General features: G+C 60.7%; 58 protein-coding genes, 1 tRNA gene and 1 pseudogene (2 of these 60 only partly in view). 27 read left to right on the top strand and 33 right to left on the bottom strand.

What is annotated here, in order from left to right; all coding sequences use genetic code 11:
* Positions 1-213, top strand: the 3' portion of a protein-coding gene (locus tag DP106_RS01730; protein ID WP_120082893.1) for an archaellin/type IV pilin N-terminal domain-containing protein. Its footprint begins 399 nt before the window's first position; the window shows 213 of its 612 coding nt (coding positions 400-612); its start codon lies off the left edge, out of view; the stop codon is at positions 211-213.
* 124 nt (positions 214-337) lie between these two features.
* On the opposite strand, the gene serA is transcribed toward DP106_RS01730, so the two are convergent.
* Both serA and DP106_RS01740 read right to left on the bottom strand, forming a co-directional pair.
* Positions 338-1,924, bottom strand: coding sequence for a phosphoglycerate dehydrogenase (gene serA, locus DP106_RS01735; RefSeq protein ID WP_120082894.1), 1,587 nt, complete (start codon positions 1,922-1,924; stop codon positions 338-340).
* A 129-nt stretch (positions 1,925-2,053) separates the two neighbouring features.
* A complete protein-coding gene (locus tag DP106_RS01740) occupies positions 2,054-2,329 on the bottom strand; it encodes a GIY-YIG nuclease family protein (protein WP_120082897.1) in 276 nt (91 codons plus the stop codon).
* A gap of 219 nt (positions 2,330-2,548) precedes the next feature.
* Here DP106_RS01740 and DP106_RS01745 point away from each other — a divergent pair, with 219 nt between their 5' ends.
* Entirely contained in the window at positions 2,549-2,716 is a 168-nt protein-coding gene (locus tag DP106_RS01745; protein WP_021041298.1) for a DUF1931 family protein, read from the top strand.
* A gap of 59 nt (positions 2,717-2,775) precedes the next feature.
* Here DP106_RS01745 and rpiA read toward each other — a convergent pair whose 3' ends face one another.
* Positions 2,776-3,468, bottom strand: coding sequence for a ribose-5-phosphate isomerase RpiA (rpiA, locus tag DP106_RS01750; protein ID WP_120082898.1), 693 nt, complete (start codon positions 3,466-3,468; stop codon positions 2,776-2,778).
* 91 nt (positions 3,469-3,559) lie between these two features.
* Complete coding sequence (locus DP106_RS01755) at positions 3,560-4,684, bottom strand: ORC1-type DNA replication protein (protein ID WP_120082900.1); 1,125 nt, start codon at positions 4,682-4,684, stop codon at positions 3,560-3,562.
* 145 nt (positions 4,685-4,829) lie between these two features.
* Here DP106_RS01755 and DP106_RS01760 point away from each other — a divergent pair, with 145 nt between their 5' ends.
* The 5 genes from DP106_RS01760 to DP106_RS01780 all read left to right on the top strand — a co-directional run bounded on the left by DP106_RS01760 (position 4,830) and on the right by DP106_RS01780 (position 10,584).
* Complete coding sequence (locus DP106_RS01760) at positions 4,830-5,798, top strand: formyltetrahydrofolate deformylase (RefSeq protein ID WP_120082902.1); 969 nt, start codon at positions 4,830-4,832, stop codon at positions 5,796-5,798.
* A 49-nt stretch (positions 5,799-5,847) separates the two neighbouring features.
* Positions 5,848-6,279 (top strand): MPN domain-containing protein, encoded by a 432-nt coding sequence (locus tag DP106_RS01765; RefSeq protein WP_205738861.1) that lies wholly within the window; start codon positions 5,848-5,850, stop codon positions 6,277-6,279.
* Positions 6,280-6,585: 306 nt separating this feature from the next.
* Complete coding sequence (locus DP106_RS01770; RefSeq protein ID WP_120082903.1) at positions 6,586-8,154, top strand: sodium:solute symporter family protein; 1,569 nt, start codon at positions 6,586-6,588, stop codon at positions 8,152-8,154.
* Between the two features lie 122 nt (positions 8,155-8,276).
* Positions 8,277-9,326, top strand: coding sequence for an AbrB/MazE/SpoVT family DNA-binding domain-containing protein (locus DP106_RS01775; RefSeq protein ID WP_120082905.1), 1,050 nt, complete (start codon positions 8,277-8,279; stop codon positions 9,324-9,326).
* Positions 9,327-9,477: 151 nt separating this feature from the next.
* Positions 9,478-10,584, top strand: coding sequence for an agmatinase family protein (locus DP106_RS01780; protein WP_120082907.1), 1,107 nt, complete (start codon positions 9,478-9,480; stop codon positions 10,582-10,584).
* A 17-nt stretch (positions 10,585-10,601) separates the two neighbouring features.
* Here the strand turns inward: DP106_RS01780 and DP106_RS01785 are convergent, their stop codons facing one another.
* Entirely contained in the window at positions 10,602-11,660 is a 1,059-nt protein-coding gene (locus DP106_RS01785; RefSeq protein ID WP_120082909.1) for a phosphoribosylaminoimidazolesuccinocarboxamide synthase, read from the bottom strand.
* A gap of 132 nt (positions 11,661-11,792) precedes the next feature.
* Here DP106_RS01785 and cofH point away from each other — a divergent pair, with 132 nt between their 5' ends.
* The 3 genes from cofH to DP106_RS15475 all read left to right on the top strand — a co-directional run bounded on the left by cofH (position 11,793) and on the right by DP106_RS15475 (position 14,796).
* Positions 11,793-13,181, top strand: a complete 1,389-nt coding sequence (cofH, locus tag DP106_RS01790) for a 7,8-didemethyl-8-hydroxy-5-deazariboflavin synthase subunit CofH (RefSeq protein WP_120082911.1) — start codon at positions 11,793-11,795, stop codon at positions 13,179-13,181.
* A 276-nt stretch (positions 13,182-13,457) separates the two neighbouring features.
* Positions 13,458-14,390 (top strand): hypothetical protein, encoded by a 933-nt coding sequence (locus tag DP106_RS15470; protein WP_133305084.1) that lies wholly within the window; start codon positions 13,458-13,460, stop codon positions 14,388-14,390.
* A gap of 46 nt (positions 14,391-14,436) precedes the next feature.
* Positions 14,437-14,796: a hypothetical protein gene (locus tag DP106_RS15475; protein ID WP_133305085.1), complete on the top strand. Its 360-nt coding sequence runs from the start codon at positions 14,437-14,439 to the stop codon at positions 14,794-14,796.
* A gap of 34 nt (positions 14,797-14,830) precedes the next feature.
* Here the strand turns inward: DP106_RS15475 and DP106_RS01795 are convergent, their stop codons facing one another.
* The 6 genes from DP106_RS01795 to DP106_RS01820 all read right to left on the bottom strand — a co-directional run bounded on the left by DP106_RS01795 (position 14,831) and on the right by DP106_RS01820 (position 21,925).
* Complete coding sequence (locus tag DP106_RS01795; protein WP_120082913.1) at positions 14,831-15,604, bottom strand: helix-turn-helix transcriptional regulator; 774 nt, start codon at positions 15,602-15,604, stop codon at positions 14,831-14,833.
* 846 nt (positions 15,605-16,450) lie between these two features.
* On the bottom strand, positions 16,451-17,305 hold the full coding sequence (locus tag DP106_RS01800; RefSeq protein WP_120082915.1) for a hypothetical protein: 855 nt from the start codon (positions 17,303-17,305) through the stop codon (positions 16,451-16,453).
* Positions 17,306-17,658: 353 nt separating this feature from the next.
* Positions 17,659-18,801, bottom strand: a complete 1,143-nt coding sequence (gene cofG / locus DP106_RS01805; RefSeq protein ID WP_120082917.1) for a 7,8-didemethyl-8-hydroxy-5-deazariboflavin synthase subunit CofG — start codon at positions 18,799-18,801, stop codon at positions 17,659-17,661.
* 55 nt (positions 18,802-18,856) lie between these two features.
* A complete protein-coding gene (cofC, locus tag DP106_RS01810) occupies positions 18,857-19,498 on the bottom strand; it encodes a 2-phospho-L-lactate guanylyltransferase (protein WP_120082919.1) in 642 nt (213 codons plus the stop codon).
* A gap of 38 nt (positions 19,499-19,536) precedes the next feature.
* A complete protein-coding gene (locus DP106_RS01815; RefSeq protein WP_120082921.1) occupies positions 19,537-20,715 on the bottom strand; it encodes a tubulin/FtsZ family protein in 1,179 nt (392 codons plus the stop codon).
* Positions 20,716-21,025: 310 nt separating this feature from the next.
* On the bottom strand, positions 21,026-21,925 hold the full coding sequence (locus DP106_RS01820; protein ID WP_120082924.1) for a complex I NDUFA9 subunit family protein: 900 nt from the start codon (positions 21,923-21,925) through the stop codon (positions 21,026-21,028).
* Positions 21,926-22,045: 120 nt separating this feature from the next.
* Between DP106_RS01820 and tmk the strand changes: the two genes are divergently transcribed.
* On the top strand, positions 22,046-22,627 hold the full coding sequence (gene tmk / locus DP106_RS01825) for a dTMP kinase (protein ID WP_120082927.1): 582 nt from the start codon (positions 22,046-22,048) through the stop codon (positions 22,625-22,627).
* Positions 22,628-22,653: 26 nt separating this feature from the next.
* Here the strand turns inward: tmk and DP106_RS01830 are convergent, their stop codons facing one another.
* Positions 22,654-22,968, bottom strand: a complete 315-nt coding sequence (locus DP106_RS01830; RefSeq protein ID WP_120082929.1) for a hypothetical protein — start codon at positions 22,966-22,968, stop codon at positions 22,654-22,656.
* Between the two features lie 116 nt (positions 22,969-23,084).
* Between DP106_RS01830 and DP106_RS01835 the strand changes: the two genes are divergently transcribed.
* Together DP106_RS01835 and DP106_RS01840 are read left to right on the top strand one after the other, a co-directional pair.
* The gene (locus DP106_RS01835) at positions 23,085-23,774 is read left to right on the top strand and encodes a potassium channel family protein (RefSeq protein WP_120082931.1); all 690 of its coding nucleotides are present in this window, start codon (positions 23,085-23,087) and stop codon (positions 23,772-23,774) included.
* A gap of 2 nt (positions 23,775-23,776) precedes the next feature.
* On the top strand, positions 23,777-24,007 hold the full coding sequence (locus DP106_RS01840; RefSeq protein ID WP_120082934.1) for an Lrp/AsnC family transcriptional regulator: 231 nt from the start codon (positions 23,777-23,779) through the stop codon (positions 24,005-24,007).
* Between the two features lie 22 nt (positions 24,008-24,029).
* Here the strand turns inward: DP106_RS01840 and DP106_RS01845 are convergent, their stop codons facing one another.
* A complete protein-coding gene (locus DP106_RS01845; RefSeq protein ID WP_120082937.1) occupies positions 24,030-24,524 on the bottom strand; it encodes a DUF5813 family protein in 495 nt (164 codons plus the stop codon).
* 333 nt (positions 24,525-24,857) lie between these two features.
* On the opposite strand from DP106_RS01845, the gene DP106_RS16340 reads away from it, so the two are divergent.
* Entirely contained in the window at positions 24,858-24,986 is a 129-nt protein-coding gene (locus DP106_RS16340; RefSeq protein ID WP_276310047.1) for a hypothetical protein, read from the top strand.
* A gap of 306 nt (positions 24,987-25,292) precedes the next feature.
* On the opposite strand, the gene DP106_RS01850 is transcribed toward DP106_RS16340, so the two are convergent.
* A tRNA-Leu gene (locus DP106_RS01850) sits at positions 25,293-25,377 on the bottom strand.
* 48 nt (positions 25,378-25,425) lie between these two features.
* The gene (locus DP106_RS01855; RefSeq protein ID WP_120082939.1) at positions 25,426-25,764 is read right to left on the bottom strand and encodes a ferredoxin; all 339 of its coding nucleotides are present in this window, start codon (positions 25,762-25,764) and stop codon (positions 25,426-25,428) included.
* A 90-nt stretch (positions 25,765-25,854) separates the two neighbouring features.
* On the opposite strand from DP106_RS01855, the gene DP106_RS01860 reads away from it, so the two are divergent.
* Positions 25,855-26,934 (top strand): anthranilate phosphoribosyltransferase, encoded by a 1,080-nt coding sequence (locus DP106_RS01860; protein WP_120082941.1) that lies wholly within the window; start codon positions 25,855-25,857, stop codon positions 26,932-26,934.
* 16 nt (positions 26,935-26,950) lie between these two features.
* Here the strand turns inward: DP106_RS01860 and DP106_RS01865 are convergent, their stop codons facing one another.
* Positions 26,951-28,573 (bottom strand): ABC transporter permease, encoded by a 1,623-nt coding sequence (locus tag DP106_RS01865; protein WP_120082943.1) that lies wholly within the window; start codon positions 28,571-28,573, stop codon positions 26,951-26,953.
* A 116-nt stretch (positions 28,574-28,689) separates the two neighbouring features.
* Here DP106_RS01865 and DP106_RS01870 point away from each other — a divergent pair, with 116 nt between their 5' ends.
* From DP106_RS01870 to DP106_RS01880, 3 genes are all read left to right on the top strand, one after another.
* Complete coding sequence (locus DP106_RS01870; RefSeq protein ID WP_120082946.1) at positions 28,690-29,226, top strand: gluconate 2-dehydrogenase subunit 3 family protein; 537 nt, start codon at positions 28,690-28,692, stop codon at positions 29,224-29,226.
* Positions 29,223-30,848, top strand: a complete 1,626-nt coding sequence (locus DP106_RS01875; RefSeq protein ID WP_120082948.1) for a GMC family oxidoreductase — start codon at positions 29,223-29,225, stop codon at positions 30,846-30,848. The genes DP106_RS01870 and DP106_RS01875 overlap by 4 nt, the downstream gene beginning before the upstream one ends.
* Positions 30,849-31,039: 191 nt before the next feature.
* Positions 31,040-31,687, top strand: coding sequence for a dolichyl-phosphate hexose transferase (locus tag DP106_RS01880; protein WP_240625310.1), 648 nt, complete (start codon positions 31,040-31,042; stop codon positions 31,685-31,687).
* Positions 31,688-31,708: 21 nt separating this feature from the next.
* Here the strand turns inward: DP106_RS01880 and DP106_RS01885 are convergent, their stop codons facing one another.
* The 7 genes from DP106_RS01885 to DP106_RS01915 form a co-directional block, all read right to left on the bottom strand.
* A complete protein-coding gene (locus DP106_RS01885) occupies positions 31,709-33,196 on the bottom strand; it encodes an HPP family protein (RefSeq protein WP_120082952.1) in 1,488 nt (495 codons plus the stop codon).
* A gap of 57 nt (positions 33,197-33,253) precedes the next feature.
* The gene (locus DP106_RS01890; protein ID WP_240625307.1) at positions 33,254-35,506 is read right to left on the bottom strand and encodes an ArnT family glycosyltransferase; all 2,253 of its coding nucleotides are present in this window, start codon (positions 35,504-35,506) and stop codon (positions 33,254-33,256) included.
* 3 nt (positions 35,507-35,509) lie between these two features.
* Positions 35,510-36,652 carry an extracellular solute-binding protein gene (locus DP106_RS01895; protein ID WP_120082954.1) on the bottom strand — a complete coding sequence of 381 codons (1,143 nt, stop codon included), beginning with the start codon at positions 36,650-36,652 and terminating at the stop codon, positions 35,510-35,512.
* Between the two features lie 30 nt (positions 36,653-36,682).
* Positions 36,683-37,933 carry an alpha-1 4-glucan-protein synthase gene (locus tag DP106_RS01900; protein ID WP_120082956.1) on the bottom strand — a complete coding sequence of 417 codons (1,251 nt, stop codon included), beginning with the start codon at positions 37,931-37,933 and terminating at the stop codon, positions 36,683-36,685.
* A 51-nt stretch (positions 37,934-37,984) separates the two neighbouring features.
* The gene (locus DP106_RS01905; RefSeq protein ID WP_120082959.1) at positions 37,985-39,127 is read right to left on the bottom strand and encodes a lysylphosphatidylglycerol synthase transmembrane domain-containing protein; all 1,143 of its coding nucleotides are present in this window, start codon (positions 39,125-39,127) and stop codon (positions 37,985-37,987) included.
* 99 nt (positions 39,128-39,226) lie between these two features.
* Positions 39,227-40,156, bottom strand: coding sequence for an NAD-dependent epimerase/dehydratase family protein (locus DP106_RS01910; protein WP_120082961.1), 930 nt, complete (start codon positions 40,154-40,156; stop codon positions 39,227-39,229).
* 49 nt (positions 40,157-40,205) lie between these two features.
* A complete protein-coding gene (locus DP106_RS01915; protein ID WP_120082963.1) occupies positions 40,206-41,186 on the bottom strand; it encodes a succinylglutamate desuccinylase/aspartoacylase family protein in 981 nt (326 codons plus the stop codon).
* A gap of 81 nt (positions 41,187-41,267) precedes the next feature.
* Here DP106_RS01915 and DP106_RS01920 point away from each other — a divergent pair, with 81 nt between their 5' ends.
* The 3 genes from DP106_RS01920 (at position 41,268) to DP106_RS01930 (ending at position 43,271) form a co-directional block, all read left to right on the top strand.
* Complete coding sequence (locus DP106_RS01920) at positions 41,268-41,786, top strand: peptidylprolyl isomerase (protein WP_120082966.1); 519 nt, start codon at positions 41,268-41,270, stop codon at positions 41,784-41,786.
* A 180-nt stretch (positions 41,787-41,966) separates the two neighbouring features.
* Positions 41,967-42,311 (top strand): DUF5802 family protein, encoded by a 345-nt coding sequence (locus tag DP106_RS01925; protein ID WP_120082968.1) that lies wholly within the window; start codon positions 41,967-41,969, stop codon positions 42,309-42,311.
* Between the two features lie 48 nt (positions 42,312-42,359).
* Positions 42,360-43,271, top strand: a complete 912-nt coding sequence (locus DP106_RS01930; protein ID WP_120082971.1) for a Vms1/Ankzf1 family peptidyl-tRNA hydrolase — start codon at positions 42,360-42,362, stop codon at positions 43,269-43,271.
* 24 nt (positions 43,272-43,295) lie between these two features.
* Here the strand turns inward: DP106_RS01930 and DP106_RS01935 are convergent, their stop codons facing one another.
* The gene (locus DP106_RS01935; RefSeq protein ID WP_120082973.1) at positions 43,296-43,718 is read right to left on the bottom strand and encodes a universal stress protein; all 423 of its coding nucleotides are present in this window, start codon (positions 43,716-43,718) and stop codon (positions 43,296-43,298) included.
* Positions 43,719-43,860: 142 nt separating this feature from the next.
* Here DP106_RS01935 and DP106_RS01940 point away from each other — a divergent pair, with 142 nt between their 5' ends.
* Complete coding sequence (locus DP106_RS01940; protein WP_120082975.1) at positions 43,861-44,217, top strand: DsrE family protein; 357 nt, start codon at positions 43,861-43,863, stop codon at positions 44,215-44,217.
* 46 nt (positions 44,218-44,263) lie between these two features.
* Here the strand turns inward: DP106_RS01940 and DP106_RS01945 are convergent, their stop codons facing one another.
* Both DP106_RS01945 and DP106_RS01950 read right to left on the bottom strand, forming a co-directional pair.
* A complete protein-coding gene (locus DP106_RS01945; protein WP_120082978.1) occupies positions 44,264-45,394 on the bottom strand; it encodes a hypothetical protein in 1,131 nt (376 codons plus the stop codon).
* An 88-nt stretch (positions 45,395-45,482) separates the two neighbouring features.
* Positions 45,483-46,349 (bottom strand): PspA/IM30 family protein, encoded by an 867-nt coding sequence (locus DP106_RS01950; protein ID WP_120082980.1) that lies wholly within the window; start codon positions 46,347-46,349, stop codon positions 45,483-45,485.
* 330 nt (positions 46,350-46,679) lie between these two features.
* On the opposite strand from DP106_RS01950, the gene DP106_RS15700 reads away from it, so the two are divergent.
* Positions 46,680-46,817: a hypothetical protein gene (locus tag DP106_RS15700; RefSeq protein ID WP_165857797.1), complete on the top strand. Its 138-nt coding sequence runs from the start codon at positions 46,680-46,682 to the stop codon at positions 46,815-46,817.
* Positions 46,818-46,899: 82 nt separating this feature from the next.
* Positions 46,900-47,148 carry a TrkA C-terminal domain-containing protein gene (locus tag DP106_RS01955; RefSeq protein ID WP_120082982.1) on the top strand — a complete coding sequence of 83 codons (249 nt, stop codon included), beginning with the start codon at positions 46,900-46,902 and terminating at the stop codon, positions 47,146-47,148.
* 31 nt (positions 47,149-47,179) lie between these two features.
* Here the strand turns inward: DP106_RS01955 and DP106_RS16500 are convergent.
* From DP106_RS16500 to DP106_RS01995, 7 genes and pseudogenes are all read right to left on the bottom strand, one after another.
* Positions 47,180-47,476 (bottom strand): annotated as a pseudogene (locus DP106_RS16500) (ribbon-helix-helix domain-containing protein).
* Positions 47,477-47,570: 94 nt separating this feature from the next.
* On the bottom strand, positions 47,571-47,786 hold the full coding sequence (locus DP106_RS01965; RefSeq protein ID WP_120082985.1) for a DUF7557 family protein: 216 nt from the start codon (positions 47,784-47,786) through the stop codon (positions 47,571-47,573).
* Positions 47,787-47,973: 187 nt separating this feature from the next.
* Complete coding sequence (locus DP106_RS01970) at positions 47,974-49,326, bottom strand: ISH6 family transposase (protein WP_120082987.1); 1,353 nt, start codon at positions 49,324-49,326, stop codon at positions 47,974-47,976.
* A gap of 573 nt (positions 49,327-49,899) precedes the next feature.
* Positions 49,900-50,229 (bottom strand): transcription factor S, encoded by a 330-nt coding sequence (locus tag DP106_RS01980; RefSeq protein WP_120082991.1) that lies wholly within the window; start codon positions 50,227-50,229, stop codon positions 49,900-49,902.
* Between the two features lie 126 nt (positions 50,230-50,355).
* On the bottom strand, positions 50,356-51,462 hold the full coding sequence (locus DP106_RS01985; protein WP_120082993.1) for a hypothetical protein: 1,107 nt from the start codon (positions 51,460-51,462) through the stop codon (positions 50,356-50,358).
* 14 nt (positions 51,463-51,476) lie between these two features.
* A complete protein-coding gene (locus DP106_RS01990) occupies positions 51,477-52,469 on the bottom strand; it encodes a beta-ribofuranosylaminobenzene 5'-phosphate synthase family protein (RefSeq protein WP_120082995.1) in 993 nt (330 codons plus the stop codon).
* Between the two features lie 69 nt (positions 52,470-52,538).
* Positions 52,539-54,194 carry a potassium channel family protein gene (locus DP106_RS01995; RefSeq protein WP_120082998.1) on the bottom strand — a complete coding sequence of 552 codons (1,656 nt, stop codon included), beginning with the start codon at positions 54,192-54,194 and terminating at the stop codon, positions 52,539-52,541.
* Between the two features lie 91 nt (positions 54,195-54,285).
* On the opposite strand from DP106_RS01995, the gene DP106_RS02000 reads away from it, so the two are divergent.
* The 3 genes from DP106_RS02000 to DP106_RS02010 form a co-directional block, all read left to right on the top strand.
* The gene (locus tag DP106_RS02000; RefSeq protein ID WP_120083001.1) at positions 54,286-54,588 is read left to right on the top strand and encodes a DUF433 domain-containing protein; all 303 of its coding nucleotides are present in this window, start codon (positions 54,286-54,288) and stop codon (positions 54,586-54,588) included.
* Positions 54,581-54,919, top strand: a complete 339-nt coding sequence (locus DP106_RS02005) for a DUF5615 family PIN-like protein (RefSeq protein WP_120083003.1) — start codon at positions 54,581-54,583, stop codon at positions 54,917-54,919. Before DP106_RS02000 ends, DP106_RS02005 begins: the two co-directional genes overlap by 8 nt.
* Positions 54,920-55,001: 82 nt before the next feature.
* Positions 55,002-55,471, top strand: the beginning of a protein-coding gene (locus DP106_RS02010) for a CTP synthase (RefSeq protein WP_120083005.1). 1,213 nt of this gene lie beyond the right edge of the window; only the first 470 of its 1,683 coding nucleotides appear in the window; the start codon lies at positions 55,002-55,004; its stop codon lies off the right edge, out of view.

Genomic DNA, 55,471 nt, shown 5'->3' on the forward strand with positions numbered 1-55,471 from the left:
GTCCAAGGAATGGACGGTGACGACGGTACCGTTCTGAAAGATCAAGAGGATCTGCTTACGGCTGAGATAAACCTAACTAGCCAGAGTGGGATCTCTGGGCTCGAGTCATCAGAGTCAATAAAGCTCATCATCCAAGCACCTGCAGGTGGACAGACGTTCAAGGAACTGAAGACACCGCGGAACATCGAAGAGAACTCCAGCTTCATCCTCTAAGTCGAGCGTAGTTTTTCTACCGTTTTTATCGGGTGAAGTCGTCTGCCACGGCGAACGATAATATTGCGACAATAATTTTCATGATAGAAAAGTTGCAAATGGCGACTATCGCTGCTAAATGCAGCTATTCTTGATCAAGCGTAATCGACGTGATATCGGTGATCCGCTCGTCGGCAAGCAGTTGCTCGACAACCGCATCCGGCACATCGACATCCAGATTGTAGACCGTGAGTGCTTCGCCGCCGATCGTCTCGCGAGCGTTGAACATCCCGGCGATGTTGATGTCGTTATCGCCGAGGACGCCACCGATGAAGCCGATGACACCGGGCGCATCCTTGTTGCGCGCAACAACCATATGCCCCGACGGAATGGCATCGACGCGATAGCCATCGATACGGACGATCCGTGGATCATCGCCCGCAAACAGCGTCCCCGAGACGGTCAGTTCCGTCTCGCCGTCGTCGACGGTGACGCTGACGAGACTCTGGAAATCGTCTGTCTGTCGCGTTTTCGACTCGATGACATCGATCCCACGATCCTCCGCGAGCTGTGGGGCGTTGACCGAGTTGACCTGCCATTCAAGCGGCGTGAAGACGCCTTTCAGCGCGCTGGCGGTGACGAGATCAATGTCTTCCTCAGCGATATCGCCCTCGTAGCTGACCTCGACTGATTCGATGCGCTCGCCAAGCAGGGTGGCGGCGATCTTGCCGGCGGTTTCGGTGAGTCCAAGATACGGCTCAATCCGCGGGAAGGCGGTCTCATCGACCGATGGTGCGTTCAGGGCGTTGAGCACCGGCTCCTCGTTGAACGCGGCGATCACCTGGTCGGCGGTGTCGACGGCGACGTTCTCTTGGGCGGCCTCGGTCGACGCGCCGAGATGCGGCGTGACGACGATCTCGTCGACATCCAACAGCGGTGAGTCCTCACTAAGCGGTTCCTCGGCAAACACGTCGAGTGCCGCGCCGGCCATCGGGCCGTCCTCGACGGCCGCAGCGAGGGCAGCCTCGTCGACGATCCCGCCACGGGCACAGTTGATGAGGAATCCGTCGTCCAGCAGTTCGAGTTCGTCGCTGCTGATCATGTTTTCTGTCTCCGGGAGCAGCGGCGTGTGGATCGTCACGAAGTCAGCGAGCTCGAGGCACTCATCGAGGTCGTCGATAAGCTCTGCGCCAAACTGGTCGGCGCGCTCCTGAGAGATGTAGGGATCGAAGACGACAAGATCCATTCCAAGGCTGTCAAGCCGTTTGGCGACCTCCTGGCCGACACGGCCGAGCCCGACGATGCCCAGTGTCTTGTTGTTGACCTCGTAGCCGAGATACTCAGATTTCGCCCACTCGCCGTCTTTCAGGCGGGTATGGGACTGCGGGATCCAGCGGGCGGCGGCAAAGGCCATCGCTACCGTATGTTCGGCGGCGGCGCGGACGTTGCCCTGCGGCGCGTTGGCGACGATGACGCCGTGGTCGGTGGCGGCTTCGATGTCGATGTTGTCGACGCCGATGCCGGCCCGTCCGACGATGACGAGGTCGTCGGCCGCCGCAAAGACCGCCTCGCTCACGTCGGTTCCCGAGCGGACGATCAGGGCGTTGGCATCGGCGACCGCATCCAGTAGTGCGTCGCCATCGATTTCATACTCGGTCTGCACCTCGTGGCCGGCTTCACGCAACCGATCGAGTCCTGTGTCATCGATCGGATCCGTGACGAGTACCTTCATACCGAATCGATCCCGGGCAGCGGGGTAAAGCGTTTCCACTTCGGGTAGCGATTCGATCTCTTTTATTGTCACAGCAAAACACGCGGCTGCCAGCAGCAAGGTGTGTGCGATTGTGGCTGCAACTGCGCCCTACAGCGGTGGCTCGTCGGTAGCCTCGATCAACCTCTCTTTTTCGCTTCGGCGGAGCTGTTTGATCTCATACTCACGGCTCATCGCGGTGGATTTCGAGTCGAACGCGGCGAGATAGACACACGTGACCGGTGTTCGGCCACGGGTGTATTTTGCGCCGTCGCCGGCGTTGTGCTCGGTAAGTCGGCGTTCGGGATCGGTTGTGTAGCCGGCGTAGTAGCTCTCGTCGGCACAGCGGAGGATGTAGACGTAGTGATCGGCGTCGAGTGTGGTCATATCGTGACGGTAGCTGTGAGTGCCGAAAGGGAGGTAAGTCGTTGGTTTCGACCGGCGGCCGTCAGCAGCGTCGCGATCGCGCCGTATATAAACCCACCGTCTCCGGAGATCAATGAGGTGGCGATTCGGTGCACACAGCACTCAAGCCGACCGGATCGGCGGGCGAGCGTGTCGGGACATGGTAATCCTTATTATGGAGGCTGGGGTACGAGGCACTGCATGGCAGATCTTATCGTCAAAGCAGCGGTCAAAGAGGCCCTGAGCGACAAGAACGTAGCTTCTGATTTCTACGACGCACTCGATGCGGAAGTCGAGGAGCTACTCGAAGACGCAGCCCGACGTGCCGAGGATAACGATCGGAAGACGGTGCAGCCGCGCGACCTCTAAGTCGGCACTCGTTGTTCCTGCTTTTTTGACACCGCCGAGTGATATCGCTCGCCGAGGCGTTAGTACGTCGTCGTCGAGACGCCGTCAGCCGTGCCGACCGAAACGGTTGTTGCACACTCAATGAACAATCCATGTTCAACGACGCCCGTCACCGCCGAGAGTTGTGTCGCCAGCGATTCGGGATCGGCAATCGTTCCAAAGTCGACATCGCAGACGAGGTTTCCGTTGTCGGTGACGACCGGGCCGTCCTTGTTGGCCGCATCACGGAGCATCGGCTCCCCGCCGAGTGAACGGACGGCATCGGCGACAACCGTGTGGGCGTCCGGCAGCACTTCGAGTGCCACCGGGTGATCGAGAGCGTCGGTGAGCTTTGTCTCATCGACGACGAGATGGACGGCGTCGGCCGCAGTGGCGACAAGCTTCTCCCGGCTGTGGGCCGCGCCGCCGCCTTTGAGACAGCTACCAGTGTCACGGACGAACTGATCGGCTCCGTCGATAGCGATGTCGACCCCGTCGACCGAATCGAGGCTACGGAGCGGAATTCCACAGTCGAGGGCGCGTTGGCGAGCCCCGAAGGAGGTCGGGACGCCGACAATATCGAGGCCATCGTCGACAGCGTCACCTAGTGCCTCGATGGCGTAGGCTGCGGTACTCCCGGTGCCGAGGCCGACGACCATCCCCGGCTCAACGGTGTCGGCTGCGGCCTCGCCGGCGCGTCGTTTCGCGGCGTCGCTGCCACCAGTCGATTTCATACCTGAGGGTGTCTCACGGAAAGACATACAGCTATCGGAGGCGACTGCCCCGGCTGCCAGATGCATACACGCCGCCGACTTCTCACGGTCGTTACTCAAGCCGGTCGACAATGGCCGATTGCTCGTACGCAAGGCTGAGCTCCCGGGAGCGACCCCGCCCGTCGACATCGGCGTACGTGGCGGTGATCAGCCCAAGCTGGTCGAGTTTGTTGACCAGTTCGGAGTAGCGGGTGTACCCCAGCCCGGTCTCCTCGCTGAAGACCGCATAGACCTCACCGGCCTGTTTGCCGTCGTGATCAAGCAGCACCTCGATCAGGGCGCGTTCGGACTCCGAGAGCCCCTCCAGAGACCGCGAGAGGTGGACGTGTTTCGATTTCTCGTAGGCGGCTTCGATATCCTCGTCGGTGATGGTACGGGAGGCTCGCATCTCGGCCTGAAGGCCGGCCCGACGGAGTAGGTCGATACCGACCCGAAGGTCGCCGCTGTCGGCGGTGTACTCCGTGACCGTATCGAGCTCCGGGCTCCCGATGACCCCGTCATGGAAGCCACGTTTGACCCGTTCTCGGAGGATCGAAGCGATCTCCTCGGTCGAATAGCGTGGAAAGTAGATCTCCTCGGGACGGAAGACGCTCTGTACCCGGCCGTCGAGGTCGTCGATAACATCAAGCGAGAGATCCGAGGAGACGACGATGACGCCGATCTTCGCGCCCGAATGCACCTCGTGGGCCCGCAGCAGCGAGTACAGCGTGTCGCCGGCCTCGTTTTCGTAAAACAGGTAGTTGATATCGTCTAAGGCGACAACGAGGACGGTCTCCGCTTCGACAAGGCGGTCGGTCAGTTGGCCGAAGAGCTTCTTAAACGAGATGCCGGAGGCCGGCGGCTCATACTCAAAGACACCCTCGAAGAGCCGCGAGAAAACGGCGTACCGCGTCGAATCGACCTGGCAGTTGACCTGGACGACCTCGATGTCGCTTTTGCCGCCGAGCTCCCCGAAGAGCTTCTGGACGGCGGTCGTTTTCCCGGTGCCGGGCGGTCCACGGATCATCGTGTTGAGCGGCCGCGACCCTCTGACCGCGGGGCGGAGAGCGTATTTCAGGCTCTCCAGTTGGCTCTCGCGGTGATGGAAGGTCTCAGGGAGGTAGTCGATCTCGAAGACGTGTTCGTTGCGGAACACGGATTCGTCCCACGACAACATCTCCTCCGAATCGTCAGCCATCTGGCTACCACCACCGCGGCCGTCCACTTAATCATTCCCCGGCAGGCCCCTCGACGCCGGTCTGTGGCCGGATGGACACCCTTTTGCCTGGCGGTAGCGTTCGCCCGGGCATGACCCACGACGACGGCGAGACGGAGGTGTGGCGATGACAACCGAACTCACCGAGATCACCGTGATCGGCGGCGATAAGACCGGGCTGATCGCCCGGGTCACCACCCTCCTGTTCGAGCGCGAGATCAACATCGAGGATCTCGATCAGGCGGTGCGTGATGGCCTATTCCGGATGTCGATGCGTGTCGATACCGGCGAGATGAGCTGTGAGCGCGATGAGCTCCGCGAGGCCCTCTCAGAGCTGGGCCGTGAGCTCGGCGTCGAGATCCAGGTGCGGTTCCCCAGCGACCGAGAGACCCGGCGGATCGCTGTCTGTGTCACCAAGGAATCCCACTGCCTCGAAGCCCTCATCGACGCCGCTGAGAGCGGCGAGCTTGACGTCGAGATCTCAGCGGTCATCAGCAACCGCGGGACGCTACGGGACGTGGTCGAGCCGACCGATATCCCGTTCTACGATATCGGCGACGGCAAGGGCTCACCCGACGAGGATCGGATGCTCGACATCTTGGCCGAACACGACGTAGATCTGATCGTCCTTGCGCGATACATGCGCATCCTCGGCCCGAAGATCGTCTTCCGATATGAGGATCGGATCATCAACATCCACCCGAGTCTGCTGCCCTCCTTCCCCGGGGCGGCCGCCTACCGACAGGCCAAGGAGGAAGGCGTCCGCATCGCCGGCGTCACCGCCCACTACGTGACAACCGATCTTGATCAGGGGCCAATTATCACCCAACGCGCCTTCGATGTGCCGGGCGACGCGCTCATCGATGAGATCAAAGCCCGCGGCCAGCCGCTTGAAGCCGAGGCACTGCTAGAAGCGGTCGAACTCCATCTCGACGACGCGGTCGCCGTCCACCGCGGTCGGACGAGTCTGCGTGATGGAGCCGACCCCGACGACTACCAACTCGGGCTGTCGGCGACAGCACAGGACGCCAACCCGACCGAACCGATCGACGACAAACTCGATCTCAGCGAGACGCCGGGGATCGCCGACGACTGAGAGGTCGGCGAGGCGAAAGGACTGTGCCGTGTCGGCGAGAAACGGTGGTGTGGTTCCGTGGCCGATCCGGACAGTTATTATCCCATCGCCGATCCGTACGTCCATCGAGAGCCACGTTGCAACCCACCATCCGGATGAGGCCGGCGGCTTTCTCGGCTGTCGGCGGCGCGGGCGTCACCTCCGGGTGACCCGCCATATTCCGATCCCAAACGAGTCGTCGATCCCGAAACGCCGGTTTGAGACGACCGTTGATGAACGCGTGCCACCCCCGCCACGCGTGTTTTATCACTCCCATACCAGCTCGGAGTCGATCTCGGGGCTCACACAGATCGACAAACGCTCGATTCCGGAACCGTTCGCCCTCGTCATCTTCGCCCCGCATGGAAACACGTTGAGCTACCGTGGCTTCAAACACGGCTTGCTTGAGTGGCGGGAGCTCCGGGTCGAAACAGAATCGAGCACCCGGTTAGCCCGTCTTTAATCGCACAGATCACCGCGACAGACGGATCTGACAACGACGATCGTGGATGATTCACGGCCTATTTGTTCGCTAACGGCACCAGAGGCACTTCTCAACTGTACAAACTGTATATATGTACTGGTACAAGCTGGCGTAATCCATGCGTACACCCGCGGTACACAAGTAAATATACAAATACAGGCCAGAGCTTTTTATCTATGACCGAATCTTCATCTTTGTCGATAATATGTACGCGAAAGAACGCCGCTCGGACGGAAGAATAGACAAACATGTATCATTGACTGCTGATGTGGGGGTGGGCATCCGATGAGCGTCATCCTCTATGGGATCGTCGGCATTATCGTCACGATGCTGGCGATCGGCTTCTATGTCGCCCGGAAGGTGAAAGGCGACAGCGTCAACTACATTGTCGCCGGCCGGGGGCTGATCCTCCCGCTGGCGGCGGCGACGCTGATGGCCCAATCGTTAGACTCGAATGCGACGTTAGGAAATACGGATCTCGTCGCCTCCTTCGGCTTCTGGGCCGGGGCGGCACTACCGGTTGGGCTGGCAACCTGTCTGTTTCTGACAGGGCTGTTTTTCGCCAAGCCGATGAACCGGATGAATCTCACGACACTGCCGGATTTCTATCGACGGAAGTACGGCCGAACGGCCGAGATCCTTGCCAGCGTCATCATGTCGGTGGCGTACGCGTTCCTCCTGGCAGGGAACCTCGTCGCCGGCGGCTTCCTCTTTGAGATTTTCGTTGGCACAAGTTTCCAGGTCGGCGTCTTCATCATCGCCGGTCTCGTGTTGACCTACACGGTCGCCGGGGGCCTGTTCTCGGTTGCGTACACCGATTTCCTGCAGGCCGGTGTCGCTTTGGTCGGCTCGATCGCACTCATTATCTTCGTGACGACACAGTACGGTATCACGATCCCCTCGGGAATGGGCCCGACCAACCTCGGACAGCTAACCGATCCAAGTCAGGGGGCGTACATCAACCTCGCCACCATCGTCGCCCTCGGGCTTGGTGACATCGTCGCTATCGACTTCATGGAACGGGTATTTGCGGCCGATAGCCCCGAAACCGCTCGGAAGGCCTGCTTTATCGGTGCAGCCGGCACGCTGATTATCGGTGTTCCGTTCTCGATTGTCGCGCTGTCTGCGAACCCGATCCTCGCGTCACTCGGCGTTGAAACCGGTGGCCAAGCCGTCCTCTACACGCTGTTGCAGAACGCGGTGCCACCATGGCTCGGCGCGCTTGTCATCGCCGGCATTCTCGCGGCATCCTTCTCAACGAGCGATGGGGCGATCCTCGGCACCTCGGCGGTCATCGCCCGCAACATCGGCAACATCCGCGTTGACGAAAGCGAAGCGGTCGCCACCGATGGCGGCACGAACGACGACGGAAGCGACGGCGGGCTGCTTGGCACCGACAGCGACAAGCTGCTGTCGGTCACCCGGCTGATGTCGGTTCCGATCACGCTGCTTGGCATTTTCTTTGCGATCCGGGTCTCGGCGACCGGGATGTTGCTTGTGCTGGCATTCGACATCATGCTGGCAGGCGCGTTCGTCCCGCTGGTGATGGGGCTCTACTGGTCAGATATGGCGACCACGCCGGCCGCCTTGGCCTCGATGGTTGGCGGCTCGCTGACGCGGCTCGTCCTATTCGTCTTGGTTCCAACCACCTACGCCTACGAGAACACGCTGCTGTACATCGAAAACGACATTTTCACCGCTTCCTTCGACGGCTTACCAACGTTTATCGCCGCAGGGGTCAGCCTCGTTGTCTTCGTTGCCGTCGCCTACGCCACAAAGGACAGTTACGGCGTCCGCACCCTCAACCGTGATGGCCGGCGCACTATCGTCGCTGGTGGCGAAGACGAGGACTAATAATCGCTGCGTTGCTATCGCGGCGCAATTTTTGAACCGAGTACCTATACACTTATACAACATAAGTACGATTGCTTTTTTACCAATATGGTTTGGCATACGCAATTTCTGAGGGAGCATCGATGAAAGGTGACGACCAGCAGATCCGCCGGAAAGCCCAGCAGTTGGGGTCGTCGACACTCGCGGTAACGGTGCCGGCCGAGTGGGCGCATCGTCATGAGCTGATGAAAGGTGACGAACTGATCGTCCAGCGCGACGAAAACGGGAACTCGCTGCTTGTGACGCCAGCCCAACCCGCCTTGACCGAGACGGAAACGACGATCTCCGCCGATACGATGAGTGCCGACGCGCTCTCACGGGCGGTCGTTACCCAGTATGTGCTCGGTCGCGGGTTCATCCGGATCGAAGCCGAGGAGGCACTCACCGCGGCGCAGTACGACGCTGTCCTCGACGCCGAACGCCGGCTGATGGGGTTGGGGATCGTTGAGGAGTCAGCAACCCATATCACAATTCGGTGTTCGGTCGACCCCGACGATTTTGATCTGCCAACACTCTTCGGGCGGCTGGGTCGCACCGAGGCAACGATCCGCTCAAGTGCGGTCGACGCCCTGCTGACAGCCGATCCCGAGGCGGCCCGCCGGGCGCAGAATCGAAGTCCACAGCTCGAAAAGCTGTTTTCGTTGTTCCTGCGGCTCGTGTTTACGACCTACCGAAATCCCCAGCTCAATCAAGCCGTTGGCGTCGGCTCGGGGTTCCCGTTGATCGGGTACCGCTCAGCAGCCCAAGATATCTCGCTGATGGCTGGGATCGCCGACGAACTCGCCATGATCGCCGCCGATGAGATACGCGAGCCGCTTGACGATACGGTCGCTGAGGGGATCACGTCGGTACACGAATCCCTTGATGCGGCCGCCGAAACGGTTAGAGACGCCGTTATCGACCCGGAGTACAGTCAGGTAACGACGGCCCGCAAGCGACTCACACAGTTCCATGAGGTCTCAACGGCCGCGATCGACCAGCTTGAGGCCGCCCGGCCGGAGCCACTGCTTGCACTCCATCGGTGCCACCTCCTCTTTGAGCGCAGCGCACGTCACACCGAGGATACCCTCGATGTCGCAACCCACCTCGCCTTCCGGGAGAGTCCGGATGTCGTTACCCAGAACGGCCATTAAGGAATATAAGGTGACCCAAACTGTTCGGGTTTGCACCTAATCACCGTAATAGATGGAACTTCACCCAAGAAACGCTTTAGTATGATTTCAATCTCCATTCAAGTGGGCAACAACGGGTCATCTCCGACTCGCTATTGCGCGAACGATAGCTATGACAGACGAAAGATCAGGCGAAGATATCTACGGTGATGAGTACAAAGAATCAAACGAGCCGATCTTCAGCGGCATCCCAACCTTCCTCAAGCTTCCCGAGGTCGATCGCGATTCGTTGGCTGAGGAGGATGTCGACATCGGCATTATCGGCGCGCCGCTAGACACAGCAACAACGATCCGGCCCGGCACCCGATACGGGCCACGAGCAGTGCGAGCAGCCTCAACGGTTCCCTCGCCACCTTACGAGCATTTTAATATCGAAACCGGCGTTGACCCCTTCAACATCTTCAGCGTCGCCGACACCGGTGATGCGGCGGTCACACCGGGCGACACCCGCCAGAGCCAACTGAACATCGAGGACGCCGTCGCCGAGGTCAGCGAGCAGGCGACGCCGATCATCATCGGCGGCGACCACTCGATCTCCTACCCGGACATCAAGGGGTGGGCAGAGGCCAACGATTACGACGACATCGGCCTCATCCATTTTGACTGCCACGCCGACACCGGTGAGGATGGCCTCACCGGGTTTGAATACGACCACGGCGCGTGGGTCAAGCGGGTCTTCGATGAGGGGATCATGGACGGCGAGAACTACACCCTGATCGGCCCGCGTGGGTTCTGGCCCGGCCCAGATACCTACGAAGGGATGCGCGAGGCCGGCATGAAATGGTACACCTCGATGGAGGTCGGCAACATGGATCTCGACGAGATCGTCGCCGATGCCGTCCAGCGGGCGACCGACGGCACCGACGCCGTCTGGGTTTCCTTCGATGTCGACGTGATGGAGCCCGCCTACGCGCCCGGCACCGGCGAACCCGAACCCGGCGGCCTGATACCCCGGGAGGCGATCTACATGGTGCGTGAGGTCGTCAAAGCCCTCGATCCCGAGAACTTCGGCTTTGACATTGTCGAGGTCTCGCCGGCCTACGACACCAGCGACAGCAACTCGTACAACGGCGGCGTCACCAGCGGGCTGGCCAACCGGCTCATCATCGAAGTAATGGGCAGTATGGCGCTCGCCGAACAGGGACTCGAAGAGGGATCACCGATCAAACCAAAAGAACCGCTCGGCCCGACCGAGTCGCCGCAGGCAGCCGACGACTGACCGGCGACAACGCCGGGCTACAGCTCATGTATCGCGTCAACTGCGTCGTCCAACGATGGGGCGTTAAACCACTCGGTGCCGGTGTAGGCGTTGGCACCCGCGGTGTACATGTCGGCAACCGCTGTCAGCACCGCGTCGGGCAGCGAGATCGGATCGATCTCACAGAGCGGTCGCCAGTCCGCACCATCGGCGTCGGCAACGTTTGCTTTCGCCGCCCCGACAGCCTCAACCCAGTCCGGCTGTTCGCGTTTGTAGTACTGCCGGATCACTTCCTTTGAAAGTTGGTGGCCCTCAGCCGAAAACCGATTTTCGTCGAAGGTGCCGACCACGTCGGCGACACGGATCTCACCATCATAGAAGAGACACTCGATCTTGCCGTCCTCGTGGGTGAACCCCGCGGCTGCGGCCTGCTCGTTCAATAGCTCGTTAACCGACAGCGCGACAGATTCGAGCTCGTCGAGGGCAGCCGCACCGGCGATTGTTTCGGCCTCGTCGCGGCTCAGATACCGATCTTGTTCCTCGTACTTCGTGGAGAACTCAACAACCGGCTCGGGCAGTTCGACGCTCACATCGGGCCATGCGTCGACATCGAGCCCGTAGTCGGCGGGCTCGCCACGCGATCGGAGGCTGGAGCCGACCGGTACCGTGTTCCGAAAGACGATTTCAAGGGGAATCAGAAAGTTCTCGCCGGCCGCGTCGTGGTAGGCGTCATAATCGTAGGCGTCGGTGTCGGCAGTGTCGCTGTCGAAATCGGCGTCGTCGCCGCGATACGGTAGGTCGGGCACCTGCGTCAGCTGGATCGCCATCTCCGTCGGTGGCTGTTCACAGGCAGCGAGTTCAACGACCTCGCTGTCGTCGGTGACAACACCCTCGTAGTGGGTTGGGATGCCGGTGGCCGCTAAGCGTTCGAAATTGAACGCCCCCATCGTACAAAGGCTAGCTCCCTTCTCTGGGATCGCATCGGGCATCTGTCCCCAATCAAAGACGGAGTAGGCGTCGGTGAAGACGAACCGGCCCGCGCCGAGGTCGCTGTCGGTGGGCTCGCGGTCGACCCGAAACTCCTTGACGCTGGTCATGCTCCAACCGGCGGCGGCCACGCCTATCAAGCTTTCAGTTTGCCGTGTCGTTGCTGTGGCCAAGGGGTTTCGGTGCCGGTGGGCCCCGCCGCGACCGACCGCTTTTTACTCGGGACAGCCAACCTTCCTAGCATGACTGGCCGGTCGGCCGCCGACCTCGACGCCGACGCCATCAGCTTTCAGCACACCGTTGAGAGCGACCAGGCCTTCGAGAACGCCCTTGCCAAAGCCCGCGACGGCGACCGGCTGACCGTTGACGACGCCGTCGAACTCCTGACGACCGGTACCGAGCGTGACGGCATCGACCACGAGCGCAAGGAAGCCGTCCTCGAACTCGCCGACCGCCGCCGCGCCGAAGAGGTCGGCGACGACGTGACCTTCGTTGCCAACCTCAACAACAACGTCACCACCGCCTGCAACGTCGGCTGTCTGTTCTGCAATTTTAAGGATACTGCCCACCAGTTCGAAGCCGACCACGACGCCGACCACGCCGGCTTCACGAAGACGCCCGCCGACTCCCGCCGGATCGTCGACGACGCCCTCGATCTCGGCATCTCGGAGGTCTGTTCGGTCTCGGGGCTCCATCCCGCCTTCGCGCTCGACGACGAGCACCACGAGATCCTCGCCGGCTTCGACGAGCCCGCCCGCGCGGTCAACTACAAGCCGCCGGCTGTCTACGAGACCGACCCGGGAACCTACACCGAACAGATCAATGCGATGTCGGTCGACGGGGTGCACGTCCACTCGATCACCCCGGAGGAGGCCTACCACGCCCGCCGTGGCACCGACTGGGAGTACGAAACTGTCTACCGCCGATTGCGCGACGCCGGTCTCGATTCCGCACCCGGCACCGCCGCCGAGATCCTCGTCGAGGAGGTGCGGGACGTGATCTGTCCGGGGAAGATCAGCAGCGACGAGTGGATCGAGGCGATGGCGGGCGCGATGGCCGCCGGTCTCGATACGACGGCGACGATCATGTATGGGCATGTCGAGAACGAACGCCATCGGGCGATGCACCTCAAGCGCGTCCGCGACCTCCAGGATCGAACGGGCGGCATCCGGGAGTTCGTTCCCCTCTCCTTTGTCCACCAGAACACGCCACTCTACGAACACGGCGTCGTCGACGGCGGCGCGAGCGACGCCGAAGACGAACTGATGATCGCGGTCTCGCGGCTCTTTTTCGATAACATCGACAACATCCAAAGCTCGTGGGTCAAATACGGCGACGCAAAGGGGCTCAAGCTGCTGAACTGCGGTGCCAACGACTTCATGGGGACGATACTGTCAGAAGAGATCACCAAACGCGCCGGCGGGAGCTACGGCGAGTTCCGGAGCGTCGGCGACTACGTCGAGCTGATTGCTGCCATCGGCCGCCGACCCGTCGAGCGCTCGACCGATTACCGGACGAAACGACCGATCAGCGTCGACGACGACGGCGACTACGGCCCAACGCTCGGACCGCGAGCCGACGGAACGCCGATGGTCGAACCGGCCGAGGAGACGCTGGTTGCCGACGACTGATAAGTCTCAGATGTGGTAGAAGCTGCTCTGTTGAATAGAGGTGATCTTGAGAGCAGATAGAATACGAAGAGTATATAACCGGTTGAGAGGCGTGTTCTGAAAGAGATTTTACTTTATTCCAGCCTATGATTACTATTCAGCAAAAATTAGAATTGGGTAGAAACCGAAAGTCTGGCAGGGGGTAGTTACATCTCGTATGAGAGCGAACTTTTTGTAATTTTCTGAGTCAGTAGAGTGAATATAATAGGTAGTAAGCACGATATGTGGTGAAATGTTATGACAGAGAACAACGATAGTACTTCGAAAGAAGATAGCCATCTTGAACCGGATGGGTCGAGTGAAAAGGAAAGGCAAAAATCAATATCTGTGACGCGACGCGGTGCCCTACAGAAGTCTGGGGTAGCTGGGCTATTAGGCACACTTGGATTTACACAATCAGTCGGTGCAGAAAATGGTATTACAGGAAATAAATCTCCTACGGCAGCCGAAGAATTAGATGAAGAAAATGTCAAAAAACTACGTAAAGAACTAAGAAAAAACAAAAAAGAGACAGATGCTTCGGTGGATAAGACTCATAAAGAGAAGCTTTCAGGAGTGTCGACCCAAGACGTGATTGGATCTATCCCGTCAATCGGAAAGAACGAATCGTACGCCACACAATCGGCAAATTGGGAAGCAGGCGATTACAAATTTGATATTCCACCCGCATTTGCAGAGTATGATACCAAAACATCTGGTGTCGTCAACAAGGCGTTTGCAGGTGCATACATCAATTACATTGGCGCAGATAATCCGTGGGCATGGGCAGAAACTGGACTTCGGTTCGATGTCAAAGATTCTGGCCGCTTTGAGGTTAGTAGCCGGGGGCAGTACGCCGGTGAATTAGTTGCAAGTGGGACTGCAGCCTCAGAGATCGAATTCAACATTCATTTGATTGATTTGACGGATGAGGAGGAAGTTCTCCGATTACGTATTTGGAATCAAGGCTCACTCATTGTCCCGATTCCAGGGCAAACGCGTGACGAAGCATATCGAATTAGTGGAGAAGCTGATTTAACAGCGGACCATAGTTACCTCCTTGTCCCTAGAGTTCGAACTTCTGCGGTTGTCATAGGAACAGGATCTGCCCAGTCAAATGCTTGGACTGGTCGATGGAATTTTGACGGATTCTTCCAATGGTTTAACTTGTCATTGTCGTGGCTCGGGTAGTAATACGACGCATATTTTAGTATATTTCCCAATAAAAGAGCCAAATATGAAAACAAGAGATAGAGCACTTGCATCCCTGTTCCTCGGACTTGTAGGTGCCTCATTTATTACAGCCAGTATTATTGTTGGCACAGTCTACGGACTGGTGATTGCGGTTGGCCTCTTCGTTGTCCTCACGTATGTGAGCCCATCAAAAAGAATAAAAACGATCTCGTTCGAACTGAGCTATACCTTTGCATTAGCTTGTGTTGGCGGACTACTCTCACTACTCGTATTCTCGCAGCTTGCCGGTGGATTCCCGGTCGACCACCCCCAGTTCTGGGCCGGAACGGTAATAATAATTGTTCTCACGGTGGCTGCCGGATACATACTCTCTCCGGAAGCAACCTCGATTGGCCGTTCCTGAACAGTTCGTCTCGATTCGTCGGATTTTTGATCGCTCACAGCTTGGAAATAAGCTCTGCGTCTTCTCGGACACGGTTATATTGGTCAGTTGCCCAGTCGAGTGCATCGTCGGTATCGTTGATGATGATGCCTTTGACGCTTTGATCGGTGTGCACGATGATCCCTGCATGATTCTCGTCTGAGATCCACAACGAGAAGCTCACCGGGACATCACCATGATACAATGTTGTGTTTTCATCTGATAGTACATTATCTGTTTGATTGGGATTGATTGTGCGGAGCCGTTCAAATATCTCTGGCTGAAGAACGAGTTCTAATTGGGCGTCGCTACCTGCCGTGGCATGACGATAGAACGAATCCGCGTAGCCAGACATAGCAAGCGCAGTTATGCCTCGGATATGGGTTGCGGATTCGACGGCATTAAGTAAGATCTGTATGACATCATCGGGAACCGGAGCAGTTGCGATATGAACCTCTGCATCGATGAGGAAGTGACGGTCGACGGGTGTCGTTCGAGGTAATTCGTTGATTACCGGAGCAGCATCGGTAAGGCTCTCTAACCCCTCCTTGTAACGAGTGTGGTGGTTAAATGTACATTGGCCGAGAGGAGTGGGCTGCCACTCACCGTCAAGATATTCGACAAGATCAGCATGTTCGAGGTCGCGGACGATATCATCAAGTGTCGAACGTGGAATGTCTAGTGATTCGACGAGTTCTCGCTTCGCTTGGGGTTGGTTGCTGAGTGCACGGAGACACTCGCATCGTTTCAGGAGGACATCCGCGAGATCGAGTGATGCAGAGCGGGGCATGACATGGGATAAATGAATGTTATCTAACTTAATATTTGCTTAATTTTTGAATATTGAGCGCATTACATACTATAATCAAGGATAATAATTAAGATACTGCCAAAGATTGGAGAACCGTGATTGGATAGCAGGTTGCTAATCGCCAGACAGCGAAGGGTCATACTTTATTTGCCAGATCTCATATCTGATCGAATGTAAAATAGTATTGCCTATATGGAGTTTAGATTAGACGAACACCAATTTAGAGAGTATGATTACACTTATATATTATGATATAAAAATAAAACAGATTTATGTACCTTATCAAACAAAAAATATCGGAGTAGAGCAATTTAGGCTGCTGTTTTCGAACGAGAGACCTGCTGTCCAACTACGGAAAACCAATCATACGCCATCTTTCATCACTGAAGAATATATGGCTTGAATATCTACTTTTCAACGCCAGCGAACTAACTTATTCATCTAACTATATTCCAGAATTCCCTGTAGACTGCTTCTGCTGTCTTTATTTATTCAACATTAATACGTTAACATGCAAATTTGAGAGATATTATTTGATTTCTTTCTTTACTAATAGAATAATATGTCTGATTTCTAATTATAATAAAATAATAACGCAACCCCAATTAACGTTGTTGTTATACCAATGACACTCACTATATTTAGGTTAATTAATCTAGGATATCCAATCCAAGGAAGCAAATACGAAGCAGTTGAGTGAATGATCAGTCCTAGTACGATTATGATTCTTGGAATGTGTTTTTTCTTCATCATAAATTTCAGATTTATGTTGTGAGTTTGATTAGTAATGTAGAAAATTTTGTTTAACTCCAAAATTAGAACCAATTATGGTTCCAAGTAAGCTTGGAAATCAAAGTCGCAGTTCACACCAAATCCATCAACCTCACAGGAAGTTTCTAGGCACACAATGATAGTAGCACCAAGATTTACTTCGGTTTCGTCTTCAATAGTATATGCGACAGAACAACCACCGCTTCCGGCAGTAATTGTAATAATAGCTATTCCCAATCCAGAGGTCGTTGGCTCGGGATAGACGGCCAGCGCGAGGCCACCTAAGTAGAAAACAGCCTCACAAACCCAGTTTGGTGGCGTATCGTCAAGGCCGAGAGGGTAATCCCATGTGAAATCACAATTATTTTGAGTTGTGATAGAATTGCTATCAGAATTTATGTCTAAGTTATCAGACCATTCTTGGCCTGTAATAATACCATACTCTTCAAGTTCCGATGAACGACTCTGATTATCCCCATTATTAGTAATCGATGGGCTACTTTTGTACACATTCGTTCCGATAGTCGCGGAAACATGCGTACCATCCTCAAGATCACGGATGACGACATCCGCTTTGATGTCCTTCTCTTCTTCAAAAGGTGTCCGAAATAGACGGAAACTCGCATTACCCTCTGAAGACTCAATTATATACGCATCAAGATCACTGGGTGTGACGGTAATATTGTATTCTTTTTTGAGGAACGACCGCATCTGCTTAACAGGTTCAGCAGACCAGACCTTACCGGTTTGCTGGTCTCGGATGGATGCATCCTGTTTGGTTCGCTTGAGACCAAGTCCATCATCAAAGTTATCAGACTCACTTGCAGAGGCTACTCCACTGAAAGCTGTGCCTGCAAACGCTGAACCCCCGATACATTTTATCAATTTTCTCCGAATGATTTCATCCATGGTTTGTTACCACATATTCATATTATAATACATTTATATTCATGCTACTGGTTCGGAAAATACCGAATTAATCGTATCCTTACGAGAAGCAACTACCGCTACCCAGTAATTGAGATAGCACTTACCGAACACAATAAAACAGCATAAGAACCACAGTACCCAGCCGATTGTTTGCGTATGAATACATTCCCAAGCGCGACGATGATGTTCAAAATGGGCTCTCATAATAGAAAGAAAACTTGTAGCGGCTCTTCGTCTATTATTGACCAGCATACGATTCGGCAGCAGAATTTCTATTACGATCTATCAATCTTATTTGGAAGTTGGTATATCTCTCAAGACTATGGGATTAGTTACTTCTCCCGCCGTGTGACCGCGCGGTACCGCTCGCCCGTGGCCGTTTCGTCGGCCATTGCTGCCCGAATCCGCGCCGGGAGCCACGCATCGGTGTCAACGGGGTCGGCTGGGGGTGCAACGTCGTTGCGGCGAATCCTTTCCGGTAAATATCGATCATACACCGGCAGCCGCTCGTACAGCGGCAGCCCCGCGTCGTCGGCGATCGCGTTGAGCTCCTCCAGTGCGGGCCAGGCGTAGTCGGGATTGATGTAATCGTCTGTAACCGGCGAGACGCCGCCGAGATCGTCGACGCCGCAGTCGATCAGCTTGCCGGTCGGCGAGAGATTCGGTGGCACCTGCACCGAGATCTCGGCCGGCAGCGCGGCCCGCGCTATCGCCACCGCCCGCCGCATCGTTGCGACGGAGGGCTGGTCGAAATCCGATCGCTCGTTGGGGACGACGTTTTGGATGATCACCTCCTGGATGTGGCCGTATCGCTCGTGAAGCTCGCGGATCGCCAGCAGGCTTTCGGCGCGGTCGCGCCACGTTTCGCCGATGCCGACGAGCAGGCCAGTGGTGAACGGCACACCCTCGCGGCCCGCCGCCCGGATCGTGTTGAGCCGCTGGCCGGGCGTCTTCCGGCGGCCGCCGCTGTGGGCGTCGACATCGGCGGTCGTCTCCAACATCACGCCCATCGAGCTGTTGACCTCGCGTAAACGGTGGAACTCCGATTCGGTGATGTCGCCGGGATTCGAGTGTGGCAGCAGACCCTCCGCAAGAGCGATCTCGCAGGCCGCATACAGGTAGTCGATAATCGAATCGTAGCCCCACTCGTCGAGTTGGCGGTGGATTTCGGTGTAGCGATCGTCAGGTTTGTCGCCGAAGGTAAACAGGGCCTCCGTACAGCCGGCGTCGACACCGGTTTCGATAACATCGCGGATCGCCTCCGGCGACATCAACGTTGCTTCGCCGGGGACATCGTAGTACGTGCAGTAGCTACAGGTGTATCGGCAGGCGGTCGTCAACGGGACAAAGACATTTCGCGAGAAGGTGAGTTCGGCCGGCGGCGAAACATCACTCGGCTCAACGGCGAGCACCGACTCGACGGCCGACTCCGCAATGTCGATGGTGATACCATACTCGTCGGCCGCCGGGAACATACCAAACCGCGGCCCCGAAGGCGCAAAAACTGCTCGGCTCCGGGGGTGATCGCCCCTATCGTCGCCGAACTCCGACCCGGCCGTCGCTCCGGTCGAGGTCGAAGCCAGCGTCGATGAGCCATTCCCGAGCCGGGCCGTCACCGTGGATCAACACCTCAGCGAGATCGCTCGGCTCGTCGATATCGGTCGCCAACCGGCGGGAGTCAACAGTTTCGACGGTTGCGCCAAGATCGGCGGCAGCCGCACGGTGATCGAGATACGACGCGCCGTGATAATCGACCCGAAACGCCGGTGCCCGAACCACAAGCGCGTTCGTTCCGCCGCCGAGCCCCGGCGCGATGGCGATATCGGCATCGGTGCCGGCGTCGTCGCTGGCGGCGATGAGTCGGCGGATGCTCTCCGGCGTTGCCAGTGGGAGATCAGCCATCATGATCAGGGTCGGCGTGTCGGTGGTCAGTTGGTCGTTGACCGCGGTGGTCAGCGGGCGATCGTCGACGACGACTGAGGTGTCCGCTGGCAGCGCGGTCGCCGCAAGTGCGGCCGTCGAGAGAACGGTCGGCTCAGAGCCGGCCTGCTGGAGCGTCGCACACACGGATCGCAGCATCGCTCGCGCAAACGCGGCGCGCTCGTCGCCGGTGAGCACGCTGTCAAGCCGGGTTTTTGGGTTAACGGCCGCAAACGGAACAAGGGTACGCATGGCTGAGAGGGAGAGTAAAAACGGAGCCAGACGACGACTCAGAACAGCGATTCGAGCTCGTCGCTGTCGTCGTTGACGAGGTCTTCGAGGTTATCGTCGCTTTCCTGTTGGATCTCGTCGATGTTGTCCTGGGCCTCGATCGCGACCTGCTGGAGTTCCTTGATCCGGGGGACGTTCGTCACGCCGGACAGCAGGACAACACTGGAGACCCGGCCGGTGGCTTTCGTCGGGTAGTCGCCACCGCGAACCTCCATACTACCGGTCTGCTCTTCGAGCCATTTCCGGCCGCGCTCGATCCCTTTGCGGTTGAGGTAGTTCGGTGGGCCCGCAAGCACGACCAGCGCGCGTTCGGCCCCATCGATCTCACACGGCAGCGTCAGCCGCCCGAGTGCGGCTTTCCGTACGAGGCTCGTGATCCGATTTGTCGTGTTGGCAGTGTCAAGCTCGTCGGTGCTATCGTCGCCGGTAAACCGTGAGAGCAGCCCGCCGGACGAGGAAACCTCAACCTCTTCTTCGGCAAAGCCGATCGTCGAAACGCCGCCCCCGGAGAGCGTATTGATGATCTCCGAGGAGTCGACGACACTTTCGGCGACCTCGTCGCCCTCGCCGACCTCACCGGCCCCGAAGAGCACCCCGAACCGCCGGACGATCTCGCTGTTGATCTCCGCGTAGCCGCCCTGAACGGATTCGCCGGTTTTCCGCCAGGCGTCGTTGTCGAAGACCAGCAGGTTGTCGACCTCACGGACGAACGTCTGGAACGACCGAGCCGCGTTGAGCGTGTAGATTCCACCCTCGTCGCTGCCCGGCAGCACACCGAGCCCATAGACCGGCTCGGTGTAGATCCGTTTGAGGTGTTTGGCGATGACCGGCGCGCCACCGGAGCCGGTGCCGCCACCGAGGCCGGCGACAACGAGAAAGGCGTCAACCTCGTGTACCGGAATGCTATCGATGGCCGACTGGATCTCGTCGATATCCTCCTCGGCGATCTCCGCGCCGAGCTCGTTGTCCGCGCCGACACCGTGGCCCTTGACCCGCGACTGACCGATCAAGATACGTTGCTCCTCGGGGATCCGTTCCAGCCCCATCAGATCCGCCTTCGCGGAGTTGACCGCGACCGCCGCGCGGACGATGTTGGAGTTCGTTTCCGCGTCGTACTGGAGGAACCTGTCAACGATCTTACCACCGGCCTGTCCGAAGCCGATCATCGCGAGTTTCATGTGGTACCTTCCCTCTCCATTGGCAGAAAAACAGTGCCATCAGCGCAATAAAGGTTGTGTCTTTCGAGACTGTCATGATTCGGTCGGCTTCGATGCCGACATGTGCTATGTGAGCTCACAACGTTGCCAGATTCGGCAACAAAAACACAGCAGCACTCGAGATCAGCGATTCGAACTGATGGCCGCCACACCCTCGGAGCAGTCAGTATCGTTTCAGTATCCAGAGGTGTGAAAGCGTGTCACATAACTATTGGAATTTTAATATGTTTGCCACCGCTGATCGCCGAGTGTCGAAAGAGCCCACAGGTTGTCAGCCAGCAAGATACGAGCCGAGTGTCGTCAGCGACGCCTCGGCGGCTCCAAAGGCGTCGATGTCGTTGTCGGCGGTCGTGTTATCAAACCGCAGCGACCGGTACTGATCGGCCCCCATCGGGAACCCGGGGATCTTGCCACCGACCGAGAGACCGACCCCGGCAAGCGCCATCGGCACCGAGACGATCGTGATGGATTTGCCCGCAGCATCGTAGACCATATTCGTGATTTCACGGAGTGTGAGATTCTCGGGGCCGCCGAGTTCGTAGGTCTCACGCACGTGTGCATCGTCGGTAAGTGTCTCGGCCAGCATCTCGACAAGGTCGTTGACGTAGATCGGCTGGAATCGAGTCGTGCCGCCGCCAGGCAGCGGGTAGACCGGCACACCAGGGGCGAACATCCCCTTGAGCTTCTTCGTGAAGGAGACGAACTCGCCGCCTTCACCGAAGACAACCGACGGGCGGATAATCGTCCAGTCGAGAGCGGAGTCGGTGACATGTTCCTCAGCTTGTCCTTTCGCGCGAATGTAGGCGGTTGCGCCGTCGGGGTCGGCCCCAAGCGCGCTCAACTGGAGGAAGCGACCGACGTCGCCGGCTTCGGCGGCCCGCACGAGGTTTTCCGTGCCGTGGCGATGAACCTCGTCGTGCATTTTGTCGCCGCCTGTTGGCTTGAATAGCGGCGACAACGCGACAAGATTGACCACGGCATCGTGGCCAGCGACAGCCGACTCGATAGAATCGTAGGCGGTGATGTCCCCGCTGACGGTTTCGACACCATCCGGCATCGCGTCGCTGTCGGGAGTACGTGCCAGTACGGTTACCTCGTGGCCATCAGCAAGCAGTTCAGGGACAAGGTGGCTGCCGATGAACCCGTTCCCGCCGGCGACTAGGATGTGCATATCGCGTCTTATCACCGAACCGACCTAAAAGTAGCGTGTGGCTGCGATGGTCGAGACAGCAAACACCCCAACCGCGCCGCGGAGCGAACGCTTGATACGCCACCGGGCGGAGTGGCCTGTATGCTCGTAAGCTTAGAGGGCCTCGACGGCAGCGGCAAGACGACCGTCTGGGAGTCGCTCAAAGAGACGTACCCTGAGGCTGTCTTTACCCGTGAGCCAACCGAGTCGTGGTACGGCGACGCGGTTTCCCGATCGATCAGCGCCGACGACGCCGATCCGCTGGCGGAGCTGTTTCTGTACACCGCCGACCACGCCGACCATCTCTCCCGGGTCATCCGACCGGCCCTCGCCGATGGCGATCTCGTCATCTCGGATCGCTACAGCGACTCCCGATACGCCTATCAGGGAGCGACGCTGGCTGACAGCACGATCGACGACCCCGTCGCCTACGTCCAATCGATTCACGAACCGTTTACACGCAGTCCGGATCTGACGATCTATCTCGATATCGACCCCGAAACCGCCGCCGAGCGCAGCGGGAAGACCAACAAGTTCGAGCAATCGGCGTATCTGAAGCGAGTACAACAAAACTACCAGCGGTTGATCGACGCCACCCCCGGGCGATTTGTGCAGGTCGACGCCAGCCAACCACCGAAACAGGTTTTGACAGACGTACGTGAGCAGCTCGACGCAGTCCTGTAGCCGTAGCGGAGCCGCAACCCAGCTTCCTACCGCTGTGGGAGTTCAACGTCCTCCGGTTGGGCGACGTAGAGCAGGTCGATCGTCATCCCGAGGGCGACCGGCAACCCGATTAGAACGGCGAAAACGACCAGCGGCGAGCCAAGGTTCGGGCCCAGACCAAGCCCGCCGGTCACCCCCAGTGTCGAAATAAACAGCAGGATCGGCGACAGCCCAAGCGAGTAGCCGACCCAGCCAGCCTGGGTGTCCAGTCGAAGGCGAAAAAACCGCGTCATGATCGCCGCAAGAATCGTATGAGCACCCACCAGCCCCAGAAACACGCCGTAGTCGATAACTGCGAGCATACCTCAACTACGTGGTGATGACTCTTTGCGGTGTCGACTGGCTGTGTCGGTGCCGCACTATCACGGTATCGCAATCAGGGGTACAGTTATGCGGGCCGAGTGTGTTAGGCTGCCACATGCAATCTGTTATCATTGGGGTCGGCCGTGTTGGCCTTCGAACCGCCCGCGTGCTTCGGGAGGAAGGCCATGATGTAACGGTCATCGAGGCTGATCCGGCGATCGCCGAACGTGGCCGCGAGGCCGGCTTCGACGTGATCGAGGGCGACGGCTCTCGGGAGTCCGTACTCGAATCGGCCGGTGTCGACGACGCCGACGCGGTCGGCGCGCTGACCGGCGATCTCAACGTCAACTTTGCGGCCTGTCTGATCGGGAAACATCACGGCTGCCGAACGGTCATGCGGATCGACGAGGACTACCGCGAGGGCATCTACCAGCAGTACGCCGACGAGGTCGACGAGGTCGTCTACCCCGAGCGACTCGGCGCGATCGGCGCGAAAAACGCCCTGCTTGGGGGGTCGCTGACCGCCATCGCTGATGTCGCCCAGAATCTTCAGATCCTCCGAATCACGATCACCGAGGAATCACCGATCCGCGGCTACACGCTCAGTGAGGTGGCCCTGCCATCGGAATCCCGGATCCTTGCCTTTGGCAAAGACGAGGAGCCGATGGGGATCCCGCTGCCCGACAACTCGATCGAGGCGGGCGACTCGCTGGCCGTATTAGCGGATTTCTCTGAGTTGGCGGCGGTACGGCAGCTCCTTGTCGGCGAGAAGCCCGCGACAGCGGTCGCCACGGGGGGTGGCTAACGATGGTCACCGCCTACGTGCTCATCAAGGCGAACACAAGCGAGGTTGACCGCGTTAAATCAGCAATCAAAGGGTTCGACGGCATCGAGCGCGCCGATGTCGTCGCCGGCGATGTGGATTTTATCGCCACGCTATCGGTCGACTCGCCGGCGACGGTGAGGGATGTCGTCGCCACCGGGATCGGCTCGATCGATGGGATCGAAGACACACAAACCTACATCGCGATGACCTGAGAGGCCCACGCAACCGAGGTGTTCAGCTGCTGCCGCCGGCTGCCCGAGCCTGTTCGAGCAGCCCCGCAACCGGATCGGTGTAGGTGTAGCCGGGGATGACTCCTTGGACGTAGGTTCCCTCAACAAAATCGATGAACGCGGCCGCGTCGTCGACGCCGCGCTTGATGTTTGTGTCGGTAAGCGTCGCGGTCACGACAGCCTCGCGGTCGTCATGGGTGGCCTGTGGGGTGAGTTCCCGGCCGGTGCGAAAGATCGCCCCAACATCGGTGACACGCCGCTCGAAGGTCTCATACCAGCCGTCTTCGACGATCGATGCAAGCTCGTCGTCGGTCACCGTGCTGAGCATCGGGACGGTCACCGTCACCGAAAATGAGACACCGTCATCGGTTGGTGTAGCGTCGACAACACCATCGAAGGCGGTAGTCGTCGAAACGAAGGTTGTCTCGGCGTCAGCGTCCGATTCAAACGCGCGGTGGCCGTCGACAGCGCGGGTAAGGCCAGCAGGCGGAGATGACATGATGTCCTGAAGGGGCCGCGTGAAAAAAAGCCCTCTCTTCGGCCGTGACAAACGGCGTCACTCGCCGAACCCGGAATGATTAAGTATTGCCCACAACTGTCTGTAAACGACGCTTCGCTTTGGAGGGCCGAAGCGTCAGCGGGGACCAATCTGAGGCACGTCGCCTGCGCGGGACTTTTCTTGCCGCGTGGGCGATATTGCCTTTTCACACCACAATCAGGAGTAGCTACAGCGTGTAGCACATGCCGAGCTGGCTCTGAGGGGTCAATTTAAATAGCTGGAATCTAAAGATTCGATAACGCCTGATACCGCAGGGTTCAGGCGGGGTCAATCATGTTCAGCACGCTTACCCACCGTCGGAAACGGATAGAGACATTCGTCGTGTACATCACGATGGCGTTCATCGCAGCCATCATTGCAGGCTACCTGTCACAACAACTGTTCCAGCTGTTGGGACTCTGAATCGATCGGAGTCACAACACCGCTGGCGGTCATTTTCGGGCGTCCGAACCGGTAGACAGCTATAGCTGTCGCTCGGGCACAAACTGCGAGGGAAGGGATTCGAACCACGGTCATTTCGATCTTGGTAATCGCTCAATTCCCTATTTCGAACCCTTCCAGAACGATTTCAGCCCTCGCTGTCGCTCGGGCACGCAATGCGAGGGAAGGGATTCGAACCACAGTCGTTTCGCTCCTGATAGTCGCTCCACTCCCTGTTTCGAACCCTTCCAGAACGATTTCAGCCCTCGTTGTCGCTCGGGCACGCAATGCGAGGGAAGGGATTCGAACCCTCGGACCCCTACGGGAGCGGGTCTTAAGCCCGCCGCTTTTGGCCTAGCTCAGCCACCCTCGCGCATCTATTCGTTCTCCGATCAGACAAAAATCGGTTTCGGTTGGGAGCCTACCAGTCGACGCTGAGCGTGCCATCACCGTGTGGGTCGGGCGCGATCTCGATATCCTGCTCGCGGTCGATGATGTGGATGATGCCCCGATCCTTTTTTGCCGGACACAGCTCGGCGGCCCGAATGTTCTCGTCGAGGTCGGATTCGTCGAGAAAGTACGCTTGCGGGTTGGCAACACCGGTCTCGAGATCGAGCTCCCAGTTGTCGGAGGCCTCCGCACACCGACCCGCGCCGAAGCATTTGTTGGCCTCAAAGATGATCTTGTAGGGCTTTTCCTCAACCGACGGCGCATCCTCGACGGTGCCCACATCGCTGGGGCTGGGGCGGTCGTCGCTCATAATACGGCTTTGCAACTGGGGGATCTTTCGTGTGTTGGTTTTGTGAGACCCCAGCGAGATGTTTTTGCCTTCGACGGCTGAATGCTATCTATGTCCAAACAGATGACGACGTTCGGCGAGTGGCCCCTGAAACGGCTGATGACGGAGGTCTGTGGCTCCGGACACAAATCCGCCGACGATCTCACCCGCGAGCAGGCCCTTGAGGCCTTCGAGCGGATCATCGCCGGCGAGCCCGACCCAACGACGCTGGGGGCGTTCTGGCTGGCCAACCGCTGGAAGCGAAACACCCCGACCGAGTTGGCGGCCTACACTGATCTGATGTGTGAACACGTCGATTCCGCCACCCCTGACTGTGATCCCGTCGACTGCGGTGCCAACTACGACGGCAAGGGCCGGTCAGCGATCCTCGGGGTTGGGGCGGGCGTTGTCGCCGCCGCCGCGGGCACCCCAGTCGTCGTTCACTCCGGCGACCGCGTCCCGACACAGAAACAGGACGCCTACAAACACGTTCTCGACGAGCTCGGTGTCCCGACCGAGGTGAGCCCCCAGACCTCCGCCAAGATGGTCGATGCGACCGGGGTTGGGTTCTACTACCAGCCCGCGTTCAACCCCACCGTCGACGAGCTATTCGACCGCCGCGATCAGATGGGTGTCCGCACCTTCGTCAACACCATCGAGACGCTGGCCAACCCTGCCGACGCGAACGTCCATCTGGGCTCATTTTACCATCTCGCCTTTGCGAAAAAGGTCGTTGAGACGTTCGAAGAAAGCGAGCACCACGACCTCGACCGCGTGCTCATGTTCCAGGGGATGGAAGGCTACGACGATATCCGTCCCGGACTCACGAAGGTCGCCGAATGGAATGCGGGCGACAGCGATGATGCGGAGCACTTCGATGACTTCGAGATCGAAACCGCCGACTACGGGATGAACTTCGAGAGTGAGGATCTCCACGTCGACGACATCGCCGCCGACTCCGCGTCGATCACCGAGGCGGTGGTGACCGGCGAGCGCGACGATCAGTTCGCGGATGCGGTCGCACTCAACGCGGCTCTCCGGATCTATGCGCGTGAGGATGTCACCTCCATCGACGCAGGACTGACCGCCGCCCGCGAGGCCATCGACGATGGGAGTGCAGCCGCCGTTCTCGACGATCTCCGCGCCTTCTAAGCGGTCTCGGCGTCGGTTAGCTATCCTGGCGCAACAACACGACCATCGAAAGCCCCGATACCGCCAGTAACAACAGCGACGGCACCACGGCGTACTGATAGAAGGCGTTTGCCTGGGCCCGCCAGATCACCGTCACCAGCGTCTCAAAACCTGTCGGCCGCAAGATGAGCGTGGCCGGGAGCTCCTTCATCGTCGTCAGGAACACGAGCGCGCCGCCAGCGACGATGCCGGGGGTGACCAACGGCAGCGTGACCGTCCGGAAGGCCCGCAGCGGCGTCTCTCCAAGCGTTCGAGCGGCCTCGACAAGCTGTGGGTCGACCTGCAGCGTCGAGGTGTGAATCGAGCCGACTGCCTGCGGCATAAATCGGACAACATAGGCGAAGATCAACAGCGGCACCGTCTGGTAGATCGCCGGCAGGAGGGGGAGGTCGATCCCATCAAACCCGGTAGCGAAAAAGACCAACGCTAAGCCGAGGACGATCCCCGGAACCGCAAACCCAACGTAGGTTGCCCGCTCAAAGAGGCGGGCCGCAAGCGAGTCGTGTTTAGCCGCGAGGTAAGCGACCGGAACGGAGGTGGCGACGGCGACAAACGCGGCGGCCGCGGCGACACCAACGGAGTTTGTGACGGTTGACAGCTGAAGTGCCAGCGACGGCCGCGCGGTCAGATCCGCGGTCACGAACCACAGCCCAAGAATCCACAGCGGGACGAGCAGTGCCGCCCCCGCGACTGTCGCCGGCAACAGCGTCGCCGGCCACCGCCAGACACCAAGCGAGATCAACGGCTCCTCGCCAGCCGTCCCGACACCGTCACCGTGGCCGCCGCCGTCGGATCGAAGTCGGGACTCAATGGCGAGTATCACGAGCACAATCCCCAGCAGTTGTAGCGAAAGCAGCGACGCATAGTCCTGGCCGAAGGAATCCAACTCGACAAAGATCTGCCGGGTAAACACCGGCAGTCGCATGATGACAGGCGTCCCGAAATCCGAGACCGCATACAGCGCGGCCAGCAGCGCGCCGGCGGCGATCGACGGACGGACGTGCGGGAGCGTCACCCGGCGAAACGCCTGCAAGCGACCGTGGTTCAGCGTCCGGGCGGCCTCAAGCAGCGTCGGATCAAACGATAACAGCCCGGCGCGAGCGGTGAGATAGACGTACGGATACGTATACAGCGTGATCACCAAAATCGAGCCCGGCAGCCCATAGATCTCCGGAAGACGGTCGATGCCGAGCGGCTGGAGAATCGCCTGAAACTCACCACGCGGACCGAACGCCGACACGAACGTGAACGCGCCGATGTAGCTTGGGATCACAAGCGGGAGGGCGACGACAACCGACCAAAACCGCCGGAACGGAAGATCGGTCTGGACGGTCAACCACGCCAGCGGCACGCCGATCAGAATCGACAGTCCGGTCACCCCGCCCATCAACAACAGTGTGTTGGCCAACACGTCGACAGTCGCCGGACGCGCAAGGAGAGCCCACGCTCGGTCTGGCTCAACGCGTGTCGCCTCGAGTACGAGCCATGTCAGCGGCACCAACAACGTCGCCGCGATCGCGCCGGCTAACAACGTGAGCCCGGTTGAGCGATCAGCACTGCCGTCAGCGATAGCACGAAGTCGGTCGATAGGTGAGGTCATCGGTAGAGGTGAACGGTAGGTCAGCCGAACCGCTCTGCGGTAACAACGGTATCGGTTCCGGTCTGTCGGCGGTCGGATTCCAACGGATATAAGTTTTAGGTTTGCCTAATCCGTCCATGGAACTGACCCGACGCGATGCTGCTGCCGCGCTCGCTGCTCTCGGAGCCGGCGGCGTCGCGGCCGTCGCTGTCGGTCACACAGACGACAACGGTGGCCAACAGGCCGACGATATCGACAAGGCGGCGATCCGTAGGACGATGGTCGCCGCTGCCGAGGTTGTCTATCCCGACGACATCGCGGGAATCGACGAGTTTGTCAACACCTTTCTCGACAGCCGACTGGCTGGCGATCGTCACGCCGCCGCCGTCGACAGCGCGGTCACCGCCCTCGACGACCGAGCGCAGTCGTGGTACGGCGATCGCTTTGCCGCCCTTAGCGCCGACACGCGTGATGCAGTGCTCCGGGAGATGGCGGTCGATACGGCCGAACCGCGCCGAGAGGGGGAACCCCGGGAGACGGTGCGATACTACGTCGTCAACGAACTCCTGTTAGCGCTTTACAGCTCACCGACCGGCGGCGAGTTGGTCGGCACCGAGAACCCACAGGGGTACGCCGGCGGGATCGACAGCTACCAACGGGGGCCACAGGCGTGAGCGGGCGGCCACCGGCCGAGGATATCGAGACTAGCGCGGGCGCGTCCGACCGCACGCCCGTCGACGACGCCGACGTGTGTGTCGTCGGTGCGGGGCCGGCGGGCGCGCTCGTCGCCGATCAGTTGGCCGACGCCGGTCGCGAGGTGGTCGTTCTCGAAGCCGGGCCGCGGTTCGATTTTGACGATCGGTTGGCCCGTCAAGAAAAGGCGATCCGGCCCACCTACGACCGACCAGACGTGTGGGACAGCGACCCCGAGCGTGATGCGCACTCGAACTCAGGGGAGTGGTTCTACCCGCTCAACCACGCCCGCGCGAAGGGCGTCGGCGGCTCGACGCTGCACTGGCAGGGGATGGTGATGCGACTCCACGAGGCTGATTTCAACTCGAAGGCCGAGCGTGGCGTCGGCGTTGATTGGCCCATCGACTACAGCGACCTGCGACCGTACTACGCCGCCGCCGAGCATGCGATCGGTGTTGCCGGCGGCGAGAATCCCTTTGGCCCGCCACGCGAGGAACCCCGCCCCATGCCGGCGTTTGAACCCTCTCACAGCGACAGCCTGTTTGCGGAGGCCTGTGACGAACTCGAAATCGCCATGCATCCGGTACCGAACGCCCGCAACTCCGAACCCTACGACGGCCGCAGTGGGTGTGTCGGCTACGGCACCTGCCAGCCGGTCTGTCCGTCCGGTGCGAAATACGACGGCACCGTGCATATCGAATCGGCCGAAGGGAAGGGTGCGACCGTCATCGACCGCGCGGCCGTCCAGCGGCTCGAACACGACGCCGATCGGATCACCGCCGCGACCTACGCGACGCCCGATGGCGAGTTTCGACAGGACGCCGACGCCTTCGTCCTCGCTGCCGGTGGCGTCGAAACCCCGCGGCTCCTGCTGCTCTCGGAGTCCGAGCAGTATCCCGACGGGCTGGCAAACTCCAGCGGCGCGGTCGGGCAGTTCTTCATGGATCACCTCTTTGCGGGGATGGGCGGCACACTCGACGAGCCGACTCGTCAGAACCACGTCGGCTTTCTCACCAGCGAAACTCACCAATTCTATGACGAGGCCGACGCGGAGCTCGCCCCGTTCAAACTCGAATTCTTCAACTACGCCGGCCCCTCGCCCGTCGAGATGGCGCTCACGGGCGACGATTGGGGCGACGACCTGCTTGAGCGGGTGCGCGACGGCTACGGTACACACATCGCCATGGGCGGGTTGGTCGAGCAACTGCCACGTGAGGATAGCTACATCGGCCTCGACGAGTCGACGACCGATACCCACGGCAACCCCGTCCCGGATGTCCACTGGAACGTCGGTGACCGCGCGCTGCGCACCATCGAGCGCGCAAACGAGCTCCAGCGGTCGATTCTCGACGAACTGGGCGTCGAGATCGAATGGACAGCCGGCCCCGACAGCACCGGCCCAGCCTACCACCACATGGGGACGACGCGGATGAGCGACGAGCCAGCCGACGGCGTCGTCGACGCCGACTGCCGCACCCACGATCTCGACAACTGCTGGATCGCCTCTAGCTCCGTGTTTCCGACCGGTGGCGCGATGAACCCGACGTTGACGATCGCCGCCCTCGCCTTACGGGTTGCCGATGCCGTCGATGCGGCCGTATGACGGCGTTCATCCACTACTTTAGGTAAACCTAAAAATATAAACCGGAGCGGGCAAAACGGCAGGTAATGAGCCACGGACTGCAGCAGGAGGCCGACACGGAACCGCGGACAAACGGGGCTGAGCATGCCGACGTGAGCGTCGCAGACGACACGGAGACAGACCGATTCACCTTCGACGACGTGAGTGTCGTGATGGGCACCTACAACGAGGAAGCCGCCATCGGCACCGTCCTCGACGACATCGAGGCTGTCACCGACGGCAAAGCCGAGGTCGTCTGCGTTGATGGCTCCGCGGATCGAACGCCCGAAATCGCCCGCGAGCACGGCGCGCGTGTAATCGAACAGGAGCCACAGGGGTACGGCGTCGCGGTCAGCGCGGCGTTGCAGGCCGCCGACCGGCCGGTCGTCGTCACCACCGACTGCGACGACACCTATCCGATGGAACAGTTGCCGGAGTTCCTCGGCGAGATCAACGATGGCGCGGATGTTGTCAGCGGTGACCGGCTCTACCACGGCGCGGAAGCAATGCCAGGTTTCAATCGGTTTGGCAATCAGGCCTTCGCGGCGATTGCAAGCGTCCTGATGGGCGAGCGTGTCCATGATACGACGACCGGAATGCGCGCCTACCGCAAGGCGGTCATCGACGCCATCGAGTGGACCGAAAACACCGGGCTCTCGGCGGAGCTCCTGATCCGGCCGCTCATGCGCGGCTACGAGGTTCATGAGGCCCCGATCAGCTACGCCGAGCGGGCCGGCGAAACAAAGCTCGACCCGATTCAGGGTGGCGCGGAGATAGCGAAGTCGATCCTGAAGGTCGGTCTCGAAGAGCGGTTCCTATAAGTTGCCAACCGGTGTGACAATTCAGCCGCGGTGGACGATAGCGATATCGCAGTCGAGTTCTTTGAGCTGTTCGAATGTTGGCGCGTCAATGATTCGGGAGACAACGGTTCGATCAGTGCTTGAGCCGAGGATCGTGAGATCGTAGTTGTCGGCGTGTACTGAGAGAAACGACTCCAGTGGGCTAGTTGTGACGCGTGTTTCGATGGCTCGTTCAAACGGCTCGACCAGATCAGCGACCATCGCCTCGGCGGTGCGGCGGTCACCCTCGCTGTCAATGCTGTGACAGACCGAGACGTAGCTCGTCTCGCCGGTAAGCCGTTCGGCGAAATCTAACATTGCGTGGGCCACCTCGCCGTAATGTTTGATCGGGACGAGGAGCCGCCGCCAGCTTGTCCGCTCGCCGTTGCTCCGGAGCACGACCACATCGAGCGTCGAGTTGAACAGCCCCCTGATGAACCGCGTCAACTCGCCGTCGGCCGTCTGGTAGGGCGTGACCACGAGATCGCAGTTCGTTTCGGTAGCGGCTTCGACGGCAACCCGGGCATCGTCTGGTTCGCCGGCAACGACAACCACCTCACACGGGATATCGAAGCGGTCACTGAGGGATTCGGCGTGTGCTTCGAGCGATTCGGCTGTCTCGCGGGCTGGTGCTGGAAGATCAGCGGCGGCGGTTGAAACCTGTCCGTCGGCGGCCGATCCGGTCGCCGCATCCCCAGTCGGTGTCACTCGGCGAACTGCCGCTCCGCCGTCGGTATCAACGGCGTCGTCGGTCGCGTGTTCCCCGTCGGTGACGACGCTGAACAGAACGAGCTTCCCGGTGTCGTGGGCGGCGGCGAGCTGCGCGCCGAAGGTGGCGACGGTGTCAGCCGTCTCGCCGCGCATCGGGACGAGCACCTGATCGTCGGCGTGGGTGGTCTGATAGAGGTAGTCGGCGCGCTGTTCGTAGATTTCCCGCCGCCAGACGACAAAGACGCCGACAACGATCACCGAGGAAGCGAAAACGCTCAGCACGTAGATGAACTGTGTGACCCCTGAGACGAGCACCAGCAACGCCGTTGAAAACGCCTGTGACTCCTCTATGTCAAGCGCCCAGGTCACAATCCCGGTCAACAGCACGCCGAAGGCGGCCGCCCCCGGATTGATCTGGAACGTTTCAGGCGGTACCCGATACAAGTACCGCGCGCTGACGGCAAGGGCAACCCAGCCACAGACCGCGCCCATCGTCATCCCGCCGACAAACCGCCGCGGCGAGGCGTACTGCGATTCGGGCTCACGAAACAGCGTGAACGCACCCGAAACCAGCGGCGGAAACAGAAGGAATGGAAGCAGCTCAATGCTGTTGGCGAGCCATGTCACCAACCCGATCAGCAGCGGCACGACCAACAGTAGGGAAAAATGGATGAAGTTTCGAGTATCCTCAAGCCACCCGCGGAAATCACGCCGCTTTCGACGTATAAGTCGCAACAGCCGGCGAAAAACGGTTCGGAGCCGAACCCCAAGCGGCGGCATAGCCACCGAGAGGGACGGTATCGATAAAAAGCCACGGCTCAGTGGCGAGGATACCGCTTAGCCGGTCGCCGACACCGTGGTTTTGAACGCAACCCAGTCAGGGTGGGCCGCCGGATCATCGGGCAGATAGGCGTCCGCCGGATCACAGTCCGTTGTGAGCCGACAGACGCGTCGCTCCGCCGGGGAGACAGCTTGCACGCCCGCCGGCGTCGACTGTACCGCCGTCCGCTGCTGGTAGGTGTAGGTGTTGCCACCGGTGTCGACCAACGTGACCCGGAGGCCGACGCTCTCGGTCGGATCAATGGGAACTGACGCGTTGCCCGCGACGGGTGCTCCATCGACACCGACCAGTCGGGCCGAGCTGTTGTCGAGCGTCCAGTTCGCGGTGATCGTCTCGCCGGGCGCGTCGATATCGCGGATCACTGTCGCATCGTCAACTTCGAGCGCGATGATCGCTCGCGTTACCTGCTCGGCAACACCGACCCGCGTGTCGGCCCGGAGTGACTCGCCGGTCGGCGTCGACAGCGATTCGAGCTTCGGCGACACGCCCTGATCGGGCTCCGGCGTCCACACCCCACGGTAGGCAAATCGGTACAGCGTCCGGTTCGGGTAGGCCGCCAGCACCTCGAAGTTTCCCGCCGCGTCGCGGTCGCGAGCGTAAACCACCTCGCCGTCGAAGCCAGGGTCGTTCCGCAACGACTGGAAGGGGTGGTTCTGCCACGGGCCGTAGGGATCGGGGGTGAACACAAGCGCGTTCTCAAGCTCAGCCGACTCAATCGGCTCGTAGGCGGTCGCATACTTCTCGGTGTAGGCCATGTTACGGTCAAGCGGTTCGGCGGCGGTGCTCGCCGTGAGGCCGCCAACCGCGAGCGCGGCGACAAGCGCGACGGCGACGGTGACCCGGCGGGCAGTCACCGATGACGTGACAGCAGCGAGGCGGTCGAAAACGGCCCCGCCGCGGAGCCATCGCCAGCCGACAATGAGGCCGAGTGCCGCGAAGATCGACAGCGGCACGAGAAGATCGAAGTAGTAGAACGGGCCAAAATGTGACACTAAGCCGTTGGCCGGGTTGTCCAACTCGGCAAGCATGTTGTGGGTGCCCCAAAAGGGGATGTTGCCGAGCGGCACCGACACGAGGAGTCCCGCAAGCAACAGCCCCGCCGTCGACCCCCACTCACGGTCACGGCGTCGCCACCACCGCACGGCGATGAACAGGCCGGCAGCCGCCGCCAGCGTCCCGATGACACCGCCAGCGAACCACCGGGTGCCGAGATACTGCAGCGCGTAGCGGTTGGACTCGATGGCGAGAGCCGGCGTGTAAACGACCTCGTGGCCGAGGATCTCACGGAACCCAAATCCAGGGCCGTCTAACGGTGCAAACGCCTGATACGGGAAGGTCAGCGGCGCGCCGGTGAGAACGGTGTTGTACGCGAGCGTCAGCCCGACGAATGCGGTTCCGCCGATGCCGGTAAGCGTGTTGCGCTGGACGGATATTGGCAGCGACTGAAAGCCGGCCTGACTCACAAACAGCCGCACCAGCCGCGGTAGCGAACGGCTGTCGATCCACAACCCGCGGCTGAACTCCCACAGCGCGTGCAGGATGAACGGCGCGGCAAATAGGATCGCCGTATAGGGCCGAGCGAAGGCGGCAAGCCCAATGGCGATGCCGGCAACCGCGGCCGCCCGGAGCGACCCGGTTCGGACGCCGTGGAGATAGGTGACCGCAAACGAGAGATTCAGCAGCGTTGTCGGTGCATACGGGAGAAACACCGACGACGTGAACAGCGTCATCGGCGACGCTGCGAACAACAGCCCCGCGAGCAGCCCGACACGGCGATCGGCAACTATCGCCCCAAGAACCGCCACGAGAACCGCGTTGCCGGCGGCGACGACCGCAAGCGTCACCCGCGGCTCGCCGAACAGGGCCATCGAGACCGCAAACATCGCTGCCGGAACCGGGTTGTACTTCGAGTAGAGTTCGCCGCCGTCCTCGATGAAGAACCACGGCCGGAACATGTCGGCGAGATCGCCGCCGGCCAGCGTGAGTTGGCCCTCAAGCAGCATCGATGCCTGCATAAGATAGACGCCCTCGTCGTGGTTGACCGAATGGTATGGGAACACAACCACGGCAGTAAGAAATACCGCGACCCCCGCACCCACAGCGAGCGTGAGATAGCCGACGGTGCCCGAACCGATCCGGCGTCGAAGCCGGTCGGTGGGGACGGCTGCGTCGGTGCTGGCGAGGCGACGAAACTGCTGTCGCAGCGACCGAGCGACACTCGCCAACAGGGAACGCAGGTCGAACGACACGGCCTACGTGCTGATACCCACGTCGCGCATCAGATCGATCGTTGCCCGGACGTTCGAAAGCTCCGCGATGTCGAACTCCGGTACGTCGAGTTCGTCGACAGTCGGCAGATCGCCGACCGGTTCGACCTCGGAGATGAGCGGATACTCGAACGTTTCGACGGCGAAGTACTCCTGGGCTTCCGCCGAGAGGAGGTGCCGAACGAAGTTTTGGGCGAGTTCGGGGTTCGGGGCCGTGTCGACGACGGCCGCGCCGGCGACGTTGAAGATCGCGCCAGCGTCACCGCTGGTGAAGGCGGTATCGATCGGCGCGCTCGGTGAGCCATCAAGAACGCGTTGGATGTAGTAGTGGTTGGTGAAGCCCGCGTCGAGTTCGCCGTTGGCGATCGCCTGAGACACCTGGAACTCGTCGGCGTAGGGGGTGATCCCGGCGTCGACGACGCCCTCAAGCCACTCCCGGGTCGCCGCTTCGCCCTCGAAGATGCGCATCGCCGTAATGAATGCCTGACAGGAGCCGTAGGTGGGTGCCCACCCGAGGTCGCCGTCGAACTCGGGGAAGGCCATGATGTCATCGGGGATGTCACCGTCGTCGTAGGCGTTGGTGTTGAACGGGACGGTGCGGGCGCGGCCGGAGGTGCCGACCCACTGGTCGGTGCGGAACTCCTCGCTGACCGTCTCCTGGATCTCGGTTGAAAGAGTTTGCGTGCGACCGGCCTCGGCGAGCGCGCCAAGATTGCCGGCGTTGACCGTGTAGAACACGTCAGCCGGCGAGCCGTCGCCTTCAGTGTCGATCGTGTTAACAAGGTCGCTGCCACCGCCGTAACGGACGCTCGGTTCGAACTCCGGGTAGAACTCATCTAGATCGGAGATCAACTCACCGACAAGAAACTCGTTGCGACCGGAGTACAGTTCCAACTCGCCCTCGAGATCGGGGAGTTCGTCGATCGAGGTTCCACCCGGTTCCGGTCGGCCGGCGCGGCCGGAGCCGATCTGCCCGATCGAGGAATCGGGTGTCTCCTCGGCTGCCTCCCCGTCGTTGTCGCCACCGGTACAGCCGGCGATCGCAACCGCACCCACGCCGGCCGTACCCGCGAGAAACCGCCGTCGACTACTGTGCGTCAATCCGTCGCTATCTGTATTTCGTGTCATATTTTTAGGTTCGCCTAAAACAACTTATACTCACTGGTTTGGCGTCGGAGGAGTTTCGGCAAGCGCATCGAGGCAATCGAGCCAATCACCCATGAACTCGCCGACGTAGTTGAAGAACTCGCCGTTGTTGTACGCCTCCCAATCGCCGTCTTCGAGTTCATCGGCCATCGCCTCGAAGACCGCGGCGTAGGCTTCGGGATCGGCCCCGAACGCGTCGTCCGACTGGTCGACGGCTGCGGCCGCTTCCTCGCCCACGTCGTCCTCGGACGGCTGAGCCGTCCGAGCGGCCCGTGGAATCTCCGGTTCCACGCTGTCGACGATCTCCCAGAGGTGTTCGTTGAGTTCCAACCCTGGCACCTCGTTGTTGAGGTCGTCAAAGGTGCTACGGGCGGCTTTGTTGTGCTCACACAGCGGCTCGCCGTTGTAGATCTGGGTGCCGAGAATGTCACAGGCGCGTTTGAGGAAAACGCCCGACCAGATATCGTCGAAGCGGCCCACGTCCCACTCGTTTTCGTCCATCGGCAGTTGGTAAAATGCCGGGATCACCTCGCGTCGGAAGGCGAGGTTCATCGAGCAGACGGTGAGATAGTTGCCCTCGGCAGCGACGAAATCGCCGTCGTAGTCGTCTTTCGTGGTTCGGGTCTGTGCTTGGCCCTGCAGGTCGCCATCCATCAGAATCCGGACGGCATCGAGGTCGGGCACGTTCGTCCACAGGCCCTGCGAAGCGACGATGTTGTCGGCGTGGGCCTGCTCGGTTTCGACACTCTCGTGCATCGCCGAGTAGGGATAGCCACGCGGGTAGAGGTCGTGTTCGTCGGCGTTCTGGTAGAGGACGTTCACCCACTGTTCGTCCGAGGAAACGGTCTCGATCTCGCCCTCGAAGGCGAGGTTGTCCATGTGCGCTCCAAAGAAGTCCCACTCGTCGTGCGGCAGGGTGTCGTCGTCGATGAAGAAGCCGTAGTCGTAGTCGCCGGCCCACATGTAGAGCAAGCCGAAACTTGTCTCGGCGTGGCTGGCGGCGGGCACGATATGGCTATACTCGCTTACGTCGTGGGCCTCGTACCACTCCTCGCGGCGCGTTCCGTCGAAGACCTCGCCGGCAACGTCGTCTTCCGCCGCCAACATCGCTTCCATCTCGTCGGTGTCACAGAAGTCCTCGGTGACAAGGATCACGTCCAGCCGCGAAAGGTCGAAGCCGTGCTTGCGGGCGTTCTCGAAGTACGACCGCATACACTCGTACTCACGGATCGTCGGCACGATAACACAGATGTCTCGGCTCATTTGGGTACTCGGCTTTCTTTAGGTCATCCTAAAAGGTGTGTCGGTGTCGGCTCAGTCGTCTTCCCCGGTTGTCTCGTCGCCGCTCCCGTCAGTTCGGGCGGCCGCCGCTGTAGGGGCTGCCGCGCCGCGCTGGGCCGCTGTCGACGGCGAGATCCCGAAGACGGCGACCGCGACGCCGCCGCCGGCGAGCGTGACCGCGTTTTTCAGGGCGTGGTCGACGACCGCCGCGGCTAGGGCGGTGCTCGCGCCGATCGGTGTCAACGCGACGACTAAGGCGGTGAAGGCGGCCTCATAGAGGCCGACGCCACCCTGTGAGAGCGGGAGCACCTTGGCGAGGTTGCCGACGCTGACGGCAAGCGTCCCGACCGCGAGCAACGGGCCGACCGCCAACCCGCTGTCGAGTGCGGCGAGAACGAGCACCGCGGTGGCGACATCCAGCGACCAGATCAGCAGGCTCCCACCACCGATACCCGCGACCGCTCGGGGATCGCGGGCGACGATCGCGATATCGGCCGCGAAATCGAGCCCGGCAGCGACCGCTCGCTGGGCTCGTGGCCGTTCCACAACGGCCGATCGAAGGCGACTGCCGACTGATAGCTCCGCGTTGGCGACGATGAGCGTGAGCACGCCGGCGATAAGCGTTACCGCTGCAACGCCGACAGCGCCCAGCAGCGCGGTTCGGGTGTCATCGGCGGCCAGCGTCGCCAGCGCGGTCGCGTCGCCAACGACGAGCCATACGGTTGCGACCGCTCCCAACACGGCGATCGCGGCGAGATCGAAGCCGCGTTCGACCGCCAGCGACGCGAAACCGGCCGGATACGGCACGTGTCGCCGGGCTTTCAGCACGTACGCGCGAACCGCGTCACCGCCGCGGGCCGGCACAACGAGATTCGCTGTCTGGCTGAGAAAGACCGCGAGGGTGAGAAAGCCGGTTCCGAGCGGGTGGCCCGTTGTCGACAACACGTCGCCGTACCGTCGCCCCCTGAGCGGCCACGAGGCGGCGTAGACGGCGACGGCTGCCGCCAACAGCCGCGGATCCGCCCGCAACATTTCACCGACGACGCGGTCAAGATTGACCGCCCGAAACGCGACCAACAGGCCGGCGGCAACGAAGACGGTGCCGGCGATTGTGAGTCGACGACGGGTCAGCAGGGCTCGCGGGCCGCTGTGGTCGCCGTCGTCGCTGTTGGACATACACGGCCGTTCGTAGCGAGATATTTAAGCCCACCTAAAAATTTGCAGCGGCCGCGTTCCGTTGCTCATGTCATCGGAATCAGCGACAAATAACCGCGATCAGCGGAGTTCGTCGAGCAGCTCTCGGGTTGCGTGCCGGACAGCCGCGTCGCTCGATCGGTCGGGTTCCCAGCCGAGGGCAGCGAGCTTCTCGATCGACAGTCGCATCTTCGGCACATCACCCGTCCAGCCGCGGTCGCCGCCGGTGTACTCGTAGTCGGGGTCGAGGCCCATCTCGTCGGCGACGATGGCGGCGATGCGGTCGACAGAGGTCGTCGTCCGCGTCCCGAGGTTGTAGGTGTTCATCGCGTCGTCGGCGGTGGCAACGATGTGCAGCATCGCGTCAACACAGTCCTCAATATGGAGGTAGGATTTCTCTTGGCGACCGTTGCCGAGGATCGTCAGCGTCTCGGGATCGTCAGTGAGCTTTTCAATAAAGTCAGGGATGACCGCGCCGCGGAGACCGGAGCCGACGACATTGGCGAAGCGGAAGTTCCAGACTGTGAGGTCGTGGCTGTGGGCCCGCGCCGACAGCAGGCCCTCATCGGCGAGCTTGCTCGCGCCGTAGGCGCTGATCGGTTCCAGCGGCGCGAAGTCCTCGGGGGTCGGCCGCGGAGCCTCGCCGTAGACCGTCGATGAGGAGGTGTAGGCGATGTTCGTCACGTCAGCGTCGGCCATCGCCTCCAAGAGATTCAGCGTCATCTGCGTGTTGTCCTCGAACTGGCCGTGGGGGCGGTCAGTGTCAACGAGTTTCGAGGCCGCGAGATGGAAGACGAGGTCGACGCCGTCGAGAACACCGTTGAGCGTGCTGGGATCGGTCAGATCGGCTTCGACGAGTTTGGCGTCGTCAGCGACGCGGTCGCGGGAGCCGGATGAAAGGTTGTCGACGACGGTGACAGTCGCGCCGTCGGCGAGCAGGCGGTCGACGAGATGGGAGCCGACGAAGCCGGCCCCACCCGTGACGAGGACGTGCTGGGTCGAGAGATCCATACACTCATCAGTTGCCAGTCGGTAGGAAAGCGTTCTGTTGTCGACCGAGCTATCCGTCCAGTCGCTCGGCGATGCCGACAAGCGTCTGGCCCGCTGTCACCGTCGCCTCGCGGGCGATCGAGTAGACGATCCCGTCGCGGTCGGCGGTGACCGTCTGTACGGGTTCGTAGGTCGCCGGATCGTAGACGGTGCCAAACGTGTCGCCGGCGTCAACGTCGGCTCCAAGCTCGGCCGCAGCGTCGGGAACAAAGAGTCCCGAATCTGCCGCCCGAACGCGCCCAAGGTGGTTTCGCGCGCGAACGCCGTCCCACGGATCAGGGTCGCCAGCGAGCAGGCCGAGGTGGCGAAACACGCCGAGGAGGCCATCGAGACCAGCCTGGATGGCGTCGTGGTCAAGCTGTTTGTTCGAGCCGAGTTCGGGTGTGATCGAGGGGATCCCCTCGCGGGTCGCTGCAACGCGCAGCTTGCCGCCGAAGTTGCGCTCGTCCCACTCGGTGTCGGCGTCGTCGCCGGCGGCTTCCGCCAGCAGAAGGTCGGTGCCGAAGGCTTCAGCCAGATTCCGGGAGGCGTCGTCGCCGCGGAGATAGACCGTGTGGGTCTGCATCTCCGGGCTGCCGGTGTGGAGGTCGATGATGGCGTCGGCGTCGCTCGCGCCGGCCCACAGGCGGGCGGCCATCCGCTCGTGGATCGTCCCCGCGCTGTTGCCGGGCCAACAGCGATTCATGTTCGGGGCCGCCGAGTCGATGGGTTCCGGCGTCGTGTAGGCGACGCGATCGAAGGTCAGTGGGTCGGCAACAGGAACGACGATCAGCGTGCCGTCGAGATCGCTGGCGACCGGGCCAACCGCGGTGGGGTCGGTCAATCGCTCGTGAAGGCGACGCAGAACGTCGGTGCCGTTGATCTCCCGGCCGTGTTGGGCTGCCTGCACGTAGCACGTCGGGCCATCGCCGTCGCCGTAGCGGTGGATCGTTGTCTCGACGGGGACGCCGGAGGGCAACCGTGCGAGCGTCACCCGGTCGGCGGTATGCATTATCGGTGCCAATGGGCTCGGGGTTTGTAAGCTATCGGCGCAAGCCAGCACTGTTTTCCGCCTACCGGCCAACCGTCAGCTATGGCAAACCCAACGGCAACCCTACAGACGAACCACGGCGACATCACCGTCGAACTCTTCGAGGAGCGCGCTCCAAACACCGTCGGCAACTTCATCGGGCTGGCAACCGGCTCAAAGGAGTGGACTGACCCTGAAAGCGGCGACACCGTCCAGAATCAACCGCTGTACGACGACGTGCTCTTCCACCGCGTCATCGAGGGCTTCATGATCCAAGGCGGGGATCCGACCGGCACCGGCCGCGGCGGCCCCGGCTACGAGTTTGACGACGAGTTCCACGACGATCTCACCCACGATAGCGCGGGCATCCTGAGCATGGCCAACTCCGGACCGAACACCAACGGCTCACAGTTCTTCATCACCCTCGATGCGACCCCGCATCTCGACGGGAAACACTCCGTGTTCGGCGAGGTCACCGACGGGATGGATGTCGTCGAGGAGATCGGCTCGGTGCCAACCGACCGCGACGACAAACCGCGTGAGGATGTCGTCCTCGAATCGGTCGACGTTGAGTGGCACTGATCCGGAAACCAAACCCACACCGCGACTACAACGTCAGTTTTTCGTATGATAGCCGGATGTAACAGCGATCCCGCCAGCTTTTGAGAGAATCGCTGTTGATCCATCGACCTGATTGCGGTTGCATATAAAAGCTTGCGACAAGGCTTATATCATGGTACGTCATACCATGACGTGCATCGAATGTTTGAATCATTTTCCGACGGCTACTATCTCGGCGAACTGTACGTCGAACCGCACGACTGCGACCGCGCTGTCATCCAACGGGCCGACCACAAGGCCGTCAACAAGCAGTTGTATGCCGACAACGAGGGGGTCGAACGGCTCGACGCGCCGCTGGTGATGAAGCTTGACACCGCTCATTTCCCGGTTGGCGGCGACGAGGGGGTTCCCTCCGGCACGCTGGCGGTGCCATCGGAACTGCTTGAAGAGCAGACAGCGAGCGCCCGCGAAGTCTTTCTTGCCGACCGCGAACGCGCAATGGAGCTGTTGCGGTATGCGGGCTGGGAGCCGGCGGCCGGTACCTAACCGGTCGTCGACCCAACGTTTCAAGTCCGCTGGCCGCGGCCATTCGGCATGTTCGATAAACTGCTCGGACGCGCCGAACTCAAGGCCCGTATCGAGGAGTTAGCAGACGAAAAGCACCACTTGGAGCGACAGCTCGAGGCCGAATCCGACCGCCGGGCCGACGCCGTCAGCGACAAACAGGCCGCCGAGGAACGGGTCAACCGACTAGAAGACCGGATCACAGAACTCGAAGACCGCGTCGAACGCAGCCAGCAACGCGAGGAACACGGCCGCGAGCCGCGGCGCACCGAATCACTCCGTGGCGACCGTCTTGACAGTGTTCTCGGTCGGCTCGAATCGGTCGAAACAGGCCGTGAGGGCGCACTCAGCGCGGCCATCGCCGACGACAACACGCTCCCCGGCACTGTCACAGCCGCGGTCGACGGCGACTGCGCCGGCGTCATTCGGGGAGCCGCGCCGACGCTGTACTACACCGACGATGCCGGCCTCGTCTCGGTCGCGCTCCGCCCGCCGATCATGCCCGATGCCTTCACGGCGTGGAATGCTCGCTTCGAGATCGATCGTGGGTGGTTCCAGCCTGTCGGCCGGCTGGTGTTTGGGGTCGTCCGTGCCGACGTGTGTGCCGTCGGCATCTACGAGGACGGCGAGCGCGTCGATTTCGAGGGGTTCGAAAGCGCGGTCAAATCGGAGCACTCGAAGGGGGGGTTCTCACAGCGCCGCTTCGAGCGCATCCGCGACGAACAGATCGACGACCACCTCGGCGAGTCGGCTGACCTGATCGAGACGCTGGTCAAGGATGCCGACCCCGACCGGGTCGTCCTCACCGGTGAGCAGGCGGTCGTCGGCGAACTTGCGGAGTTGGCCGACCACACCGCCAGCACCGACGCCGGCGGGACGCCGATGGATGCGATCGAACACGCGTTTGCTGATTTCTGGACGACGCGGCTGGTCGCAGTCTGAGCGATTGCGGTGAGCGACGGCCCGCTACCGGACGACCGTCACCGGCACCGGCGACCGCCGCACAACTGTCTCGGAAACGCTACCCAACAACAGGCGGGCAGCCCCGTCGCGGCCGTGACTGCCCATCACGATCTGGTCGGTGTCGCGTTCCGCAGCACACTCGACGATCTCGGTAGCAGGCCGACCGGCCAGCAGTTCGCGTTCGACCGCACGATCGTCGCCGGCGGTCGCCTCGGCCTCGTCGAACAGTTCCTCGGCGCGCGCTCGCTGACTGTCGATAACGCCGGCCGGATCGCTGAGCAGGCCATCCGGGCCAACATTGCCATCGATCGGCGTTAGGACGTGGACGAGAACGATCGTTGCGTCCGGAAACGTTTCCAGCGCGTAGCGCAGCGCTTCCTGTGACGGCGGCGAGCCATCAAGCGGGACGAGAAGTCGGCGGGCCATACCAGATCGTTCGCCGGCAGGGGTAAATAACATGCCGAGACCGGCCCGCTATCGGGATGGCACAACCCGTCGCCGAAACCGGGGGTGTATCAACAACGCACGACGGCCGGTAGTATATACTCCGCCGGGGCCGCCATCCCACGTGGCAAACGCAGCAATCATCGTTTTGGCAGGCACCGAATCGCACGCCGACTACGGGCGGCTCGCAAACGCCCTTGAGGCCGCCAAGGAGTTCGCCGAAACCGACGGCGACAGCGTGACACTCATCTTCGACGGTGCGGGCGTCCAGTGGGTGCCCGAACTCGAAGCCCCCGACAGTGACTATCACGAGCTTTTCGAATCGGTTCGAGCACACGCCGCCGTCTGTGACTACTGTGCGAGCGCGTTCGATGTCGCCGACGCCGTCGACGCCTCCGGGCTGACAACCCTCGCTGAGTACGACGGCCATCCGAGCATCCGCGATCTCGTTGCCGACGACTACGAGATCATCACGTTCTAACGCGGCCGAACACTCGATTTTTAGGGAGGAGTATAGTTCCGGTCGTTCACTCAACGTAATCGAACTGCGCCGCAAGATAGCTGTCAACACCCCAGTAGGCAAACCGGTAACGACCCGGCTGGAGGTCGGGACAGATCGCAAGCTCATCTTCGTGTGGATGGCCCGCAAGCAACCCGTCTTCGGTGAGTTCGAACGACCACGTGAACCCATCACCGGGGGGTTGGACGACCCCGATATCGGTATAGAGAAGGCGGTCGGCATCGCCGGTCGTGCCGCGAACCTCCTCCCAACCGGCTTCGGTTTGTAGTTGTAGATTATACTCGTACTCGTTCCCGGTTGTTAGAGACGTATTCGACACATTGAAAAGCCGAAATTCGATCTCATCGCCGCGCTCAAATGTGAGGTCGTCGACAGCGTCACCGCCAGGGTTGCGAGCACGAAGCGCGAACGTCGACGCACCATCGTCGTCGGTGGACATCCCATACTCAGTGGAGTCGTCGTCGACATACGTGGGGTGACGTCCGAAGCCGTCGGTCGCACAGTCGAGGGCAGCCGGCACCGCCGACGGATCGCCGTTTGGCTTGACGCCGCCAGCAATCGTGTCTGGGTTGATTAGCGGCGTGTCGGCGTCGATCTCGGCTGTGACCCCCGAGCCGTTTGTGAGTGTCACACGTGTTGCTGCCGGGAGATCGTCGCCGGTGACACGGACGAACGCTGAGGGGTAGGTGAGTGCCTGCGTGCAGATCGTGCCCTCCCTGCTGGTATCAACCACGCTGGCGGTGGCAGTGATCGCGTTGTCGTCGACAGCGACTTCGTCGACGGCGATCTCGCGGTAACAGCCGTCGGGGCCGATCGACTGCAGATAGAGGATCGTCGCCGATGAAAAATCGGTTTCGTCAACGAATGCGGTGACTTCCTTGGGCGTCGTCCCGCGGTCATCAACGAGCCAGCGGAGTTCGTCGCGGCGATCAAAGCGGGCGACAACACCAGCCGACTCGGTCGGCTGCCCGGCGGTGGCCCACTGTGGTTCGGTGAAGGAGTCGCCGAGCTGGTGAACGGTATACTCCGTGGCTGATCGGTCAGCAGCCTCGTCGGCGGGGTCGGTCGGCGCGCCGGCACAGCCAGCCAACAGGAGAGTACCAAGACTCAGCCCGGCAAGATAGCCGCGGCGGTGCATACCTGATACTCAGGCGACCAAGCTAAGTGTCTTCGGGCCGGTACAGCCGGCGTTGTAGCACTGAAACAGGCGGTTTCAGGGGTGGCGGTTAGGCGTCGTCGTCCCGAAGCTCGTCGAGTTCGGCTTCGACCTCGGCGTCGTTGGTATCGGCCTCAAGCTCTGATAGTTCGGCATCCACGTCCGCGTCGGCCGTACTGGCCTCACCATCGGCGGTCTCGTTGCTATCGGTCGTGTCGCCGGCGCGTGCGCCCCCATCGCCGTCACCCATCTCGGCTTTCAGCGTATCGAGTTCGGAGTCGACGGCCTTGTCGCTCGACAGTGATTCGAGTTCGCGGTCGATCTCATCGCCGTCGGAGAGCGCGTCGTCAAACGTCCCGGTTTCCTCTAACTCGTTCATCGCCTCAGAACGGGCTTCCATCTCCTCGGTTTGCTCTTCGGCGCGTTCGATCGAGCGGGCGACATCGCCCATCTCGTCGCCGACGCCGCTGAGCGCCTCCGAAACTTGGGAGGAGGCCTCGGCGGCCTCGTATTTCGCCTTCATCGTCTCCTTTTTTGTGCGGAACTCCTCGATGCGACCCTGCAGTTTGTCCTTTTTGTCAACGAGGTCGTCCTGTGTCGACTGCAGATCGGCGATCTGGTCGTTGAGCTCCTCGATCTGGCTCATCTTCGATTGCTTCTTTTCGAGGGCTTTCCGGGCAAGGTCGTCCCGATCCTGTTGGACGGCCTCACGGGCCTGTTCGTTGTGTTTGTCGACGTTCTCTTCGAGGCGGCGTTTCTGCATCTCTAAGCGTTTCTTCTGTGTCGTCAGGTCAGCGATCCCCTGTTTGACATCCTGCAGCTCGTCTCGCATCTTCTCGTAGGAGTAATCCAGCGTCTCGGTGGGATCTTCCGATCGGTTGAGGAGGGCGTTGAGCTTCGACCGAACGACGTAGGAGGTGCGCGAGAGGATTCCCATGGGTTGTGTTGGGCCACGGCGTGCTTAAAACCTGAGATGTGGCCCCTCGGAGGCTCGACAGCCCGTTCGGCCGCTTCTCGTGAGGCTGTGTACCACTGTGGGCTGGCGGTGTCGATACTGACGCGCTGTTCTACGGCGAAGACATCGTCGACGGCGTCGTCGAACGGTTCGATCTCACGGTTGCCGACGACGGCCGACTTCGGGCGCGACGCGACGATCACGGGCGGGCTGGTATCCTCGAGTTCGCCGCCACGCTCGGCGACCGCTAAGAAATTAACTCGATTTGTACTCGCAGTAAATTTATACACCTGTCGCCGTTACATACTGGTGATGCCCCAGATCACCGTCTCCGACGACCTGTACCGACAGCTCGAAGCCGAATCGCGTGACACAGAAATCAACGACACGCTCTGGAAGATGGTTGGTTCCTACCGACGCGCCAACAATCCTGAGTCGGATACAGCCTGATTAGTTTGGTTCGGGGTTTACTGAGTAGTATCCGCTGAGCGCGAACAGTTACCAGATTGAACGACCACCGCCGGCTCGGTGGGTGAACGACCTTAGCGGCCGTCACGACATCTTTGGGGTCAAGATGACCGTCGAACACATCGCCGGGAAATCCAGCAGAGAACTCACCGACGAGATCTCGGGCGGCTGTCTCATCGCCGAGATCGGCCGCGGCGACGACGGCCGCGTGCCTGAGGCCGATGAAGCGATCGAGTTCGGCGACCGAATCACGTTCCTCGGCGATTCCGCCGGGGTAAAGAAAGCGGTTGGTCGGTTTCATCCGCACGACTGAGGCGGGGTCGATTTAGCGTGACCGCCAGCCGTCAGTGCGCATGGTCGTCTTGATCTATCATCTCAACGACCTCCGCACGGGAGACGAGTTCGGCGTCACCGGATCGGAGGTCGTGTTCGCTCGCCGCGATCTGTTTCCACCCTTCCCGCGAGAAGACAGGGTGTTTCACCGCATCGCGGGCGGCATACCGGAGGAACTCGCTTCTGGAGTTGAATCCCTCCTCTTTCTACGTCGTGTCGATATCGTCGAGAAACGCCTTACTGAGCCGGAGATTGATTTGTACGGTTTCCGGATCGTCGGGGCCGTCTGCGGAATCGGTTTCTGACATATACGCATACTTTAGGCGGCTATATGCGTGAAACTTGGCTCCGGACGATTCGGACAAGAAAGAATCATTCGCTATCGACGCCGAGCCGCTGGAGTCACTCGCGGCGGTTTTCACTTGCTTTCGCGTCGGCCTCGGCGAGCAGGTCGCGGTGTCGGTCGGCCTCGCTGGCCGAGCCACCGCCCGTGAACGCCAGCAGGGAGTAGTCGCTGGTGAGCCGATCGATCGCCTCCGAAAACGTCTCGTCGTCGCGTTTGTGGGCCGCGATCCGCTTGTAGACCTCTTCATCGAGGCGGACTGATTTCGTGCCCATGTGTATACGGTCGTATATGAGCGGCATGAGGCTTTGGTCGTGGGTGGTATGAGCGTTCTCGAAGCTAAATCGCTCGACAACGACAGTAACAACACGCTCTGGACGATGGTCATATCCTGTCGACGAGCAAACAATTCGGAATGCGACACTGTTTGAAAACAGGTTATTGGTCGCGTCTGAAAGTCGTTCAAACTTTACCTCCATTCGCTGTGACCGATACGCTACACCGCATCTTGTTCTGAGTTGACCGTTGGAGGAACTCGTCGAAGAACTTGCGGTAGTAGTCTGGATTAGCGTATTTCGTAAGAGTCAGTTGCAACAACGTATCCAGTCCCTCCTCGCTCCATTGCATCCAGTCACGCTTGCAGCGCTTGGCTACCTCACCCATTGCCCGTTCGACAGGGTTCGAGGTCCACGGCACCTCGAACCCGGCAGTCGCCTCCTCAGCAAACGTCACCATGGAGTCCAACTCACCTCGAAGATACGACGCTGCTTTCGGCGAGGACAGTTGGTCTAACTGCCACGCTGTCTTCTCTATCCGATCTTTCGTTTGGGCGATCCGCCCGCGGATCGCCGAATACTCATCCTCCGGTCGATGCTTCTCAACAGAGTTCTTGAGGTGGAATAACTCTCCAGCTACCTCCGAGATGATCTCTTTACGATCCTCCAGTGAGAGTGCACCGTCATCCCACAGCTTGTAGCCAAGTGTTCGTGGAACGTGGGACAAGTCGAGCTGATGGTCACGTGTATTCGTCTTAAATGCCTTAACAAGGCTGTTTTCGGCATCACTGACGACTTTCGCGTCGTCAGTGATTGCCTCGGCAGCATCCAACGAATCGGCGATCTCACTCCACGGTGAGTTCACCGAGACATCAAGCACTGATCGTGCGGCTGCTTCGGTGTCTTCTGCAAGTGTTACCCGCACATTGTGGTACTCACGATCTTCGTCTTGGCTGTAGCAGTTCGTTCCATCAGGAATGACTGTTTCTGCCTCACGCCCAGCTATGCGGCTGGAAACGAACTCTGTGAGTTTCCTGCCGCAGTCGGTCACACGGTCGCGGATAGTGTCCTTCGAGGGTGTCCGTTCGAGTTCATCAGCATGAGCAACTGCGTCGCGGTAGGAGAGCGTTGTCGCAAGATCAACTGTTCGTGCAGCGATATCCTGTTGATATCGCTTCTGGCCGTTGAAATCGATGACATTGTCGATAGGGCGAAAATACGTGCTCTCGTCGTCAGCTGCTGCGGTGTCCTTGACGTAGCCAAGTGAAAACTGGTGGTCACCGGCGGTGGTAACTGCCGTGCGAGTCTTGCTCGTTGAGCGTTGATATCGCTTTGTTCCGTTTCCTTGTGCGTGTTTTTCGCCACAGTACGCCTCAACGAGGTGCTCGTTGAGGCTTTCAACCATCGCTTCGAGCAGCGTCGATTCAAGATGCTGCTCGGTGAGAAAATCCGCGAGGGCGGCAAGCGGGTGCTTTTCGGACAGATCAAGAGTTAGAACGAAGTCTATGGTGACTGAAATCTCAGTTGGGGACTCTTTCATTTCATCAATCCGTCCCCATTCCTTCGGGGAATTAGCTACGACTTCGCATCAGCGACTGCTTGGATAGTTTTGAACGACTTTCAGACGCGACCAGGTTATTATGATAGTTTCAGAGATTCTGCCCGAATTTTATTATTTACCTCACGTGCTATTTTGTTATCCAATATATAAAGATGCCATACACCAAAAAGAAAGAAGCCAAGAAAAGAACCGAAGTAAACAGGAGTGACTCTTTGATTGACCATCTGAGAATGCCAAGGGTTGCGAGAAACCCAGTCACTGATAGAGACAGAACCATATAAATAAATAATTTTGACAATTTATTCTGTCTTTTGTCTGATATTTCATCGAAGACACCTTCATTTTTAACAAAATTTGCTGTTAAAAAGACAACAGGTAGTAGCAATCCAGTTACCTGTAGCAAGGTAAGAGCAATATCATTCAATTCAGCTATACTTGTCATGTATTAGTGATTTTTGTTGTGAGGTACTAATTCCTTCGGTGAGATTAGAATCAGATCATAGAATGTGTTCTCAGATTTTTACTGACAAAGTATTAACATTAAATTAAGCGTTAGTTATAATCCCGCCAGCGATAGCCGCACTCCTTACACTTAAAGAATCTCGTCGGCGGTTCGTCGGCTGCACCGGTCTGTTTGATCGTGTACCACGCTTCGCCGTGGCCGCACTCCTCGCATGTCACGTCGTCGGCGGTCGGTTTGCCCTCGAAGTTGTCGTTTTCCTCGGTTTCGATGAGTTCGTCGTCACTCTGTTCGGTCGTTGAGACGAAGGCGTCGGCGCGGTCGTCGTCGCGGTCGGCGGTCGCCCCACAGTCATCGTTGGTACAGACCATCGCACCGTCTTGAGAGACCATCATTGTCCCACACTCGTCGCAGAACTGCATACCCGCGGTACCAGCCGGGACGGTTTAATCTCGTTGCCAACACCTGCCGGCGTCGTGACCGAGTCGATCGACTGAGGTCACACCGGAACAGCCGTAGACAGCCGACAGGCTGGATCGCGGAGGCGGTCAACGGATCTTTCGGACATTGCTCAGATCGTAGCCCCGGTCGTGGAGTTCGCTCTCGAAGGCGGCGATCTCATCCCGATCCAACCGACCGAGCGCACCGGGAAGTTCACGGATCGACAACAGACGGGCGCGCTGTGAGCCGCCGGTCTCCCACCCAAACGACAGCGTCCCGGTTGTCGCCGCCGAAAGGCTACCAAGCTGGGCGTCGGTCACCGCCTCCGCGTCGGCGACGACAAGCACCAGCCCACCGCGGGCGGCGACCATCCGGGTCAGCCCGCGAAGCAGGCGAACGACAGCCGCCCACGACACCACATCGTCCGAGAGGTCACCGAGGTCGGTGACCGCGTCGATCACAACGAGAGTCCCGCCGACAGCGTCGTCCAGCGACGCCCGCAACATCGACAGGATCGCTGGGCTGTCAGCCGCCCCCGAGTCGTCGCTCCCGGCACCCGTTGTCGACGATGTGGCCGTGGCTGCAACGTCGGCAACGGTGGTACCGTCGGCGTTGGTATCGTCGGCAGCGGTAGTGTCGTCAACGGCGGTGGCGTTGTCGACAGCGGTGGTGCTGTCACCGGCGTCGTCGCCGGGGATCGTCGCAGTGGTCTCACCGTAGTCGAATGGGTCGGCTGTTTCGTCGTTCTCGACAGCGTCATCGGCGATACCATCAGGGTCGGCGTCACCATCAGCGGGCGACTCCGGCGGCAGCGACGGCGGCGCGTCGCTGTCCTGGTACCACGCTTCCGGCACGTCGGTCGCGTCGAAATACGCCGCCGAGAGGTCATGATAGGTGATCCCCGTGGCCGCCCGCTTAGCGATCTCGGTGGAGACCGTCTCGGTCAGTGCCGCCTCTAGCGAATCAGTCGTTGCCGCCACCGAAAGATAGTGGACACTTGCGGGGACGATCACCCCTTCGTGGTCGATCCCCCGATAGTGACGCTCGAAGGCCTCGTTGTCGGTCGTCGCTAAGGCGTTCATCGCCGCGCTGGTCTGGGCGAACTTCCGGCCGCCGGCACCGGGTTCGGTCGCCAACAACACGACGCTGCCCGTGGGGACGCCCCCGTCGAGCATCGAATCCAGCCGGGAGACGCCGAACGGGATATCGACCATAGGTGGCGATACGGCTACGCCCGTTTAGCCGTTACGTCGAGCGGGTCGCCGCCGACCCGTGCACCGTGGTTGCGGCCTGCAACGAGATCAACCGTGCCGTCGATTCCAGCCGCATCGAGTGCTGCCCGGCCAGCCGTGCGAGCCGCGTCGCCGTGGGCGGCGTCGGTGACGCCGTAGACGGTCGGTCCCCACGAGGATTGTCCCGCCCCGTAGATCGCCGGCGACCCCGACAGCGAGTCGACGAGTTCGCCGACTGGGGGCCGGTAAACGCCGCCCTGTTCGTCGGTGTACCACGTGCCGTTGAGCCGGCCGATCTCGGCGACAGCCGCGCCAAAGCGGTCGGCATCGCCGGCGGCGATCGCGGGCAACACCCGCCGGGTGAGTAGCCCCGAGATGCGGTCGGCGATCGCCGGCTCGGCACGCTCGATGGCCGTGCGAATGCTGTCGTCCTCCACGTCGCCGCTGCGGCCTGGCTCGCTGTCAGGGATCACAAGCAGAAATCGCCAGTGGTCAGGGATCCGGTGGCGGGCGGCGATCGGCGGCACCGTCCAGTCGCCGTCCTGTGGGCGATCGGTCGTGAACCGCGCGGTCGGGTGGCCGCCATCAAGCACGAACCCGCCGGCCTCGAAGGTGCCAACACCGATCCCCGACCGCCCGCCGCGACCGAGCGCAGGCGCGATCTCGCGGACGGCGATCCCCTTGTTGTGGGCGTCGGCGACCGCCGTTGCCACGGTCAACGCCGTTTGGGTACCGCTACCGAGCCCGACGTGTGCCGGGAGCTGCTGGTCGAGCTGCAGTGAGACGCCATCGACACCCAACTGCTCGCAGACCGTTTCGGCGACCGATTCGATCGCCGGCGGCGCGTCGACCGACGCAGCCGGGGTTGCTGACAGCGACATCTGTGGCGCGTCGAGGGCCACGCCAAGCGCGCCATACAGCCGGCTGTGTGACAGCGAGAGATTGCTAAAGCCGAAATGCAGCCGCCCGCCAACGGCGACCTGTGTCATACCGATAGTTGGACATGCGGTGGTATTCGGGTTTCGGCAGCGGCAGTGATCGGGGGGAGGGCCGCTCGCTCACCCGAACTGTTCGAGGAATGTGTTGACATCCGCGTCGCTGCCGGCAACAACAAGCCGATCTCGCCGTGCAAGCTGAAATGTCGCTTCCAGTTCTGTCAGCGTACGGCCGTCACGCTCAACGGCGACGACGGTACAGCCGGTTCGTGCTCTGATGTGAGCACCTTCCAGCGTCTCACCGGCCAACCCTGGAGCGGTCGTTTTCATGATCTCGACGTTGGTTTCGATGCCGAGGATCTCCTCGTCGTCGATGACAAGCGAGGCGATCGACCGGCCGCTGACCGTCGCCAACGAAAGGACATAGTCCGCCCCCGCGCGGTATGTTTTCGGCACCGCAGCCCGGGTTTCGGCACGGGCGATGAGCTCCGTCTCCGGGTCAAGTTCACGCACGATCAGTGTCGCAAACTCGGTGGCGGTCTCATCCGGGATCGCCAACACGACCGACTCGGCGGTTCCGACATCGGCGGCGGTGAGCGTCTCAGTGACCGTTGCGTCGCCGACGACATCGACCCCATCTTTCGATTCAATATCGACGACGGTATGTGTGATACTGGCCGCCGACAGCAGCTCCGAGACCGTTTGGCCGACCTGTCCGTAGCCAACGACGACAACGCGCCCGCGACCGAACTGTCGAATCCGCGAGCCGGTAGCGGTACGGAGTCGGTCGAGGGCGGCACCGTCACCGGTCACCAACAGCGTCATCCCGCGTTCCAGCGTGGTATCCAGCGGCGGTGGCGTCTCGAAGTCGCCCTTGTGCCACGCGCCGACGACGTTGACGTTGTACCGATCACGGATGTTGCTGTCGGCCAACGTCTGGCCGGCCAGTTCGCTGTCAGCCCGAACCGAGACCTCGGCGATCTCGAAGTCCTCGCCCAGCTGGATCGAATCCCCGAGATCGGTTTCGATGGCGGTTGTCACCTTCCGGGCCAACCCCTCCCCAAGCAGTTGCCGGGGTGTGACAACATGGTCGGCCCCAGCAAGGTCATGGTAGGCGGCAAGCGAGGGATCTTCGACGACGCTGACCACGGTCACATCCTCGGTGACCTCACGGGCCGCAAGGACGATGCTGGCGTCGACCCGATCCGAGACATCGGCGACGAGGGCGCGGGCCGAACCGAGATTGGCGTCCCGAAGGTCGGCGGCCGACTGTGGGTCGGCGTGGATGACGGTGTAATCCTCCGCATAGAGGTCGGCCGCCCGCTCGTGATCCGGTTCGACGAGGACGTAGGCAACGTCCTTCGAGTCGAGTTCGGCGATCAACTCCCGGGCGCGATCGGTGTAGGTGCAGATGACCACATGGTCGCTGTGCTCATCATCGACGGTGGTCGGCACCGAGACCGAGAACTGCTCGCGGAACCACGGCAGCAGGATCGCCGGCAAGGCGAGAAAGAACAGGCCGACGCCGGTGAGATCCAACAGCACAACCAACGCGTTCATCTCCGGGCTCTTCCAGGGGGCATCCGAGCCGTAGCCGGTGGCGGTGATCGTCTCGACGACGACCTGTCCCGAGTGAAACAACGAGATCTCCGTCCCTGGTGGCGGGTAGGGGCCGGGCTCGAAGGTGCGCATCCCAGCGTCGTAGATGACGGCCATGACCGCGACAAAGACGACGACAAAGACGAGGAAGTAGCCGACGCGCTTCCGGAGACTCCGCATACCCGAGCAATGTGGCGATCATAAAAAACACCCCCGTCTGATCGCGGTCGTCGGCAGTGTGGTTTTGCTGTCGGGCCGCGGATCGGCAGGTATGGCTGACAGCGGCGTCCAGCGTGTTGCTCACGACCTCCTCGGCGAGCCACACATCTGTGGGCGGCGGATCAGCGTCCGTCAGGTCGCCGCCCTCGCCAAGGAACGGGATACTGAACCCGAGACGGTCGCCGACCGGTTCGATCTCGATGTGGCCGACGTGTATCACGCGCTGGCGTACTGCCACGACCATCCGGGCGAGATGCAGGCCGTCAAGCGCGAGCGGGCCGAAGCGATCGCGGCGTTCAGCGAGGAAATCGAGCGGCAGGACGGTGTCGATCCAAAGACGACCGACAATGAGTGAGTGGCGGTTCCCTCTCGACGAGAACATCGATCCGAAGACAGTCACCTATCTGCGAAAGGAGGGTGTCGATGTTGAGCACGTCCGTGACACTCTCGGCGAGGGAGCTGATGACGAGGCCGGTATTCTGCCGTACGTCCGTGAGACCGACCGGATCATCGTCACCAGCGACGTGAGTGGTTTCGGCGCGCTCACGTCAGATTCCCACGCAAGCGTCGTGTTGCTACACGACGATACGATGGCGGCCTACAGCGTCGCCGCCGGGATACTGGCGATGATCGAGGCGTATGGGAACCAGTTCAGCGGTCGCGGACAACTCGATCCGTGGTGGTAGTGACTCTCACAGAGAATCCAACGATCCGACAGCCCATCGCGCCCATCGAAACCGTTTTGATGAAACCTGCCGCACAGTCGGTATGCCACCCGAACCGACCACCGAATACGACCCCACGCTGGGGAGGAAGTTTATTTTCGTTACCGGCGGCGTGATGTCCGGGCTCGGAAAGGGGATCACCGCCGCGAGCACGGGCCGCCTGCTGGCGAATGCCGGCTTCGACGTGACCGCGGTCAAGGTCGACCCCTATCTCAACGTCGACGCCGGGACGATGAACCCCTACGAGCACGGCGAGGTGTACGTCCTCAAGGACGGCGGCGAGGTCGATCTCGATCTCGGCAACTACGAGCGCTTCCTTGGGATCGATATGACCTCCGATCACAACGTGACAACCGGGAAGACCTACCAGAGCGTCATCGAGGCCGAACGCGCCGGCGACTACCTCGGCAAAACCGTCCAGATCATCCCCCACGTGACGGATGATATCAAACGCCGCATCCGCGAGGCCGCCGAAGGTACCGATGTCTGTATCGTCGAGATCGGCGGCACCGT

It is taken from the genome of Halonotius pteroides, assembly GCF_003605635.1.
Lineage (GTDB): Archaea > Halobacteriota > Halobacteria > Halobacteriales > Haloferacaceae > Halonotius > Halonotius pteroides.

Bases quoted from the DNA above. Each gene is read 5' to 3' on its own strand.
- serA (WP_120082894.1), bottom strand. From the start codon at position 1,924: ATGAAGGTACTCGTCACGGATCCGATCGATGACACAGGACTCGATCGG.
- DP106_RS01740 (WP_120082897.1), bottom strand. From the start codon at position 2,329: ATGACCACACTCGACGCCGATCACTACGTCTACATCCTCCGCTGTGCC.
- DP106_RS01745 (WP_021041298.1), top strand. From the start codon at position 2,549: ATGGCAGATCTTATCGTCAAAGCAGCGGTCAAAGAGGCCCTGAGCGAC.
- rpiA (WP_120082898.1), bottom strand. From the start codon at position 3,468: ATGAAATCGACTGGTGGCAGCGACGCCGCGAAACGACGCGCCGGCGAG.
- DP106_RS01755 (WP_120082900.1), bottom strand. From the start codon at position 4,684: ATGGCTGACGATTCGGAGGAGATGTTGTCGTGGGACGAATCCGTGTTC.
- DP106_RS01760 (WP_120082902.1), top strand. From the start codon at position 4,830: ATGACAACCGAACTCACCGAGATCACCGTGATCGGCGGCGATAAGACC.
- DP106_RS01770 (WP_120082903.1), top strand. From the start codon at position 6,586: ATGAGCGTCATCCTCTATGGGATCGTCGGCATTATCGTCACGATGCTG.
- DP106_RS01775 (WP_120082905.1), top strand. From the start codon at position 8,277: ATGAAAGGTGACGACCAGCAGATCCGCCGGAAAGCCCAGCAGTTGGGG.
- DP106_RS01780 (WP_120082907.1), top strand. From the start codon at position 9,478: ATGACAGACGAAAGATCAGGCGAAGATATCTACGGTGATGAGTACAAA.
- DP106_RS01785 (WP_120082909.1), bottom strand. From the start codon at position 11,660: ATGACCAGCGTCAAGGAGTTTCGGGTCGACCGCGAGCCCACCGACAGC.
- cofH (WP_120082911.1), top strand. From the start codon at position 11,793: ATGACTGGCCGGTCGGCCGCCGACCTCGACGCCGACGCCATCAGCTTT.
- DP106_RS15470 (WP_133305084.1), top strand. From the start codon at position 13,458: ATGACAGAGAACAACGATAGTACTTCGAAAGAAGATAGCCATCTTGAA.
- DP106_RS15475 (WP_133305085.1), top strand. From the start codon at position 14,437: ATGAAAACAAGAGATAGAGCACTTGCATCCCTGTTCCTCGGACTTGTA.
- DP106_RS01795 (WP_120082913.1), bottom strand. From the start codon at position 15,604: ATGCCCCGCTCTGCATCACTCGATCTCGCGGATGTCCTCCTGAAACGA.
- DP106_RS01800 (WP_120082915.1), bottom strand. From the start codon at position 17,305: ATGGATGAAATCATTCGGAGAAAATTGATAAAATGTATCGGGGGTTCA.
- cofG (WP_120082917.1), bottom strand. From the start codon at position 18,801: ATGTTCCCGGCGGCCGACGAGTATGGTATCACCATCGACATTGCGGAG.
- cofC (WP_120082919.1), bottom strand. From the start codon at position 19,498: ATGCGTACCCTTGTTCCGTTTGCGGCCGTTAACCCAAAAACCCGGCTT.
- DP106_RS01815 (WP_120082921.1), bottom strand. From the start codon at position 20,715: ATGAAACTCGCGATGATCGGCTTCGGACAGGCCGGTGGTAAGATCGTT.
- DP106_RS01820 (WP_120082924.1), bottom strand. From the start codon at position 21,925: ATGCACATCCTAGTCGCCGGCGGGAACGGGTTCATCGGCAGCCACCTT.
- tmk (WP_120082927.1), top strand. From the start codon at position 22,046: ATGCTCGTAAGCTTAGAGGGCCTCGACGGCAGCGGCAAGACGACCGTC.
- DP106_RS01830 (WP_120082929.1), bottom strand. From the start codon at position 22,968: ATGCTCGCAGTTATCGACTACGGCGTGTTTCTGGGGCTGGTGGGTGCT.
- DP106_RS01835 (WP_120082931.1), top strand. From the start codon at position 23,085: ATGCAATCTGTTATCATTGGGGTCGGCCGTGTTGGCCTTCGAACCGCC.
- DP106_RS01840 (WP_120082934.1), top strand. From the start codon at position 23,777: ATGGTCACCGCCTACGTGCTCATCAAGGCGAACACAAGCGAGGTTGAC.
- DP106_RS01845 (WP_120082937.1), bottom strand. From the start codon at position 24,524: ATGTCATCTCCGCCTGCTGGCCTTACCCGCGCTGTCGACGGCCACCGC.
- DP106_RS16340 (WP_276310047.1), top strand. From the start codon at position 24,858: ATGTTCAGCACGCTTACCCACCGTCGGAAACGGATAGAGACATTCGTC.
- DP106_RS01855 (WP_120082939.1), bottom strand. From the start codon at position 25,764: ATGAGCGACGACCGCCCCAGCCCCAGCGATGTGGGCACCGTCGAGGAT.
- DP106_RS01860 (WP_120082941.1), top strand. From the start codon at position 25,855: ATGTCCAAACAGATGACGACGTTCGGCGAGTGGCCCCTGAAACGGCTG.
- DP106_RS01865 (WP_120082943.1), bottom strand. From the start codon at position 28,573: ATGACCTCACCTATCGACCGACTTCGTGCTATCGCTGACGGCAGTGCT.
- DP106_RS01870 (WP_120082946.1), top strand. From the start codon at position 28,690: ATGGAACTGACCCGACGCGATGCTGCTGCCGCGCTCGCTGCTCTCGGA.
- DP106_RS01880 (WP_240625310.1), top strand. From the start codon at position 31,040: ATGGGCACCTACAACGAGGAAGCCGCCATCGGCACCGTCCTCGACGAC.
- DP106_RS01885 (WP_120082952.1), bottom strand. From the start codon at position 33,196: ATGCCGCCGCTTGGGGTTCGGCTCCGAACCGTTTTTCGCCGGCTGTTG.
- DP106_RS01895 (WP_120082954.1), bottom strand. From the start codon at position 36,652: ATGACACGAAATACAGATAGCGACGGATTGACGCACAGTAGTCGACGG.
- DP106_RS01900 (WP_120082956.1), bottom strand. From the start codon at position 37,933: ATGAGCCGAGACATCTGTGTTATCGTGCCGACGATCCGTGAGTACGAG.
- DP106_RS01905 (WP_120082959.1), bottom strand. From the start codon at position 39,127: ATGTCCAACAGCGACGACGGCGACCACAGCGGCCCGCGAGCCCTGCTG.
- DP106_RS01910 (WP_120082961.1), bottom strand. From the start codon at position 40,156: ATGGATCTCTCGACCCAGCACGTCCTCGTCACGGGTGGGGCCGGCTTC.
- DP106_RS01915 (WP_120082963.1), bottom strand. From the start codon at position 41,186: ATGCATACCGCCGACCGGGTGACGCTCGCACGGTTGCCCTCCGGCGTC.
- DP106_RS01920 (WP_120082966.1), top strand. From the start codon at position 41,268: ATGGCAAACCCAACGGCAACCCTACAGACGAACCACGGCGACATCACC.
- DP106_RS01925 (WP_120082968.1), top strand. From the start codon at position 41,967: ATGTTTGAATCATTTTCCGACGGCTACTATCTCGGCGAACTGTACGTC.
- DP106_RS01930 (WP_120082971.1), top strand. From the start codon at position 42,360: ATGTTCGATAAACTGCTCGGACGCGCCGAACTCAAGGCCCGTATCGAG.
- DP106_RS01935 (WP_120082973.1), bottom strand. From the start codon at position 43,718: ATGGCCCGCCGACTTCTCGTCCCGCTTGATGGCTCGCCGCCGTCACAG.
- DP106_RS01945 (WP_120082978.1), bottom strand. From the start codon at position 45,394: ATGCACCGCCGCGGCTATCTTGCCGGGCTGAGTCTTGGTACTCTCCTG.
- DP106_RS01950 (WP_120082980.1), bottom strand. From the start codon at position 46,349: ATGGGAATCCTCTCGCGCACCTCCTACGTCGTTCGGTCGAAGCTCAAC.
- DP106_RS15700 (WP_165857797.1), top strand. From the start codon at position 46,680: ATGCCCCAGATCACCGTCTCCGACGACCTGTACCGACAGCTCGAAGCC.
- DP106_RS01965 (WP_120082985.1), bottom strand. From the start codon at position 47,786: ATGGGCACGAAATCAGTCCGCCTCGATGAAGAGGTCTACAAGCGGATC.
- DP106_RS01970 (WP_120082987.1), bottom strand. From the start codon at position 49,326: ATGAAAGAGTCCCCAACTGAGATTTCAGTCACCATAGACTTCGTTCTA.
- DP106_RS01980 (WP_120082991.1), bottom strand. From the start codon at position 50,229: ATGCAGTTCTGCGACGAGTGTGGGACAATGATGGTCTCTCAAGACGGT.
- DP106_RS01985 (WP_120082993.1), bottom strand. From the start codon at position 51,462: ATGGTCGATATCCCGTTCGGCGTCTCCCGGCTGGATTCGATGCTCGAC.
- DP106_RS01990 (WP_120082995.1), bottom strand. From the start codon at position 52,469: ATGACACAGGTCGCCGTTGGCGGGCGGCTGCATTTCGGCTTTAGCAAT.
- DP106_RS01995 (WP_120082998.1), bottom strand. From the start codon at position 54,194: ATGCGGAGTCTCCGGAAGCGCGTCGGCTACTTCCTCGTCTTTGTCGTC.
- DP106_RS02000 (WP_120083001.1), top strand. From the start codon at position 54,286: ATGGCTGACAGCGGCGTCCAGCGTGTTGCTCACGACCTCCTCGGCGAG.
- DP106_RS02005 (WP_120083003.1), top strand. From the start codon at position 54,581: ATGAGTGAGTGGCGGTTCCCTCTCGACGAGAACATCGATCCGAAGACA.